Genomic DNA, 57,671 nt, shown 5'->3' on the forward strand with positions numbered 1-57,671 from the left:
ACCTGTGATGCTCGACGAGCGCGCATTGTCCGAGCGCCTCGGTGTCAGCCGCACGCCGATCCGCGAAGCGATCGCGATGCTGGAGCAGGATGGTTTCGTCAAGACCGTGCCGCGCCGCGGCATCATCGTGGTGCGCCGGACCAAGAACGAGATCGTCGACATGATTCGCGCCTGGGCCGCGCTGGAGAGCATGGCCGCGCGGCTGATCACCACCACGGCGCGCAAGAAGGACATCTCGGCGCTGCGCGACTTCTTCAAGGATTTCGGTCCGGACCGCCTGCCGCAGGATCACATCGAGGAATACTCCAAGGCGAACATCGCATTCCATCAGGCGCTGATCTCGCTGTCGGAGTCGCCGGTCCTGGTCGACATGACCAACGACATCCTCTTGCACGTCCGCGGCTATCGGCAGCTGACCATCAACCGCGCCGACCGTATTGCTGCGTCCCTGCCCGAGCATCTCGCGATCATCGAGGCGCTGGAAGAGCGCAACACCGAGCTCGCGGAGAAGCGCGCGCGCGATCACACGCTGGGCCTTGCGACCTATGTCGAGACCCACGGCCAAGAACTATTCAACTAGCTATTCAACTGACGGTTCAACAAGAGAAGACGCCACCTGCGCCTTCGACAGCAAGACTAGGGAGATGAGGCGCATGGCGCAGACTGCGATCAAGACCGAGGCCCCGGACACCCACGATGAGCTCACCGACGGCTTCCATCTGGTGATCGACGCGATGAAGCTGAACGGGATCGAGACGGTTTACAACGTCCCGGGGATTCCGATCACCGATCTTGGTCGCATGATGCAGGCCGAGGGCATCCGCGTGCTCTCGTTCCGTCACGAGCAGAACGCGGGCTACGCCGCGGCGATCGCCGGCTTCCTCACCAAGAAGCCCGGCATCTGCCTGACCGTATCCGCGCCCGGCTTCCTCAACGGCCTCACGGCGCTCGCGCATGCGACCACGAACTGCTTCCCGATGATCCTGATCTCGGGCTCGTCCGAGCGCGAGATCGTCGATCTGCAGCAGGGCGACTACGAGGAGATGGATCAGCTCGCCATCGCCAAGCCGCTCTGCAAGGCCGCGTTCCGCGTGCTGCACGCCCAGGACATCGGCATCGGCCTCGCGCGGGCGATTCGTGCCGCCGTGTCCGGCCGTCCCGGCGGCGTCTATCTCGACCTGCCGGCAAAACTGTTCGGCCAGGTGATGAACGCGCAGGCCGGCGCGGCGTCGCTGGTCAAGGTGATCGACCCGGCGCCGGCGCAGCTCCCTGCCCCGTCGGCGGTCAAGCGTGCGCTCGACGTATTGAAGAGCGCAAAACGTCCGCTGATCATCCTCGGCAAAGGCGCCGCCTATGCGCAGGCGGACGAGGCGATCAAGACCTTCGTCGAGAAGAGCGGCGTGCCGTTCCTGCCGATGAGCATGGCCAAGGGCCTCTTGCCTGACCTGCACCCGCAATGCGCGGGCGCGGCGCGCTCGACCGTGCTGAAGGATTCCGACGTCGTCATGCTGATCGGCGCCCGGCTCAACTGGCTGCTGTCGCATGGCAAGGGCAAGACCTGGGGCGATGCGCCCAAGAAGTTCATCCAGGTCGATATCGAGCCGAAGGAGATGGACTCCAACGTCGAGATCGCAGCGCCCGTGGTCGGCGACATCGGCTCGGTCGTCTCCGCCTTCGTGGATGCGATGGGGGCGAACTGGCCGGCGGCGCCGGTCGAATGGACCAGCGCGGTGCAGAAGAAGCGCGAGGACAACGTCGCCAAGATGGCGCCGCGGCTGATGAACAACAACTCGCCGATGGATTATCACGGCGCGCTCGGCGTGCTGCGCACCATCATCAAGGAGCGTCCCGACGCGATCCTGGTCAATGAAGGCGCCAACACGCTCGACCTCGCCCGCGGCGTCATCGACATGTACCAGCCGCGCAAGCGGCTCGACGTCGGCACCTGGGGCGTGATGGGCATCGGCATGGGCACGGCGATCGCGGCCGCCGTCGAGACCGGCAAGCCGGTGCTGGCGATCGAGGGCGACAGCGCGTTTGGCTTTTCCGGCATGGAGGTCGAGACCATCTGCCGCTACAACCTGCCGGTCTGCGTCGTGATCTTCAACAATGACGGCATCTATCGCGGCACCGACGTCAATGCGGGCGGTGACGATCCTGCGACCACCGTGTTCGTCAAGGGCGCGCGCTACGACAAGATGATGGAAGCCTTCGGCGGCGTCGGCGTCAACGCGACGAGCCCCGATGAGCTGAAGCGCGCCGTCAACGCGGCGATGGATTCGGGTAAGCCGACCCTGATCAACGCGGTGATCGATCCCGCCGCGGGCTCCGAAAGCGGCCGCATCGGCAACCTCAACCCGCAGAGCGCTCTGAAGAAGAAGTAAGGCAACCCGCCGGCATCAACGCCCGCTCGCGCGGGATGACCATTCAGTTACGGAGAGAGACACATGACCAAGGCGCTTGAGGGCGTTCGTATTCTCGATTTCACCCACGTTCAGTCGGGACCGACCTGCACGCAGTTGCTGGCCTGGTTCGGCGCCGACGTCGTCAAGGTCGAGCGTCCGGGTGTCGGCGACATCACCCGCGGCCAGCTGCAGGACGTCCCGAACGTGGACAGCCTGTATTTCACCATGCTCAACCACAACAAGCGCTCGATCACGCTCGACACCAAGAACCCGAAGGGCAAGGAGGTGCTGACCGAGCTGATCAAGAAGTGCGACGTGCTGGTCGAGAATTTCGGCCCCGGCGTGCTCGACCGCATGGGCTTCCCCTGGGAGAAGATCCAGAGCATCAACCCGAAGATGATCGTCGCCTCGATCAAGGGGTTCGGCCCCGGCCCGTACGAAGACTGCAAGGTCTATGAGAACGTCGCCCAGTGCACCGGCGGCGCCGCCTCCACCACCGGCTTCTACGACGGCCTGCCGCTGGTGACCGGCGCCCAGATCGGCGATAGCGGCACCGGCCTGCATCTGGCGCTCGGCATCGTCACCGCGCTCTACCAGCGCACCCAGACCGGCCGCGGCCAGCGCGTCACGGCCGCGATGCAGGACGGCGTGCTCAATCTCTGCCGCGTCAAGCTGCGCGATCAGCAGCGCCTCGCCCATGGACCCCTGAAGGAATACAGCCAGTTCGGCGAAGGCGTGCCGTTCGGCGACAGCGTGCCGCGCGCCGGCAACGATTCCGGCGGCGGCCAGCCCGGCCGCATCCTCAAGTGCAAGGGCTGGGAGACCGACCCCAACGCCTACATCTATTTCATCACCCAGGCCCCGGTCTGGGAGAAGATCTGCGACGTGATCGGCGAGCCGACCTGGAAGACCGACCCGAACTACGCCAAACCGGCAGCCCGCCTGCCGCACCTGAACGAGATCTTCGCCCGCATCGAGCAGTGGACCACGACCAAGACCAAGTTCGAGGCCATGGATATCCTCAACCAATTCGACATCCCCTGCGGCCCGATCCTGTCGATGAAGGAACTGGCCGAGGACCAGTCGCTGCGCGCGACCGGAACCGTGGTCGAGGTCGACCACCCCACCCGCGGCAAATACCTATCCGTCGGCAACCCGATCAAGCTGTCAGACAGCCCGGCCGACGTGAAGCGGTCGCCGCTGCTCGGCGAGCACACCGACGAGATCCTGCGCGAGGTGCTCGGCTTCAGCGATCATCAGGTGGCCGAAATCCACGACTCCGGCGCGCTGGACCCGCCGCGCAAGCAGGCGGCCGAGTAAGGCCTCCGGTACCACCACGAACAAAAGTTGCGCAAAGCCGTCCTTTGGGCGGCTTTTTCGTATCGAAAACTCTAAAATCGATTGGAAATCCAAATCGTCGCATATGTGCTGCATCGCAAAACAGATAATGGTGCTATGCAATAAGATCCGTTGTATCTGGCATCTGGTATACGTAGATTATGCTCAATCAGCGTCACACAGTGCAACTTGATTGAGAGACATGACCATGGCCAAGACCGTCGCCCTCCCCCTTGTTCAGCCCGTGAGCCTGATCGGCCGCATGATCGCAACCCTTGATCGCGTCCTGATGGCGAGCGCCCGCGCCGCCGTCCGCAACGGCGACCTCCCCTATTTCGGGCTTTGATGCTCCGGCCGCCGTTGCGGCCAAGGCAACCACGCAAACCTCCCGACTCATGGCTCCGGGCTTTCCCGGGGCCATTTTTTTCGTTCTCCCTCAAGCGCGGCGCGACAGGCTCAACCAAAGAGCGATTGACAGCTGTGCGGCAAATTGGCGCTGTGTCCGGGTCGGCGCTTGATGCCTCGGGATGAGGCATAAGAGGATACCCCAGGCGCGCCAACCGAGAAGCGCTATGGGAGGACGAATGACAGACGTGGTTCACGCGGGGGCTCCCGCATCGGCGCGAGCAAGCGAAGCCTATCGCTGGACGCAGCTCGCGGTCGGCGTCGCCGCCATGGTGATGATCGCCAACTATCAGTACGGCTGGACCTTCTTCGTCCCTGACATCGCCAAGACCTTCGGCTGGGATCGCGCCTCGATCCAATGGGCGTTCACGCTGTTCGTGCTGTTCGAGACCTGGCTGGTGCCGGTCGAGGGCTGGTTCGTCGACAAATACGGTCCCCGGGTCGTCGTTCTCGTGGGCGGCATCCTGTGCGCCGCCGGCTGGGCCATCAACGCCCAGGCCGCGACCTTGAACGGCTACTATCTCGGCATGATCGTCGCCGGCATCGGCGCCGGCGCCGTCTACGGCACCTGCGTCGGCAACGCGCTGAAATGGTTTCCCGACAAGCGCGGCCTCGCCGCAGGCATCACCGCGGCAGGCTTCGGCGCCGGATCCGCGCTCACCGTGGCCCCCATTCAGGCGATGATCCGCGACTCTGGTTTTCAGACCACATTCCTGTATTTCGGGCTGGGCCAGGGCCTCATCATCGTCATCCTCGCCTTCTTCCTGTTTGCACCGAAGGAAGGCCAGGTCCCCGCCGTCGCGCAGCACGCGAACCTGGTGCAGAGCCGGCGCAACTACAATCCGACCGAAGTCCTGCATCAGCCGATCTTCTGGCTGATGTATTTCATGTTCGTGATCGTCGGCGCCGGCGGCCTGATGGTGACGGCAAACCTCAAGCCGATCGCCGGCGATTGGCAGGTCGACAACATCCCCGTCACCCTGATCGGCATGACGATGACGGCGGTGACCTTTGCGGCAACCATCGACCGGGTGCTCAACGGCTTGACGCGGCCGTTCTTCGGCTGGATCTCCGACCAGATCGGACGCGAGAACACCATGTTCATCGCCTTCGGCCTGGAAGGCATCGGCATCTGGGCGCTCTATATGTTCGGCCACGATCCGGTCTGGTTCGTCATTCTCTCAGGCCTGGTGTTCTTCGCTTGGGGCGAGATCTACTCCCTCTTCCCCTCGACCTGCACCGACACGTTCGGCGCCAAATTCGCCACCACCAACGCGGGCCTGCTTTACACCGCCAAGGGCACGGCCGCCTTGCTGGTCCCGCTCGCCAATTATGTGCAGCAGTCGACCGGCCATTGGGACCGCGTTTTCGTCATTGCCGCCGGCGCCAACATCCTGGCGTCCCTGCTTGCAATCGCGGTGCTCAAGCCCTGGCGCAAGGTGGTCGTCGCCAAATCCACCATAGACGGCACATACAGACGGACCGGCTGAACCGCTCAATAATAAAGCAGCCCGACGTGATGAATCAAAGGCTCGGCAATTTGCCGAGCCTTTTCTTTGACTTACGCAAAAACTACCGTAGGCTGCTACGGCGCTCGTGTTGCACCGCAGCTGAAGTCGATGTTGCGCGCTGGAATATATTATACCAGTATACAACGACGCGCGAACGACAAACCCGCCTGCACCGGTTTCGACCACAACAGAGCGCGGTCATGGGAGGACTCATGGTTTCCAGTGAAAGGGCGGCACCGCCCGCCCAAGCACCACAGCAAGTACAACACAGTGGCTCTCGATGGCTCCAGCTCGCGATGGGCATCGTCTGCATGGCGATGATCGCGAACCTGCAATATGGCTGGACGCTGTTCGTCGACCCGATCGATGCGAAATATCATTGGGGTCGCGCGGCCATCCAACTTGCATTCACGATCTTCGTGGTCACGGAAACCTGGCTGGTCCCTGTCGAGGCGTGGTTCGTCGATAAATATGGCCCGCGCATCGTCATCATGTTCGGTGGCGTCATGATCGCGCTCGCCTGGATCATCAACGCCAATGCTGACTCGCTGACCCTGCTCTACGCCGGTGCTGTGGTCGGCGGCATCGGCGCGGGAGCCGTGTACGGCACCTGCGTCGGCAATGCGCTGAAATGGTTTCCCGATCGCCGCGGCCTCGCCGCCGGCGCCACCGCCGCCGGCTTCGGCGCCGGCGCCGCTCTCACCGTTGTGCCGATCGCCAGCATGATCGCCTCCAGCGGCTACCAGAGCGCCTTCCTCACCTTCGGCATCGGACAGGGCGTGATCGTGTTCGTGCTGGCGATCTTCCTGCGCCCGCCGTCGGTCGTGGTGGCTGCACGGAAGAAGCAGCTGAACCTGCCGCAGACCAAGATCGACTACACACCGCCTCAGGTGCTGCGCGCCCCGATCTTCTGGATCATGTATCTGGTGTTCGTGATGGTGGCCTCCGGCGGCCTCATGACGGCGGCGCAGATCGCGCCGATCGCCCATGACTTCAAGATCGCCAACACGCCGGTGAGCCTGGCCGGCTTCGAAATGGCGGCGCTGACCTTTGCGATCTCGCTTGACCGCATCTTCGACGGCTTCGGCCGCCCCCTGTTCGGCTTCATCTCCGACACGATCGGTCGCGAGAACACGATGTTCATCGCGTTCGGGACCGCAGCCCTGATGTTGCTGACGCTCTCGACCTACGGTCACGTCCCGATCGTGTTCGTGCTCGCCACCGCGGTCTATTTCGGCGTGTTCGGCGAGATCTACAGCCTGTTCCCGGCGACCTCGGGCGATACGTTCGGTGTCAAATACGCGACCACCAACAACGGCATGCTCTACACCGCGAAGGGGACTGCATCCCTGCTGGTGCCGCTGGCGAGCGTCATCTCCGCCAGTTATGGCTGGCAGGCGGTCTTCGTCGTCGCGGTTGCCCTCAATGCGACGGCAGCGCTGATGGCGCTGTTCGTGATCAAGCCGTTGCGGCGGAGCTTCATTCTCGGCAACGAGGCGACCGCAACCGAGCCGGCCGCGAAGGATGCGCGCACGGCCTGAGCCGCTCGCCGCTTGAACAAAAAAGGGCGCACCATTGGTGCGCCCTTTTTTATATGCGCCGCTTCCCTTCGTCGACGCCAGGCAGAGCGATCAGTTCACGCTCGACAGGAAGCGTGCCAGGATGGTCCGGCTCTGGGTGAGCATGTCGATGCGGTCATCGATCAGGCCGACCTGCTGGGCGAGTATCCTGCGCAGCTCGTTGCACGGCGTAAAATCCGGCCGGGTGTTCTGCACGCACGGAAGCAGCTGCCGGATCGTTTCAAGCGTCATCCCGGCCGAGCCGAGCACCTTGATCCGGCGCACGACCTCCTCTTCCGCTGGACCATAGTCGCGGTAGCCGGCATCGGTTCGCTGCGGAGAAAGCAACCCCTCCTCTTCGTAGTAGCGCAGCATGCGAACGCTGATCCCCGTCCTCCGGGAGAGTTCACCGATCTTCACCGAAACCTCTTGACCCTAACAGTGCTGTCAGACCTTACAGACTGTGCTCCTGCAAGTGAAGACCCCTGCAAAGGAGCGACCATGAAAGCCTATCATCTCCACGGCGATGCCGGCGTCGGCAGCCTTGTGCGTGCCGACGTCACCAAGCCCGAACCCGCCAAGGGCGAGGTTCGCATCCGGATCGAGGCGGCTAGTCTCAACTACCGCGACCTCCTGACCCTCGATTCGGCCGGCCAAGGCCACCTCAACGGCCGCGTGCCGCTCTCTGACGGCGCGGGGGTCGTCGATGCCGTCGGCTCGGACGTCACGCAATGGCATGTCGGCGACCGCGTTGCGGCCTCCTTCTTTCGCGACTGGATCTCGGGGTCATTCAAATCCGGCTATGTTGCGTCAGCGCACGGTGGCCGCACGCTGGACGGACTCCTGACAGAGTACATTGTGTTACCGGCCACCGCGCTGGTTACCGTGCCGGAGCATCTCAGCGTGATGGAAGCGGCGACCCTGCCCTGTGCCGCTGTGACGGCCTGGCACGGCCTCGTCACGCGCGGAGGCTTGAGAAAGGGCGACACGCTGCTCGTTCAGGGGACCGGCGGAGTCGCGCTGTTCGGCCTTCAGTTCGCCGTGGCGCTTGGCGCACGCGTCGTTGTCATCTCATCCTCGAACGCGAAACTCGACCGCGCCAAGGCGCTGGGAGCCTCCATCCTCATCAACTACCGCGACACGCCCGACTGGGATGTCGCCGTCATGAAAGCCACGGATGGCCAAGGCGCCAGTCATATCCTCGAACTCGGCGGTCCCGCGACCTATGACCGATCCATCCGATCGGTCGCTTCGGGTGGCAAGATCGTTCAGATTGGCGTCTTGACCGGGTTCGGCCCAAAGCCTGATCTCGCGCGCCTTCAATGGGAGAATGCCGACATCATCGGTGTCGCCGTCGGATCGGTCGAACATTTCGCCGCGATGAATCGCTTCCTGGCCGAACACGCGATCCACCCGATCGTCGACAGCATCTATGGCTTCGACGACGTCCCCGAAGCGTATACCCATCTCCGGGCCGGATCGCATTTCGGCAAGGTCGTGGTGAAGCTGTAGAGAGCGCCCCTGGCTTGAGGGCTCATGGCCGATATGCGGCGGCAATTCATGCCGTCGCAGCGAGCGCTCAAACGATCAATTCAATGCTCACCATCTGCTCTGGCATGCCAGAAACTCACCTCCTTTGCTATTATTCCAAATGTACCAGACAGTCCGACAGCATTATTGACGTTATCTCAAAGACTTCTCGGTCATGAATTCCCTGCCAAAGCAATTGACAACTGGCATTTTGTATACCAGAATTTGATCCGTCCAATATCAATAAACCAAGGAGGGTGCCGTGAACGTCGGAGACATCCTGCGCAACAAGACAGCGCGCGTGGTTACAGTGCGGATGAACGAGACCGTTGGCGTGGCCGCGCAATTGATGCGCGCCAGCAACATCAGCGCCCTCGTCGTCAAGGACGTGGTGCGGACCGAGGGCAATACGGCGGTCGGCATGTTCACCGAGCGCGACGTGGTCCGCGCCGTTGCCGAACATGGCGCGGCCGGCGTGACCATGAAGGTGTCGCAACTGATCTCGGTGCAGCGGCTGATCTCCTGCAGCACCACCGATACGCTCGATCACGTCCGCCATCTGATGAACGTGCATCACATCCGGCATCTCCCCGTGATCGACGACTTCGCGCTCGCCGGCGTCATCAGCATGCGCGACGTCTCGGCGGCGTTCGACGAGGCCGCAGCCGTCGCCGCGTGAGCGAGCGCTGACCTCCGTGCGCGGGCTGCACCGATCAACGATTGGTGCAGTCGCCATGCCGTGTTGGCCGGTGTGCATTGGAGGCTGCCGCAGTAGAGTCCCTGCTCCTCTCGCCTGACAGGGACAAGCTCAATGAAGGCCTATGTCTACGGCGCCAATGGCGCCGCGATTTCAGACGTTCCGAAGCCCACGCCGAAAGGCACGCAGGTCCTGGTCCGCGTGCGGGCCTGCGGCCTCAACCGCGCCGATCTCGGCATGACCAAGGGCCATGTCCATGGTTCGGCCGGTGGTGTCGGCACCGTGCTCGGGATGGAATGGGCCGGCGAAGTGGCCGAGCTCGGCCCTGAGGCCAGGGGCATCAAAATCGGCGACAAGGTGATGGGATCTGGTGCGGCCGCCTTCGCCGAATATACGCTCGCCGATCACGGCCGGTTGTTGCACGCACCGTCGAACATGAATTTCGACGAGGCCGCGACCCTGCCGATCGCGCTGACCACCATGCACAACGCCGTGGTCACCAATGGCGCGCTGCAGCCCGGCCAGAGCGTGCTGGTTCAAGGCGCAAGCTCCGGCGTCGGCCTGATGGCGATGCAGATTGCCAAGCTCAAGGGTGCTGCCCGCGTGATCGGCTCCTCCACTGATCCGGCGCGGCGCAGCCGGCTCAATGAATTCGGCGCCGACCTTGCAATCGACTCCAAAGATCCGGCCTGGGTCGACGAGGTGCTGAAGGCAACCGATGGCGCGGGCGTCGACCTGATCATCGACCAGGTCTCTGGCCAAGTGGCCAACCAGAATCTCGCGGCGACCAAGGTCAAGGGCCGCATCGTCAATGTCGGCCGCCTCGGCGGAACCCATGCCGACTTCAACTTCGATCTGCATGCGGCGCGACGCATCACCTATATCGGCGTCACCTTCCGCACGCGCTCGATCGAGGAGATCCGCGAGATCTTCGACGCGGTCAAAACCGATATCTGGAACGCGGTCGAATCGCGCACGCTGCGGCTGCCGATCGATCGCGTCTTCGCCTTCGACGACATCGGCCAGGCGTTCGCGCACATGGAAGCCAACAAGCATCTCGGCAAGATCGTCGTGACGCTGTGACAACGCGCTTCTGACATTTAGACGCAGTAAAAAACGGAATGCGCGGGGAATAGGTGGCTTCCCGCGCGATCCCGGCTTTCAACGCCGGAAACGGGCTGCTAAATCCGCGCCCATGACGGATGCCCTCGCCCATACCGACCACGGCAAGACCCGCGTCGCGGCAATCTCGATTGTCGCCAGCGCCAGCATGGCCACTGCCAAGCTCGTGGTCGGCGTCATCATCGGCAGCCTGGCCCTGATCTCGGAGGCCCTGCACAGCGCGGTGGACGTCGTGGCCACCGTGATCACCTGGATGGTGGTCCGCGTCTCCGATCGCCCGGCCGATGAGGAGCATCACTACGGGCATGGCAAGCTGGAAAGCCTGTCGGCGCTCGGCGTCATCGCCCTGCTCTACGTGCTGGCCGGCGGCGTGCTGGTCGAATCCTACAGCCGGCTGCGGGAGGCCGCGCCTGCTCCGATCATCTCGGCGATTCCGTTCCTGGTGCTGCTGGTCGACATCGCCGTGAACTTCTGGCGGGCACGCGCGCTGCACCAGGCCGCGCACAAGACGCATAGCCAGGCGCTGGCGGCGGACGCGCTGCACTTCGCATCTGACGTGCTCGGCTCGATCGCAGTCATCATCGGCCTTGGGCTGTCCGCGCTCGGCTTCTGGTGGGGCGACGCGGCCGCAGCGATCGCGGTCGCGTTGATGATCTCCGTCCTCGGCTTCCGGCTCGCCCGCTCCACCGTAGAAACACTGCTCGATCGCGCCCCTGAAGGCGCTGCCGACAAGGCGCGTGGCGCGATCCGCTCGGTGGCGGGCGTGGTCGAGATCGAGCGGCTGCGGGTCCGGCTGGTCGGGGCCACGCATTTCGTCGACGCAACGGTCAAGGTGCCGCGCACCTATCCGATCGATCGGATCGACGAGATCAAGCGCAAGGCCCAGGCCGCCGTCGACGCCAGGCTCGGGGGCGCCGACGTCACCTTCACCACCGTGCCGGTGGCGCTGAGCAATGAGAGCGTGCGCGAACGCATCATGGTGATCGCGCGCAACTCCGGCCTCGCCATCCACCACGTGACCGTGCACGACGTCAGCGGACAGCTGATCGTAGCCATTGATCTCGAGGTCGACGGCAATATGAGCCTGATGGCGGCTCATGACATCGCGCATCGGCTCGAAGTCAGCATTCGCGACGAATTCGGCGCTGATGTCGAGGTCGATACCCATATCGAGCCGCTGGAGCCCGAGCTGCCGTTCGGTGCCGATGCCGCCCCCGACCGCGTCAGCGAGATCGCCGCGGCGCTCCAGCGCTTCGCGGCGGAGACCGAGGTCTATGACGTCCATAACGTCCGCGTGCGCAACACCGAGGCCGGCGAGATCGTCAACTTCCATTGCCGCGCGGCGCCGTCGATGAGCGTGCTCAAGGTGCACGACAATGTCGATCACATCGAACGCAGCCTGCGTCGCGCCTTCCCCAGCGTGAAACGTGTCATCAGCCACGCAGAACCGCCACATGCTTGAAGCGAACGTCACACGACGTTCCCGCTTCGGACTCGTTCGGCCGGCTTTTCGCCACCGCGATTCCTCATTGGATAAGATTTATTCGCCTTAACCAAATCGTTGACTCTCGACAGGCCACAAAAACTGGATTCAAATCAGGTTGATTCGGAAGTGCTGGGGGCTCTTTCGAAACTTAGGTGTTCATCGAAGTTTTGCGGGGGTCTTCAGCATGGCGCGTGCGCATGCCGCGAACGCGTATGTCCAATCTTCTGACTCGATCAAAGGGTTGGCGCAGTCGATTGCGAAACCAGCCTATCAAAGGCTGTTGACCGCTGAGCCGGTCTTGCGTCGTGCCGTCCCAACCTTGATCATCGCCTTTCTGGTCACGATCTGCCTTGGCGCCTTCGTGCAGGTCCTCGACCAGAGCCGGCAGAAGCGGACAGCCAACAAGCGGGACCTCGCCGCCGTCGCCGATCTGTTGGCCGACCGGATCGGCCATCTGTCGACGCGGCCCGACCGCATCAGCAATATCGAGCGTCTGCAGACCTTGCTGCCGGATCTCATTCCGGCCTGGGGTATCGCCGCCGGCCGCCATGTCATCGTCACCGGCGCCGATCACCGTATTCTTGCGCGGGTTCCGATCGATTCCAGCCTCGGCGAGAACGACCGCATCCTCGACCTGATCTCGACGGCACAGCTGCTGGCCACACCGGGCCTGCAGGGCACCGTCACCGAGATCATCCTGCCGAACGGCCGTAGCGCGCTCGCGATCTCGCAGCTGATCAAGGCGCTGCCAGGCCGCGTCGTCGTGATCCAGGAGAAGCTCGAGCCGATCTGGGGATCGGATGCCGCGCTCTCGGTGACGCTGTCGGCCACCACCGGCTTCGTCGTCCTGATCCTCGGCTTCGCCTTCCATTGGCAATCCACCCGCGCCCGCGAAGGCGATCTCATCAACGACGCGGTGCGCGGCCGCATCGACACCGCGCTCAACCGCGGCCGCTGCGGGCTGTGGGATTGGGACCTGTCGCGCGGCCGCATCTTCTGGTCGAACTCGATGTTCGCGATGCTCGGCCTCAACAATCGCAGCGACCTCCTCACCTTCGGCGAGGTCAATGCGCTGGTGAATTCCGACGACATCGATCTGTTTGCGATCGCCGACCAGCTGGTCGCGGGCGAGATCGCCCAGATCGACCAGAGCTTCCGCATGCGGCATACCGACGGCCACTGGATCTGGCTGCGCGTGCGCTGCGAGCTCGGCCAGGGCGCAACGGAGTCCGGCCTGCACCTGATCGGTATCGCCGTCGACATCACCGAGCAGAAGAGCCTCGCCGAGAAGACCGTCGAAGCCGACCTGCGGCTGCGCGACGCGATCGAGACCATCCCCGAGGCCTTCGTGCTGTGGGACGCGAGCAACCGGCTCGTGCTCTGCAACTCCCATTTCCAACGGCTGCACAAGCTGCCGGAGTCGGCGGTCATTCCCGGCACCTCCTATGAGACGGTGATCGAGGTCGGCAAGATGCCGGAGGTCCGCACCCGGCTGCATGACAGCGGCCCGCACCTTCCCGGCGCCCGCACCTTCGAGGCGCAGCTCGACGACGGCAGCTGGCTGCATATCAGCGAGCGCCGCACCAAGGATGGCGGCTATGTCTCGGTCGGCACCGACATCACCCGCATCAAGGAGCACGAGCAGAAACTGGTCGACAACGATCTGCGGCTGCGCGCCACGGTGATCGACCTGCAGCGCTCGCAGGCGGTGCTGGAGCGGCAGGCAATCGAGCTGGCCGACCTCGCCGAGAAATATGCCCAGGAGAAGAACCGCGCCGAGGAAGCCAACCAGACCAAATCCAAATTCCTCGCCAATATGAGCCATGAGCTCCGCACGCCGCTCAACGCCATTATCGGCTTCTCCGAGATCATGGGCAGCGGCATGTTCGGCTCGCTCGGCTCGGAGAAGTATCAGGAATACTGCCACGACATCCTGACCTCGGGTCAGTATCTGCTCGAGGTGATCAACGACATCCTCGACATGTCCAAGATCGAGGCCGGCCGCATGAAGCTTGACATGGAGCCGCTCGACCTCTCCAAGACGCTCGCGGAATCGCTGCGCGTGGTCTCCGGGCGCGCCCAGGACAAGAGCCTGGTGCTCGATGCCGACATCGCGGGCAGCATTCCGATCATCGCCGATCGTCGGGCCACCAAGCAGATCGTCGTCAACCTGCTCTCCAACGCCGTGAAATTCACCCCGGACGGCGGCCGCGTCACCATGCGCAGCCGCATCTTCGGCGACAGAATCGTGCTCGTCATCGCCGACACCGGCATCGGCATCCCGCCGCAGTCGCTGGCACGGCTCGGGCGGCCCTTCGAGCAGGTCGAGAGCCAGATGACCAAGACCTATCACGGCTCAGGCCTGGGGCTTGCGATCGCGCGCTCGCTCACGCAACTGCACGGCGGCTCGATGCGGCTGCGCTCCAAGCTCGAATCCGGCACGGTGGTGCGCGTGACCCTGCCCCGCGACGCCTACAAGGCCGCTGCAGCGATTTTCGCTGCAGCGTGAGCTGGACGGACCGAGCTTGGTCTGATCTGCGATTCAATACGCCCACGCCCACCGTCATCGCCCGGCTCGACTGGGCGATCCAGTATTCCAGAGACAGCGGTTACTAGCAGAGACGTCTCGGCGTACTGGATCGCCCGCTTTCGCGGGTGATGACGGCTGAGATTGATGCAACGACGTTGCCATTTCGGAGAGACAACGCGCGTTGAAACGCGCACGATCTCCGCATTTTCGACGCAGGCCTCTCTGCACATATTTGCGGCTTGACGCGACTGCCGGATAAGCCACTTTTCACGCGCAGCTGGCGCGCACGATCCTTGGCGCCTCGCTTCACGATGAGGTCCAATGATGACCGAGCCGACGCCGCTCCGCGACCTGTTCGACCGATGGGAGCAGGTCTGGCATGATGGACGCTTCGACCTCGTCTCCGCATGCGTCTGCCCGCACTACATCAGGCATGACGAAGCCGGCGACCGAACCGTGACCCGAGAGGCCTATGCAGCCGAGCTCGCCAAGCTGAGACAGGCCAGGCCCGATATACGGATCATCGTCTATGATCATGCGTTCCATGGCAATCGGGCCTGGTATCGGTTCACGATGAGGTGGACCGATCAGGGCGAGGGAAAGATCTGCACCCGAGCGGGCCTGCAGAGCTACCGCATCGAGAACGGCAAGCTCGCCGAGACGTGGGTTACGCTGCAGCCGATCGGCTCGGTCTGGAGCGATCCGCAGGCGCAGGAGCGCTGGACCAGCCCTCCCCCGATGGCGTGACGCAGCGGCTTGTTGCGCGAGCATCGCAGATGACAATTGACGATCCGATGGATCAGCAATTATGGCTGCGCATCCAAACCATCGGATTGTCAGCGTGATCTATCTCTTCATCGTCGCCGCCTTTGCGTATCGCTTCGCGATGCTCGCGGTCTCCATCAGAAACGAAAAGCGCCTGCGCGCCGAAGGCGCCACCGAATATGGCGCTCAAGTGTCGCGCTGGCTCGCCATCGCCCACGTTGCATTCTATCTCGCTGCAACGGTCGAGGGCATTGTCCGCGCAGCCGCCTTTGACGCGATCAGCGCGGCAGGCTTCGCCGTCTACCTGTTCGGCGCGGTGATGCTGTTCGTGGTGTCGCGGCTGCTCGGGCGGTTCTGGACCGTGAAACTGTTCATCGCGCGCGATCATCGACTGGTCACCCATCCGCTGTTCCGGGCGGTGCGTCACCCCAATTATTTCCTCAATATCCTGCCCGAGCTGATCGGTTATGCGTTGACGCTCCACGCCTTCGCGACGCTGATTGTCGGCCTGATCGTCTATGCCGTACCGCTCACCTTGCGCATCCGCCAGGAGGAGACGGTGATGCGCGAGGCCTTCGCGGAGTATTGAAGCTGCCGCGCCACCACGCGCCGGCTGTCATCTCCGCGGCATGCGACGGAGCTATGCGATTGGCGGCGCGTTCGGCCGGTAGACTTGCAGATCGACAATGCGTCTAATCGGCGGCGCCTGATCGGCCGGGACGCCAGAGCGCAGAAAATCGACAGAGGAATCCCATGAGTTTTTCCAGCATCTTCGCGCGCGGTGTCGCGCTGGTGGGTGGTGCGGCGCTGCAGTGGCGGCGGTTGCAGGGCGACACGCCGAAGCCGGCCTGGGGCCAGCAACCGGAGATCCCCACCGCCAAGCCGCAGGGCGCGCTCCCGACCCTGAAGATGCCGACCGCGCAGGGCTGGAGCGCCGGGCATGTTCCGACGACGGCAGCGGGGCTCAAGGTCAATGCCTTCGCGACCGGGCTGAAGCACCCGCGCTGGATCAACGTGATGCCCAGCGGCGACGTCCTCGTCGCCGAGGCGACGCAGGTCGCCACGCCGCCCCGAAACGTCTTTCAGTACGCGATGCAGGCAACGATGCGCCGCGCCGCCGCGCTCGGCATCAGCGCCAACCGCATCACCCGTCTGCGCGACGACAATGGCGACGGCGTCGCGGAAGTCCAAACGACCTTCATGGAAGGATTGAACCAGCCGTTCGGCATGGCGCTGATCGGCGACACCTTCTATGTCGGCAACACCGACGGCATCGTCGCGTTTCCCTATGCGGCCGGGGCCGACAAGATCACCGCGCAAGGACGGCGGCTCACCACCTTCAAGCCCGCCGGGCACTGGACGCGCAGCCTGCTGCCGAGCGCGGACGGCAAGAAGCTCTATTGCGGCGTCGGCTCGCTCACCAATATCGCCGAGCTCGGTTTCGAGGTCGAGCAAGGCCGCGCCTGCATCTATGAGCTCGATATCGCCAGCGGCGAAAGCCGCATCTTCGCCTCGGGCCTGCGCAACGCGGTCGGCCTCGCTTTCGAGCCGACCACGAAAGTGCTCTGGACCGTGGTCAATGAGCGCGACGGCCTCGGCGACGAGACGCCGCCCGATTACCTGACCTCGGTGCGCGAGGGCGGCTTCTATGGCTGGCCCTATTGCTACTGGGGCAAGACGGTGGATGATCGCGTGCCGCAGGACCCGGCCATGGTGGCCAAGGCGATCCAGCCGGACTACGCGCTCGGCGGCCACACCGCTTCGCTCGGCCTGTGCTGGATGCCGGCCGGCCACCTGCCCGGCTTTCCCGACGGCATGGTGATCGGCCAGCACGGCTCCTGGAACCGCAGCAAGCTCAGTGGCTACAAGGTCGTGTTCATCCCGTTCGAGAACGGCCGCCCATCCGGTCCGCCACGCGACATCCTGTCGGGCTTCCTCGCGCCCGACGAGCGCGCCTCCTATGGCCGGCCGGTCGGCGTCACGCTCGGCCCCGACCGCTCGCTGCTCGTCGCCGACGATGTCGGCGATTGCATCTGGCGCGTGACGGGGGCGTGAGGCGAACGAGGCGTCTCCGCCGACATGCCGCGCCATCGCGGCCAGCGATGGCTCTCATCACAGCAAACCATTTTTCGCGCGTGCTCGGAACGGCTAGCACCATGCCATGTCGAGCATCCATCTCAACCGTCATCCTGAGCCAAGAGCACATCACCGCGCCCGCGCACCGCTGTGGCCCTTGGCGCTGGCAGGCTTCTGCGCGTCGCTGGTCGGCCTCGGGCTGGCGCGTTTCGCCTACACGCCGCTGATCCCGGCGTTGATCGCGGCGCATTGGTTTGCGCCATCGGATGCGGTGTATCTCGGCGCGGCCAACCTCGCCGGCTATCTCGGCGGTGCCGTGCTTGCGCGTCCGCTGGCCGCGCGCATCGGCGCGGTCTTCAGCCTGCGCGCCATAATGGTGCTGGCCTCGCTCTGCTGCATTGCCTGCGCGTCGCCGCTGTCATTCGCATGGTTTTTCGGTTGGCGGGTCCTGGCCGGGTTGTCCGGTGGCGTCATCATGGTGCTGGCGGCGTCAACCATCCTGCCGCACACTCCGCCTGACAAGAGGGGCATCGTCGGCGGGGTGATCTTTGCTGGCGTCGGCCTCGGCATTGCCGCGTCCGGCACGCTGGTGCCACTGCTCCTGCAGCAGGGACTGACGCAGACCTGGTACGCGCTCGGCGCGCTCTCGGCGCTGTTGACGCTCGTGAGCTGGCGGGCCTGGCCGTCCGATATAGGGGGCGCACAAGCGCCTGCCGGTCATCAATCCAGATCGCGCAAACAGTCGTCATTGGTGTTGCTGCTGAGCGCGGAATACGGCCTCAACGCGGTGGCGCTGGTGCCGCACATGGTATTCCTGGTCGATCTGGTCGCGCGCGGGCTCGGACAAGGCATCTCGGCCGGATCGGACTATTGGGTGCTGTACGGAATCGGCGCCATGATCGGCCCGCTGCTGACGGGACATGTCGCCGACCGCGCGGGCTTCGGCCCGACGCTGCGCGCCGCCTTCCTGATCGAGGCCGTAGCGATTGCATTGCCCGCGCTCACGGTGACGCCGGCCGCACTGATCGTCTCCAGCGTCATCGTCGGCGCCTTCACGCCTGGCATCGTGCCGCTGGTGCTCGGCCGCATCCACGAGGTCATCCCCCATAACAGCGCCAACCAGCGCGCTGCATGGGGACAGGCGACCACGAGCTTCGCGCTGTTTCAGGCCGTCGGGGCCTACGGGCTGTCCTATGCCTTCGCGCGAACGGGCGGGAACTACACGGCGCTGTTCGCCGTCGGCGCCGTCGCGGTGACCGCCGCGCTCGCGATCGATCTGATCGTGCCCCTGCTGCACCGGCACGCCTGAGGCGCGGCCGCGCGGCTCGTCACGCCTGCAAACTGGGCGCGACCTCGCGGGCGACCTGCACCAGGGCTGCGATCAGCGGCGTCATCGGGTCACGCTGGGGGATGACCAGCCCGATCGAGTAGTTGATCACGGGATCGACGATCGGGATCGAGCGGACCTTGTCGGCCAAGCCCAGCGTCTCGGCGAGCTTGGCCGGCATCACGCTGGCCCAGCGGCCGGTCTTCACATGCGTGTACAGCACGAGCAGCGAATTGGAGGTCAGGGTCGGCGTCACCTCGCTGCCGGCCGCACGGAGTGCGCGATCGATGATGCGGCGATTCTGCATGTCGGGCGTCAGCAGGCAGAGCGGCACCTGCCCGACCTCCTTCCACGTCACCTCGTTGCGATCGCCGAACATCGCGTCCGGCGCGGTCAACAGCCGATAGCTCTCGTTGTAGAGCGGGATGGTGCGCACCTTCCCGATCGGCTCGTTCTCGATATAGGTCAGCCCGGCATCGACCTCGAGATTTTCGAGCAAACCCAGCACGTCGGCCGAGGTGCAGGACATGATCCGGAACCGCACGTCCGGATGACGCGCCCGGAATGGCGTCGTCAGCGATGCAACCATGCCGAGCACAGTCGGCACCGCCGCAATCCGGATCTCGCCGGACAGCTTATCCTTGAGCCCGTTGATCTCCTGCCGCATCGCCCGGAAGTCGCCGACGATGCGCCGCGCCCAGTCCAGGGTCCGCTCGCCCTCGGGCGTAAATCCCTGGAAACGCGAACCGCGCTGCACCAGCATGACGCCGAGGATCTCCTCCAGTTGCTTGATGCTGGTCGACATGGTCGGCTGGGTGACGCCACACGCCTCCGCGGCGCGGCCGAAATGCCGCTCCTTGGCCAGCGCCAGCAGAAGTTCGAGCTTATCGATCAAAAATGAGGCCTTCCGGGAAGTTGTGGTGCGGAGCGCTCTTCCTACACTGGTTTCATTACCATGGCGAACGCGGTCGCAACATGGCAAAGCTGCGACGCAGAACCGCTAAGCGCCTGTTTTCCGTCCAATTTTAGCGACGCTTCGATTGCCTTTCGCTATCGCAGCACGGGACTGCTTTATTGATATTTGGATCAATTCCAATTCTCATCAAGCCAAGCCAGCAACATCGATTGGGACAAGAATGACGCCGGTCTACGAACCTTGGGAGGCGGCGCGCGGCGCCGACATCATCGCCGAACACAGCCAGATGGAGGGCGCGACGCTGCCGATCCTCCACGCGCTCCAGGAGGCGTTCGGCTATGTTCCGGAAGAGGCGCTGCCGATGATCGCCTCCGCGCTCAATTTGTCGCGCGCGGAAGTTTACGGCGTGTTTACCTTCTACCACGACTTCCGCAGCCGACCGGCCGGCCGCCATGTGCTGAAACTGTGCCGTGCCGAGGCCTGCCAGGCCGCCGGCGGCGACGCGCTCGCCGCACGCGCCGAGGCCAAGCTCGGCATCGCCCTGGGCAACACCACCGCGGACCAGCGCGTCACTCTGGAGCCGATCTACTGCCTCGGGCTGTGCGCTACCGCGCCATCGGCGATGCTCGACGGTCGCCTGGTCGGGCGGCTCGACGAAAACAGGCTCGATACGCTCGTCTCGGAGGCCCAGCGATGAGCCTGCGTCTGTACGTTCCCGGCGATGCCGGCGCGCTTGCGGTCGGGGCCGATGAGGTCGTGACGGCGCTGCATACGGCGGCGCTCCAACTCGGCCTCGCCATCGATATCGTCCGCACCGGCTCGCGCGGCCTGTATTGGCTGGAGCCGCTGGTCGAAGTCGCGACCCCGGAAGGCCGGATCGGATTCGGCCCGGTGACATCGGCCGATGCGGCCTCGCTGCTCGATGCCATCGTCTCCAGTGGTCAGCATCCGCTCCGGCTCGGCGCGGTCGAAGAGATCCCCTGGCTGAAGCGGCAGACCCGCCTCACCTTCGCCCGCTGCGGCATCATCGATCCGCTCTCGCTCGACGACTATCGCGCCCATGGCGGCTATCGCGGGCTGGCCCGCGCACTGACGCTCACACCTGACGAGATCATTGCCGAGGTCACGACCTCGGGCCTGCGCGGCCGCGGCGGCGCGGGTTTCCCCACCGGCATCAAGTGGAAGACGGTGGCGCAGACGGCAGCCGATCGCAAATACGTCATCTGCAATGCCGACGAAGGCGACAGCGGCACCTTCGCCGACCGCATGCTGATGGAAGGCGACCCCTTCGTCCTGATCGAGGGCATGACGATCGCCGGCATCGCGGTGGGCGCCACCAAGGGCTACATCTACAGCCGCTCCGAATATCCGCACGCGATCGCGGCGACCGCGAAAGCCATCGCGATCGCCAGGAAAGCCGGCCTGCTCGGTGACAAGATCGCCGGCTCGAACTTCTCCTTCGATCTCGAAGTGCGCATGGGCGCCGGCGCCTATGTCTGCGGCGAAGAGACCGCGCTGATGGAGAGCCTCGAAGGCAAGCGCGGGCTCGTCCGTGCCAAGCCGCCGCTGCCGGCGCACCATGGGTTGTTCGGCAAGCCGACCGTGGTCAACAACCTGCTCTCCTTCGCGGCAATCCCGTTCATCCTCGACGAGGGCGCCAAGGCCTATGCCGATTTCGGCATGGGGCGCTCGCGCGGCACGATGCCGATCCAGCTCGCCGGCAATATCAAATATGGCGGCCTGTTCGAAACGGCGTTCGGCATCACGCTCGGCGAACTGGTGGACGAGGTCGGCGGCGGCACCTTCACCGGACGGCCAGTGCGAGCGGTGCAGGTCGGCGGGCCGCTCGGGGCCTATTTCCCCCGCGCGCTGTTCGACACGCCGTTCGATTATGAGGCCTTCGCCACGCGTGACGGCCTGATCGGCCATGGCGGCATCGTCGTGTTCGACGACACCGTCGACATGGCGAAGCAGGCGCGCTTCGCCATGGAGTTCTGCGCCATCGAATCCTGCGGCAAATGCACGCCTTGCCGAATCGGCTCGACCCGTGGCGTGGAGACCATCGACAAGATCCGTCGCGGCGACCGCGTCGGCGAGAACATCGCATTGGTCGAAGACCTCTGCAGCACCATGAAACTCGGCTCGCTCTGCGCGCTCGGCGGCTTCACGCCCTACCCGGTGCTGTCAGCGCTCAAACATTTCCGCGAAGATTTCGGACCGCAGCAGCCGCGCCTGCAGGCTGCAGAGTAAGGACATCACCATGTCGCTCATCCAGGAAACCGACTACGGCACGCCCCGCTCCAAGTCCGAGGCTAAGGTGACGCTGACCATCGACGGTCAGAGCATCACGGTCCCCGAGGGCACCTCGATCATGCGCGCGGCCATGGAGGCCGGCACGCAGATCCCCAAACTGTGCGCGACCGATATGGTCGACGCCTTCGGCTCCTGCCGGCTGTGCCTGGTGGAGATCGAGGGCCGCAATGGCACCCCGGCCTCCTGCACCACGCCCGTGGCGGCGGGGCTGGTCGTGCACACCCAGAGCGAACGGCTGAAGAAGCTGCGCAAGGGGGTGATGGAGCTCTACATCTCCGACCATCCGCTCGACTGCCTGACCTGCGCGGCGAATGGCGATTGCGAGCTGCAGGACATGGCCGGCGCTGTCGGCCTGCGCGACGTCCGCTACGGCTATCAGGGCGAGAACCATGTGTTCGCGGAAGCCAAGGGCGACGTCAATCCGGCCTGGCTGCCGAAGGACGAGTCGAACCCCTATTTCACCTATGATCCCGCCAAGTGCATCGTCTGCTCGCGCTGCGTCCGCGCCTGCGAGGAAGTGCAAGGCACCTTCGCGCTGACCATCTCCGGCCGCGGCTTCGACAGCCGGGTGTCGCCGGGCATGAGCGAGAGCTTCCTGGGCTCCGAATGCGTCTCCTGCGGCGCCTGCGTGCAGGCCTGCCCGACCGCGACGCTGACCGAAAAGTCCGTGATCGAGATCGGCCAGCCCGAGCATTCGGTGGTCACCACCTGCGCCTATTGCGGCGTCGGCTGCGCCTTCAAGGCGGAGATGCGCGGCGAGGAAGTGGTGCGCATGGTGCCGTACAAGGACGGCAAGGCCAATCGCGGCCATTCCTGCGTCAAGGGCCGCTTCGCCTGGGGCTACACGACGCACAAGGAACGCATCCTCAAGCCTATGATCCGCGAGACCATCGCGGAGCCCTGGCGCGAGGTGTCGTGGGACGAGGCGTTCAATTTCGCCGCGCAAAAGCTGCGCGGCATCCAGCAGAAATACGGCCGCGACGCGATCGGCGGCATCACCTCCTCCCGCTGCACCAATGAAGAGACCTATCTGGTGCAGAAGCTGATCCGCGCCGGCTTCGGCAACAACAATGTCGACACCTGCGCCCGCGTCTGCCACTCGCCGACCGGCTATGGCCTTGCCACCACCTTCGGCACCTCGGCCGGCACCCAGGACTTCGATTCGGTCGAGGACACCGACGTCGTGATGGTGATCGGCGCCAATCCGTCGGACGCGCATCCGGTGTTCGCCTCGCGCATGAAGAAGCGTCTGCGCCAGGGCGCACACCTGATCGTGGTCGATCCGCGCCGCACTGATCTCGTCAGCTCGGCGCACATCAAGGCCGATCACCATCTGCCGCTGATGCCCGGCACCAATGTCGCGGTCCTGACCGCGATGGCGCATGTGATCGTCACCGAAGGGCTGGTCAACGAGGCCTTCGTGCGCGAGCGCTGCGACTGGAGCGAATTCCAGGATTGGGCCGCCTTCGTTGCCCAGGAGAAGAACAGCCCCGAGGCGGTCGCGCTCATCACCGGCGTCGATCCGAAGGAACTGCGCGGCGCGGCGCGGCTTTACGCCACCGGCGGCAATGCCGCGATCTACTACGGCTTGGGGGTCACCGAGCACAGCCAGGGTTCAACCACCGTGATCGCGATCGCCAATCTGGCGATGGCGACCGGCAATATCGGCCGCCGCGGCGTCGGCGTGAACCCGCTGCGCGGCCAGAACAACGTGCAGGGCTCCTGCGACATGGGCTCGTTCCCGCACGAACTGCCGGGCTACCGGCACATCGCGGGCGACGCCGTGCGCGACCAGTTCGAGGCGATGTGGAACGTCAAGCTCAACCCTGAGCCGGGCCTGCGCATCCCCAACATGTTCGACTCCGCGATCGAGGGCACCTTCAAGGGCCTCTACGTGCAGGGCGAGGACATCCTGCAGTCCGATCCCAACACCAGCCACGTCGTCCAGGCACTTTCGTCCATGGAGTGCGTTGTCGTCCAGGATCTGTTCCTGAACGAGACCGCGAACTATGCCCATGTGTTCCTGCCCGGCTCGACCTTCCTGGAGAAGGACGGCACTTTCACCAATGCCGAGCGCCGCATCCAGCGGGTGCGCAAGGTGATGAGCCCGCGCAACGGGCTCGCCGACTGGGAGGTCACCATCGGCTTGGCCAAGGCCATGGGCTTCGAGATGACGTACAGCCATCCGTCCGAGATCATGGACGAGATCGCGGCGCTGACCCCGACCTTCACCGGCGTCTCCTACGCCAAGCTGGAGGAAATGGGCTCGGTGCAGTGGCCCTGCAACGAGAAGGCGCCCGAGGGCACGCCGATCATGCATATCGATGGTTTCGTGCGCGGCAAGGGCAAGTTCGTCGTCACCGAATATGTCGCGACCGACGAACGGACCGGACCGCGCTTCCCGCTGCTGCTGACCACCGGGCGCATCCTGTCCCAGTACAATGTCGGCGCTCAGACGCGGCGCACCGACAACGTGGTCTGGCATGGCGAGGACCGGCTGGAAATCCATCCGCACGACGCCGAGCAGCGCGGCATCCGCGACGGCGACTGGGTGCGTCTGGCCAGCCGCGCCGGTGAGACGACGCTGCGCGCGCTGATCACCGAACGCGTGGCGCCGGGCGTGGTCTACACCACCTTCCACCATCCGATGACGCAGGCGAACGTGATCACCACCGACTATTCGGATTGGGCCACCAACTGCCCCGAATACAAGGTCACGGCGGTGCAGATCTCGCCGTCGAACGGTCCGTCGGACTGGCAGAAGGCCTATGACGAGCAGGCCCGGAACTCACGCCGGATCGCGCCCGTCGTGGAAGCCGCGGAGTGAGCTGATGTCGGATGCGGTGCGCATCGCAGATCGTCTGGTCTGGCGCGACGGAGCCTTCAGCGAAGGCACCCGTCGCGTGCCGGAGGAGACCGCGATCGCGCTGACCTATAATGGCGGCACCCATGCCGTCATGATGGGGACGCCGCAGGATCTCGCCGATTTCGGCATCGGCTTCAGCCTCAACGAAGGCATCGTTGCCTCGCGCGACGACATCACCTCGCTCGAGATCGTCACGCTCGATGACGGCGTCGAGATCAGGATGTGGCTTAAGCCCGAACTCGCCGCGCGCATGGCCGAACGCCGCCGCCATATCGCCGGCCCCACCGGCTGCGGCCTCTGCGGCATCGATTCGATTGCGGAGGCGGTCCGTCCACCTTCGCCGGTCCCGACTGGGCGGCGCTTTTCCCCACGCGAGATCATGGCGGCGCTCGGTTCGATCGAGCCGCTGCAGAAGCTCAATCATGAGACCCGCGCCGTGCATGCTGCGGCGTTCTGGACCGCAGGCCGTGGCATCGTCTCCCTTCGCGAGGATGTCGGCCGCCACAACGCGCTCGACAAGCTCGCGGGTAGCCTCGCACAGGCCCGCACGCCGGCGCACGATGGCATCGTCCTTTTGACCAGCCGCGTCTCGGTCGAGATGGTCCAGAAGGCAGCCGCGATGGGCGCGCCGGTCGTGGTCGCGGTCTCCGCGCCCACCGCGCTCGCGATACGAACGGCCGACGCCGCCGGCATCACGCTGGTGGCGGTGGCCCGCAACGACGGTTTTGAGATCTTCACCCACCCCGAACGGATCGCCGCCGCTATCGATGCAGACGCGCGATCCAGCCAAGCGGATACAATGCATGTCGCATGACACCCACGATCGCCTGATCTATATGGCCAACCAGATCGGCAAGTTCTTTCACGCCCAGGGCCGCGACAAGACGGCTGCCGGAGTCGCCGAGCACATCAAGAAGTTCTGGGACCCGCGCATGCGCAAGTCGATCTTCGCCCATCACGATGCCGGCGGTGCCGGCCTCGATCCCGATGTATTCGAGGCGATCGCCACGCTGAAGCAGGCCGCGAAGGAAAAGGCCTGAGACCCCGCCAACTGCGGGCGCCTTGCCGCACGGCCGGACACAACGCCTGCAGGCTCAGTGCGACCGCACCTGCAGCGGCGGATAGCCGAACAGCTTCTTGAACGACTGGCTGCAGGATGTGCGCGAGGCGTATCCGTTGCGGGCGGCGATCGTGCCAAACGGCAGATCGCTCTCGATCAGGGCACGGCGGACGCGATGCAGCCGCCAGCGCGCGACATAGTCGATCGGCGACATTCCGACCTGCGCGCGAAAGTGTGCGGCAAAGGCCGACCGCGACATCCCAGCCTCCGCCGCCAGCCGCTCGACCGTCCAGACCCCGTCGACGCTGGCGTGGAAGCTGCGCAGCGCCCGGCCGATCCGGCGATCGGCCAATCCGGCAAGCCAGCCCGTGCCCGCGGCTCCGGACGCCGCGAGATGCGCCCGCAGTGCATGGACCAACAGGACATCGGTCAGGCGGTCGATCACGATGCCCTGGCCAGGCGCGCCGCTGCCGACTTCGTGCGCCAGCAGGCCGAGTGTGGTTCGCAGCGCTGTCGCGGTCGGAGCCGATCCCTTGATATGAATGACCGGCGGCAAAGCGCCACGTAGCCACGTGGCCCCCTCCTGATCGAAACGCACGCTGCCGCCGATCACGACCTTGTCGGGCGGAGCGTCGCCGAACCGGACGATGCCATCAGCATCGCGGTAGGCGGCGAAATAGGCATCGCCGTCGATCTCACGCGCCTTGGCCGGATCGCCGCTACGGTACGGCCTGCCATCAGTCAGGAGATAGAAATCACCGGGTTCGAGCACGATCGGCTCGACAGCGCTCTCCGCGTGGAGCAACCCATGTCCCTCGACCACGGCGCCGAACTTGATGTGATCGACGCCCTTGAAGCGCATCGCGTAAGCGCCGCGGCTTTCGAAACGGACTTGTGCCGCGCGCTCGACGGTCAGCACATTCAGAATGTCGGACAGAGTATCCATGCGGAGATCTCGGAACGGAGCTGCTGCTCAGCCGAACCTGACCTGCAGCTTGCCGACGCGCATCGTCTTGTATAGACCGGCGATCGCTTCCGGAAGCCGCTCGAACCCATCCACAACCGTGTTGACCGGCTTCAGTGCCCCGCTCGAGAGCAGGCGCGAGAGTTCATCCTCGGCCGCAAGCCGTTCGCCATAAAAGGCATCCACGATCCAGCACTCGGACCTGATCTGACGCTCGACAAGCATGCGTTCGATATCGTCAGAAATCCCGAAGGTCTGGCGCAGCGATCGCCTCTGCGTCGGGCGCGTCACACGCGCTGCGTAGAACGACGAGGTCGTTCCGTAGGACAACAGCCGCCCACGATGGTTGATGGCCGCGACGACGATCCTGGTCAGGTCTCCCCCCCCGCGCCGTCGGAATAGACGTCGATGCCATCAGGCGCGACGGAGCGGATGCGCTCGGCCAGATCGGAGGCGCGATAATCGATGCAGTCCGTCAGCCCGAGCGTGTCTCGCGCCCAGGCGCATTTCGCTGCGGAGCCGGCCAGACCGATCACGCGGGCGCCGGCTGCGCTGGCAAGCTGCGCCGCGAGCGACCCGACCGATCCGGTCACGCCGGCAACGACGACGGTTTCCGACGGCAGGATGGGTCCGCACTGTTGCATCCCGAACCAGGCGGTCATGCCCGAGGTCCCGAACACATCCATCAGAACGTCCGGCGACCATGCCTGCACCAGGGACGGCCGAAACACATAGGTCCATTGCGAGTTGGTGCGATTGAGCGCCTTCGTTGCCTCGTTCGCTGCGCCATATCCGATCGCGGCATCCCGGCTGCTGACGAGGGCATAGTCCTGCCATGGCGCCTGACAGGCAATGATGTCGCCCTCATCGAAGGCCGGGTCGCGCGACTGCACGATCTCGGCACAGGCATAGTTGGCAGGGTCCGTGCCGCCGAGCGGAATCGCGCCCAGCGCCATCCGCATCCTGACATTGGAATGAACATTGATCAGCTTGATGCGCGCGAGCGCCTGGCCATCCGCGAGTTTGGGAATCGGCTTCTCACGCAGCTCGAACTGATCCGGTTCGAGCACATCGTCCTGCATCGGCCTTGCATAGCACTGACGAAAGGTTCGAGGCATGAGATCTCCTTGCATGCGCGTCTTAGGGACACATCACGATCTGCTCGAAACTGCCTGCGGTAGCGGCAGCCTCCATGGCCGGCAGGAGGTCGGCGAGCGGGAAAGGCTTCGGCTTGATTGCCGAGAGATCAAGGTGACCCGCGCGTGCGAGCGCCAGCACGTTCCTCAACGCCCCCGGCCGATGCATGAAGTTGCCGATCAGCTTGATGCTGCGGATCATGACCTGCAGATAGGGCACCGGGAGATCGACCATCAGGCTGCCCATCAGCACCAGCCGTCCCTCGCTTCTTAAGGCGTGCAGCGCCGCGAGCGTGGAGTTCGGGTCCTGCGCGCCGCCGATCATGTCAAACGCGAGATCAGCGCTGCCTTCTGCTGCCGTGCGCAGCGCCTCGGCATCGGCCTTGATATCGCCGCTCAAAGCGATCGGAACCACCGCCCTGCCGCCGCGCTCGGCAAGTGCTGCAAGCTTGTCCGCGTTGCGGCCCGCGGCGACCACGCGTCCCGCCCCCATCGCCAGCGCCAGCAGCACCGCGGCGCTGCCATAAGCGCCGGTCGCACCGTTGACGATCACGGTTTCGCCCGCAGCCAGTCGTCCCCGAACGAAACCGCCATAGGGCACGACAAAGCGGGTGGCCGCCGCCAGCCGCATGGGCGCGACGTCATCCCAGCCATCGGCCGGCACCACAGCGGAGGCCGGCAGCAAGGCATATTCGGCAAGCGTCCCGTTGGGCCAATCGGCCTGCATGGTCTCGCTGACGCCGCCAAAAGAGGTCACACCGATCAGAATCCGTGCGGGGTCCGGGACATTCTCGGTCGCCTGGAACAAGGAGGAGAGTAGCACGCGCTGTCCCGGCCTGAGGTGCCAGACGTCCTTGCCAACCTTTCCGACAATGCCGACGCAGTTGCCGCCCGGCGTGAAGCAGCCGTCCGGCGCATGATAGGACGGCAGGCCGCCTTCGATATACGCCTTCATGTAGGTCATCAGCGCGCTCGCCTCGACCTTCACCAGGACGCTGCCTGGCCGCACGTCCGGCACGGGACCCTCATCGTAGCTCAGGCGGCCGCCCAGCCGATCGAGCCGCCAGGCTTTCATGGTGGTGGGAACATCCGGCATGATCATCGGCAGGGACCGTCCATTGTCTGCGGAAAACCAGACTATTGGACGTCCGGACATTGATGGTCCGGACGTCGTATCCCAGCGTCCAGATCTGCCGGAGCGCGATCTCAGACGGATGTGACGCGATCCCAGGCCAAATATGCATGAGAGACCTGCCCCTCATGGGACGTGCTCGTTCTCGACTCCGGCTCGGTCTGCCCTACAAATTGCTTCACGAACGACCATCCGTTCGATGCCGCAACAATCCCCTCGACCTCATGACCGAAGCCAATCTTGCCGCCGCTGGCGCGGCGCCGCCTGCCAAGCGATCCTTCGCGGCGCTCCGCCATCGCGACTTCCAGGCCCAGTTCACGACCTACGTTCTGTCCATGATGGCGGACAATATCGAGCACGTGATCAGCTACTGGGTGGTGTTTCAGAAATTCCACTCCCCGGCGCTCGGCGGCTTCGCCATCGTGTCCCATTGGCTGCCTTTCCTGCTGTTCTCCGTTGCGTCAGGCGCGCTCGCGGACCGGTTCGATCCGCGCCGCGTCATCCAGGCCGGCATGGGCCTGTTCATCCTGGCCTCGCTCAGTTGGAGCTATTTCTTTGTCACGGGATCGCTGCAAATGTGGCAGGCGATGCTCATCCTGGTGATCCACGGCTGCGCTGGCGTGTTGTGGCAGACGCCCAATCAGATGCTGCTCTATGACATCGTCGGCCCGGCGGACCTGGAAAGCGCTGTCAGGCTCAACGCCATGGCGCGCTATCTCGGCGTCTTGGTCGGGCCGGCCGTGGGCGGCGCGATCCTGCTCTGGCTCGGACCGGCGCACGGCATCATGTTGAACACGGTGTTCTACCTGCCGCTGATCCTCTGGCTCATCAAAGCGCCCTATGGCCCGCGGTTCCGGACCGGCACGGTACCGCCGCGCCGGGCGGTGCGAGGGCTTGCCGACATCGTGCATACGGCGCGCGATATCAAACCGCACGTTGTCATCGTCTCGATGACGCTGCTGGCGGGCGCCGCATCCCTGTTCGTCGGCAACGCCTATAGTTCGCAGATGCCGAGCTTTGCCAACGACCTTGGTCATGGCGATCCCGGAGTTTCCTACAGCATGCTTCTTGCGGCGGATGCAGCCGGCGGCCTGCTGGCCGGGCTTGTTCTGGAAGGAGGCGGGCTGCTGCCGCCACGGCCCCGCACGGCAATCCTACTTGCCCTGTCGTGGTGTGCCGCGCTCATCGTCTTTTCACTGTCGCACAGCTATGGGCTGGCGCTGCTGTTCCTGTTTGCGGCCGGCTTTCTGGAATTGTCGTTCAATGCCATGGCGCAGACGCTGGTCCAGCTCAACGCGCCGACCGACATGCGCGGCCGCGTCATCGGCCTGTTCAACATGGCGAGCCTGGGGCTGCGGGCCTTCAGCGGCATTTCGGTCGGCCTGGTCGGCAGTGCGATCGGCATCCACTGGTCGCTTGCGATGTCCGCCTTGGCGGCCATGGCGGTGGCCGGCGCGCTGCTCGTGCTGCCGGCTCGGGCTGCCACATCCTCAAAAGCGCGATGAGATTAGGATGAATCATCATCGCGCTTTTGGTTATTGTTTGAGCATGATCTCCGCGCAAACGCGTTCCGCGTTTGTCGCGAGGGAAAACCGCTTCGCACTTTTCCGGATCATGCTGTAGTCCCGGCTAGCCCTCCAGCAGCGCCACGAACACCCTGCGGACCTCGGCCTGGGTCTCGCGCACCCGCGCCTCCAGCGCCGAGAAATCCGGCGCGTCGCCGGCGCGCGCCATCACGCGCAGCAGATCCTCGCCGGCCTGCTCCGGCTTGAACTTGCCGCTGACGCAGAGTCTGACGATCTGGGTGAGATCCTGATAGAGACGCGCTGCCTGGCGCAGGATATAGGCATCCGCGCGCGGCAACACCTCCAGCCGCTCAGCGTTCTCGAGCACCTGGAGCGAAGAGACGTCGAGGATCTCAGGCAGCCTGGCGGCATGCACGAGCTGCAGATATTGCGCGATGAAGTCGATATCGACCATGCCGCCGGCGGCCTGCTTGAGATTCCAGAGATCGCCCTCGCCCTTCTCCATCGCGATCGCGCGCCGCATGTCGGCGACGTCGCGCGCGATCGCCGCAGCATCGCGCGGCCGCCGCAGCGCGGTCTGAATGATCTCCTCGATCCGGGCCCGAAACGCCGGTGAGGCCGAGATCACCCGCGCGCGGGTCAGCGCCATGTGCTCCCAGGTCCAGGCCTCACGCTCCTGATAATGCGCAAACGACGAGATATGCGAGGCCAGCGGCCCGGCGCGGCCCGAGGGACGCAGCCGCATGTCGATGTCATAGAGCACGCCGTAATTGGTGCGCGAGGTGAAGGCCGAGATCAGCCGCTGGGTGAAGCGGGCGAAATAATGCGGTCCCTGCAGCGAACGCTCGCCATCCGACTCCGGCTCATCGGGATCGAAGTCGTAGAGCAGGATCAGGTCGAGATCGGAGGACGCGGTCATCTCGCGCGCGCCGAGCCGGCCCATCGCGATGATCCCGGTCTCCTGATCCTTGATGCGGCCGTGCTGGGCGGCGAACCGCTCGGTGACCAGGCCGTGCACGGTGTGCACGATGCCCTCGGCGACGTCCGCAAAAGCGAGGCCCGCCTGCTGCGCCGACACCGTGCCGGAGAGGATGCGCGTTCCGATCAGGAACAGGCTCTCCTGGCCGAACAGCCTGAGACGATCGAGAAATTCTTCGTAGGTTCCGGCGTCCGCGAGTGTCGCCGCAAGCCGCTCCGACAATTCGCGCCTGTCGGGCATGGCGCCGAAGAAGCGCGGATCGATCAGCCCGTCCATCAGCTGCGGCGCCCGCGCCAGCATGTCGCCGAGCCGCGGCGCCGCGCCGAGCACGAGCGCCACCAGCGCGACCAGATCGCGGTTCTGCCCGAGCAGCGTGATCAGCCGCCCACCCCGCTGTAGCGCCTGCAGGAAGCGGTCGAACGCGGCGACCGCGCGGTCGGGCTCGTCGGCACGCGCGAGGCAATCGATCAGCGCCGGCACGAAATCGGTGAAGGCTGCACGCGTCGTCTCGGTCCTGAACACGCGATACTCGCCTGCCAGCCATTGCTGCAGCGTCTTCGCCACCGTAACGGGATCACGGAAGCCGAGCGTGACGAGATGTTCGAGCAGCCGCGGCTCCTCGGGGCCGACGCCATATTCGACCGGCGGCAGGCTCGCCGTTCCCGTGGGATCGCCCTCGAACAGCTTCGCGTAGTGGCCCTGCACGATGTCGAGCTGGAACAGCAGGTCCTTGGCAAAGGCGTCGCGATTCTCGTAGCCGAAGAACTGGGCGAACCGCTCCACCGCCTCTGGATCCTCGGGCAGGCTGTGGGTCTGCTCGTCCGCGATCATCTGCAAGCGATGCTCGACCCGGCGCAGGAACTGATAGGCCGTAGCCAGCTCGTCGCGGGCCTGATCGGTGATCCAGTTGCTGGCCGCGAGCACGTCGAGCGCCTGCAGGGTCTGGCGGACGCGCAGGTCCGCGTGACGGCCGCCCGCGATCAGCTGCTGGGTCTGGGCGAAGAACTCGATCTCGCGGATGCCGCCGCGACCGACCTTGACGTTGTGGCCCTCGACCGAGATCTCGCTCTGGCCGCGATAGACCTGCATCTGCCGCTTCATGTCGTGAACATCGGCAAGCGCCTGGAAATCGAGATGCTTGCGCCAGACGAACGGCGAAAGCTCCGCGAGCAGCGCCTCGCCGGCCTCGACGTCACCGGCGCAGACGCGCGCCTTGATCATCGCGGCGCGCTCCCAGGTGCGCCCCTCCCGCTCGTAGTAGTGCAGCGCGGCCTCGGTCGACATCGCCACTTGCGTCGAAGCGGGATCGGGCCGCAGCCTCAGGTCGACCCTGAAGACGTAGCCGTCAGTGGTGCGGCTCTGAAGCAGTCGCGCCATCGCCTGCGTCACCCGCACGAAGAACGGTTGCGGCTCGAGGTCGCGCGCCAGATTCGTGACCTCGGGATCGAAGAACACGATCAGGTCGATGTCGCTGGAATAATTGAGCTCGCCTGCGCCCATCTTGCCCATGGCGAGCGCGAACAGGCCGCTGCCTGCTTCCGGGCGCTCGGCATCCTCAGGCAGAAGCCTGCCGCGCATGGCTTCCTGCCGGAGCAGATAGCGCAGCGCCATCTGCACCGAATTCACCGCAATGTCGGTCAGCCCCGCCGTGACCTGCATTACCGGCCAGACCCCGCCAATGTCGCACAGCGCGATCAGCAGCGCGGCCTCGGATTTCATCCGCCGCAACAGGCGCATCACGTCGGCCTCGCTGGCCGCGGCAAATACCTCGCGCGAGGTGGCCTCGATCAGACCGGTAAGATGCGATTGCGGCTCGCTGCGCAGCAGTCGCAACAACCGCGCGGCGTCGGCGCGGATGAGGTCGAAGAGATAAGGCGAATGCTCGGCGATGCCGAGCAGGATGGTTCGCGCAATACCCTCGCCGAGCAAGGACCGCAAGCCGGCCGCCTGGGCCGGCTCCAGCTCGGCGAGCCAGTCATTGAGGCGAGCTTCGGCTTTGACGGGCGTACGGACATGCAGGCCGGTCACGAAGCGCGCGGCCAGCATGTTTCCGTCCGCGTGTCCCGGCGCGGATGAGATCATGCGGCCTTCTGTGGCACATCCGCGGTTTGAGCTGCAAGCCTTGCGGGAAGACCTGCGGCGGCAGGTAGCAGCAGGGTTGCGACCAGGCCGGGATTGGCGTCGCTAAGCCGGAGCTCGCCACCGTGCAGGGTGGCCACCGCCGACGCCAGGCTGAGGCCGAGGCCGGAACCCGGCAGGGTGCGGCTGGCCTCCAGACGCACGAAACGCTCGACAGCGTGCTTACGCTCGGTTTCGGGAATCCCCGGACCACGATCGGTCACGCTCAGGAGCACCTGATCGCCCTGGCGCTGCGCCTCGATCCAGATCTCTTTGCTAACAGCCGCCGCCTCGGCACCGAGCGGCAGCGCGGCGGGCTTGCCGTATTTGATCGCATTCTCGACCAGGTTGGCGAGCGCCTGGCTGATCAGCTCACGATTGCCGTGAAGCGGCGCCGCCACCGCTTTGACACGCAGGACCATGCCATCGTCTTCGGCGAGCGGCTCGTAAAGCTCATGAATACCATTCGCAACCTCGGCGGCGTCGAAATCGACCATGTCGCCGCGCGCCTGGCCCGACTCGGCGCGCGCGATCATCAAGAGCGCATTGAAGGTGCGGATCAGGCCGTCGGATTCCTCGATCGTGCGCTCCAGCGCGGAGCGATATTCGCCCTCGGTGCGCGACTTCGCCAGCGCCTCCTCGGCACGGTTGCGCAAGCGCGTCAGCGGCGTCTTCAGATCATGCGCGATGTTGTCGGAAACCTCCTTGAGGCCGGTCATCAGCGCCTCGATCCGCTCCAGCATCGCATTGAGGTTTTCGGCGAGACGATCGAGCTCGTCGCCGCTGCGCCCCACCGGCAGGCGGCCCGACAGGTCGCCTGCCATGATCCGGCGCGTGGTGCCGGTCATCGCGTCGATCCGGCGCAGCACCCGGCGCGCGACGAAGATGCCGCCGCCGATGCCGAGCACGACGACCACCAGCACCGACCATTGCGCGGCCTTGGCCACGATGCCGAACATCCGCCTGCGCTCTTCCAGGTCGCGCCCGATCAGCAGGCGGAAGCCGTTACTGAGCTGGGTGACATAGACCAGCGCGCGATGGTTCTCCTCGCCGCGATCATCGAAGCGCCGGTAGAACGTCTCCGACCAGCCGGATGAGCCCATCACGCCGGGCGCAAGCGAGCCGACATTGCCGGCGATCGCCTGCCCCGTCGGCGTGGTGACGAGGTAGAGATTGGCGCCCGGGCGCAGCGCCCGGCTCTCGATGGTGAGCCCCAGCCCGTGCAGGCCGCGCCGCGAGTAGATGTCGATCATCTCGCTGATCTCGGCAGTGACGGTGGTCGAGATCTGCTCGGTGATGAGGCGGCGGGTGTTCCAGGCGAAATAGCCGAGCAGCGAGGCCGCAAACAGCGCAAACAGCGCCAGATAGACCAGCGTCAACCGGAACGCGGTGGTTCGGATCAGCTTACCGAAGGCCGTCACGGATCATGTACCCCGCGCCGCGGATGGTATGGAGCAGCGGGCGTTCGAAGCCCTTGTCGATCTTGGAGCGCAGCCGCGAGATGTGCACGTCGATCACATTGGTCTGCGGATCGAAGTGATAGTCCCAGACGTTTTCCAGCAGCATGGTGCGGGTCACCACCTGTCCGGCATGTTTCATCAGGTATTCGAGCAGCCGGAACTCGCGCGGCTGCAAGGTCAGCTCGTCCTTGCCGCGGGCGACCCGATGGGACAGACGGTCGAGCTCGAGATCGCCGACGCGGTAGACCGTTTCCTCGGCCGGGCCGCCATGGCGGCGGGAGAGCACCTCGACCCGGGCCAACAGCTCTGCAAACGCATAGGGTTTCGGGAGATAATCGTCGCCGCCGGCGCGCAGGCCCTTGATGCGGTCGTCGACCTGGCCGAGCGCGGACAGAATCAGCACCGGTGTCCGGTCACCCTTGTCGCGCAGCACGCCGATCAGCGACAGCCCGTCGCGCTTGGGCAGCATGCGATCGACGACCAGGACATCATAGTCGCCGGTCTCGGCCATCGCGAGCCCCTCCTCGCCATCGCTGGCGAGATCGGCGATGTGCCCGACCTCGCGAAACGCCTTCACGAGATAATCGGCGGACTCGCGGTCATCTTCGATGATCAACAGGCGCATTTCGGAAACGGGGCCGGTCACGGGTTCTGCTTCCATCTACATGGCGCGGCCGCCGTTTCGGTGCAAGGCGACCCGCGCCAGGGGGTTAATCGAGGCAGACGAAGTCAAGAAAGGTGGGCGGTGAAGCTTGGGGGGACTTCACCGCCCGAGTTCCTTCCGACGGAGGGGGGCGTTGTCCAACGGAAGGTTTAAGGGAGCGGGCATGAAGCCCGCCCCCCGAAGGAGCCCACCGGCGCGGGGGCAACATGCCGGCGATCTCCTCCGTCTCGAAAGAACAGCCTGACGCGCCACTTAGCCCTTGGCGATCGGCACCGCGACGAAGCGCGACTGGCCGCCGCTCTTCACGCGCATCAGCACGCTGTTCTTGTTGTCGTTCTTGGCCGCGGCGAGCGCATCGCGCACGTCGCCCGCCGAGCTCACATTCTTACCGGCGACTTCGAGGATGACGTCGCCTTCCTTGAAGCCGCGCTCGGCTGCCGCGCTCTTCGGATCGACCTCGGTCACGACCACGCCTTCCTTGCCGGCGCCGGCCACGCTGTTGGCCGGTGCCACGGTCAGGCCAAGCTTCGGCACGTCGGTACCGCGGGTCGGACCACTGTTGTCGTTGCCGGTATCGGCCTTGGCCTCGATGTTGTCGGGCAGCTTGCCGAGCGTGAGGTCGATCGCTTTCTCCTGGCCCTTGTGCAGGACGTTGAGCTTGACCGCGGTTCCCGGCGCGAGGCCGCCGATGGTGCGGGCGAGCTCGCGCGCATCCTTCACCGACTCACCGTTGACGGAGGTGATGACGTCGCCGGATTCGATGCCGGCCTTGGCGGCCGGGCCGCTGGCCTGGGGCTCAGCGACCAGCGCGCCTTCCGCCTTCTTCATGCCGAGGCTGTCGGCGATATCCTGCGTCACCGGCTGGATCTGGACACCGATCCAGCCACGGCTGACCGAGCCCTTGTCCTTCAGCTGCGCCACGACGCTCTTCACGGTCGAGGCGGGAATCGAGAACGCGATGCCGACGCTGCCGCCGGACGGCGAATAGATCGCGGTGTTGACGCCCACCACGTCGCCATCGACGTTGAAGGCCGGACCGCCGGAGTTGCCCTTGTTCACGGGCGCGTCGATCTGGATGAAGTCGTCATACGGACCGTTGCCGATGTCGCGGCCCATCGCCGAGACGATGCCGGCCGTCACCGTGCCGCCGAGACCGAAGGGGTTGCCGACTGCCAGCACCCAGTCGCCGATCCGCGGCTTGCCGTCGGCCAGCTTGGCGAACGGGAAGTTCGAGCCACCCTCGACCTTGATCAGGGCGACGTCGGTGCGCTGGTCGGTGCCGATCACCTTGGCGCTATAGGTCTTGCCGTCGTCGGTCGTCACCTCGACCTTGCTGGCGCCGTCGACCACGTGGTTGTTGGTGACGGCATAGCCGTCGGCCGAGATGAAGAAGCCGGAGCCCTGCCCGGTGATGGCACGGCGGCCATTGCCGCGCAGGCCTGGGATACCATCCTGACCGCCGAAGCGGCGGAAGAAGCGCTCCATCGGCGAGCCCGGCTGGAACGGCGAATCGTCATCGTTGCCGCTGTCGTCCTTGGCGACCTTCTCGTTGATGTTGACCTTGACCGAAATCACCGACGGCTTCACCCGCTCCACGATGTCGGCAAAACCGATCGGACGGGCGACCTTGCTCACCTCATTGGCCACCTGCGCATGCGCCGGGCTCGAGAACAGGTCCACCGGACCGTTCGACGGGCTCAGGCCATAGGCCGCGACGCCCAGCCCCGCAACCACCGAGGCCATCAGCGCGAATTTGCGCGCCGAGAACAGGGACAGCCGCGACTTGCGGTAGGATGGGAGGGAGGACAGATCGGTCGGACGTTCGGTCATACGGCTTTCTCCAGAAAGGGAAACTTGTGACGTGCTGAGGTGAAGCACCGTTCAGGGATGAAAATGGGGAGTCCCGCCTTACGGCGTGCTGGCGAACGCGTTAAACTTCTGTAATGGACCGACATAGGCCTGCGTCAGAATGGCGCAGGCCGTAGATTCCCCGTGAGACGGCCAAGGCACCCCCGTGGCAATGTCTCCTGGAGGTTGCGGCCTTGGCCGTCATCTCCGTCATTGCGAGCCAGCGAGGCAATCCAGAGAGCCCTTGCGCGCGCGACTCTGGATTGCTTCGGCGCTTCGCGCCTCGCAATGACGCCAGTGCCATTATCCGCTTCACAACTGCGTAGGGCGGGTTAGCCGAAGGCGTAACCCGCCAGCCCAGGCCGCACCGCGGCGGATTACGCTGCACTATCCGCCCGCGGCTCACCGATCCACAATCTCAAACAGCCATCTCACGACATACGTCCGCCCCCTCGCGGCGCGTTCCGCACCCGAGCTTTGGTTGTCGCGTCGCCCTCTCCAGGACAGAGGGCACAGGGAAGGCCGGGCGCTGGCCGCGCCCGTGGCCCCCGTGCGGGAGAAAATGCACGGGGTAGGAACCACAGGTCTGGCCGAACACACCCGGCCTTCCCTGCGCGACGGTGTTAACGCTTATACGCGCTCTCCTTGGGGACCGGCTCTCTTGCCCCCATCATCGGCGGATCATCACCACCGACTCGGCCTCAGCACCGGGAGGCCAGGACCACACGATTTCACGTCCACGGTCGTGCCGTTCGTCGGCGAAGCGAAAGCCCCGCTGCGGCAGCCCGCGTCCATCGCATTCCGAATCCGACGTCCGTGACGATCGCGATACGCCCCCTCAGCGGAACGGAACAGCCGGAGGATACTGGTGATTTGGGGATCGCACCAAGCGATTTATGTTTTTCCGAAGGGCTTGACGGGGTTTGGAAATGCGGTGGTGGTTTGCCCGGCGGGCCGCGGTTGCGAGCTAGCCTCGCTTGGCCCTGTCAAAACTGACATACGTCCGTTTAGATTTTGGACAAACGCCGTTTAGGAATCCCTCCGATTCCGTATTGCATATCTCGCGCGTGGGCTAGGCGAACCTCGGCCGAGCCTCTACTTTTGGTGATCCACGAATCTCCGGACCCTAGTTCTCCATTGCGCTCCCATGCGCGACCGAGATGGCGATTGATGGCGACGATAGTTGAAAAGCTGCAGCAGGCGGCTTTGGACAAAGACACTCCTGTCAACGACCTCCTTCGCAGAGTGAAGTTCGTCGCGACCAAACTTGGCTTGCCAAGCGTGGAGGAGTGGGTGGACCAGGAGCTGAACGGATATGCTAGCGATGCCCCACCAGACTACCGAAGCGTCCACGGGACGCCTATCGCTGTGAACCCCTACCGAGGGCCCATGCCTATCGGTGGCTACGTCGACGGTCTCTCTTGGAAGACCGTCCGCGAACCTGTCTCGGCCTTGGAGGCGCTGCTCACTTCAACGGCGTCGGGCGACACTTTGCAAATCGGCTACTCCGATAAAATTCGGGAGAAACTAGACCGCTCGAATGGCGTGCATGGGTGGAACTACTATCTACAGGTCTCGCCAAGCGAGCTGAGGCGCATTCTGGATCGCGTGCGCACGCTGGTGCTGGATTGGGCCTTAACCTTGGAGAAGACGGGGATCATGGGGACAGAGGATAGCTTTGACCGAGCTGAGAAAGAAAAGGCGCAGGCCACGGCCACAACGATAAACATTGGCCACATTGGTTCGCTCGTTGGTAATTTGGGCCACGGGAACGTGTCGGGCGACATCGCGATAAGCGGTCTCAACACCGAGCAGATAAATTCAATGCTTCCCCAATTGCGAGCGCACCGTGATGAACTGGTTGCGGCAGACGCCCATGGTCCCACTTTGGATGACCGGCTGAACGCATTGGAGAAGGCAATCGCGTATCCGCAGTCTGATCATGGCTTCGTAAAGGGCCTGCTCACGGACCTGCGCAACTGTCTGAGTGGGGCAGCAGGCTCGTTGGTTGCCACTGGAGCGCTCAATATTCTGAACGCGGGCCTTGGGACAGGTGTACCCGCTTCTTAACGAGGCTTTGATTGAGGCCTCCTGCGAGAGTTAGGTCATGGCTTCCAACGATGATCGAGAGCAGGTCCCGGGCCCATTCGAGCCGCAGATCCCCGGGCCGTTCGAGGCACAGGTTCCTGGCCCCTTCAAGGCAGAGAGTCCAGGGCTGTTTGAGGTGCCCTTCAGTGTGGGCCAATTTGGATCGGACTCGGAACTCGACACTGCCGAGAAACGAGAGGAATGGCTCCGAACGCGGCCTGCCGACGCAGCTATCGTGTTGACCTGTCGCGCGGCCCTCAGAGCCGTGCCTACATTCTCTCTCGCGTTCGGTCCGACTGGAAGTCGAATTACTAGGCGCAGAACGCTCCTACGTGTTTTTCGAGCTGTAGCCACCGCGTGGAGTGCCTCGGCGTTTCCCGGCGGACATGACGTGCTTAATGATGCGGCGCGCAGAGCACTTGGGGGGCTCGGCAGTCTCCAGTTGCCGCCACCGGAGCGCGCTGCAGCATATGCGCTGGCAGCTATAGTGGCGCCGAACAACGAGACCTCAGCGCGGGCGACGACAGCCCTTGAGTACGCGTTGGACTCCGCAGGAGCGAAAGGACGAGCGGCGTTCGACGCAATGCTTGGGGCCATTGGGACGGACGCAACCTTGCTCGATCAGAGATTCAGCCCGATAACTTTGGCCACTTCAAAGCTGTGGCCAGGAGAGATGCCGGATTGGATTCAAGAGCTTTGGGGGGAATTGAGACACCGTCTCCTGACTGAGAATGAAGGCTGGGAAGTCTGGACGCGATGGTACGACGCTCGGCTTTCTGGAGAGTTCTCTCAGGGCCAAGTTGAACTTCGCTGGGCAGCTCTCTCGGACGACGCATGGGAGCACGAACTCGGAACTGTGAACAAAGCACTACAGGCGCTTGCAGAACCGCGTGGAGAGACGTCCGTAGAGCTGGATATTTCTGCTTCTGAACCGACCGACACGCAGGCGAACCAACCAGGACGGTTGCAAGGTGTTCAGGCAGTTGGGCTGGCCGGAACCATAGTCGCACGGGTCGGCATGACCGCGACCGCCGAGGTCATTCCGAACCCGGCCGTAGAAGCGGTGGTCTCACGTATTAAGAGCGATCCGCAACATTTTGAAGCGATAGCACGTTTCGCTGCTCAGTCCATCGGGCGCGAGCTAAAGAACCTCGCCACCAAGATTCCAAACGAACCGGCTGCGCTCGCCGGCTACGAGGTCGTTCGGGCTGTTCTCCAAGGGCTACAAACCGGATTTGAAGACCTTGCGAATACAGTTCACGAATCAACGGAGGTCGCGGACCCTGCTGAACAGGCCGATCTGTTAAGAAAGGCAGTGCAAGCCGCCCACTCAATGACCGAAGGTTTCGTGGGTTGGCTGCACGACAACGGAAACAAGGCGGGGAGGGTGATAGCCGAACTCGGATTGGCCGGGATAATCTCGGGCACCCTTAGCTATTTCGTTGGCATTCCGCCACTGGTCTCGTTCTCGGTCACCGTCGCCGCGCTGCACGGGAAAAGTGTCTGGGAGGCCATCGCGTTGTTTGCACCGGAAGGGAAGGAGGGCAAGAAAGAGGATTGAGGCGAATACAGTAGCACAATACAAAGAAACATTGGCGGGACGCAAATTCTTTAGGTTTATCAAAGTAAAGCTGGTCGACGGCAGTAGCCACCCAACTGTACCAGCGGTCGGTGCAGCTTCATCGGCAATCTTTGCTCACCGTGACGACCAGTGGTTATTGGATTCCGGGCTCATTCGCTTACGGGAATGACAGGGCGAGATATGCAGCACGTAGATGGCGCTGCGCTCGTCCGCGCTATCCGCATGAGGCTGGATCACTTCTCTGCGCTCGCGATGACGGAGATAGTAGCAGGCTGTTATTTACAACCTCGGCCGTCATCGCCCGGCTCGACCGGGCGATCCAATACTCCAAGAGAGTCGCGATAGATCGAGAGGCTGCGGCGTACTGGATCCCCGCCTACGCGGGGATAACAGCGGAGCATGTAGCACGCGCGACCATCAGCTCGCCTTCACGCGGATGATGAACGCGTCGACCTCGCGCTTCAGGCGGCTGCTTTCGGCCGACAGCGACCGCGCGGCCGTCAGCACCTGCGAGGAGGCCGAGCCGGTGTCGGAGGCGCCGCGCTGGACGTTGCCGATGTTGTTCGACACGCGCGCCGTGCCGCTGGCGGCGTGCTGGACGTTGCGGGAGATTTCCTGCGTGGCGGCGCCCTGCTCTTCCACCGCCGCCGAGACCGCCGCCGCAATCTCCGACAAGCGCCCGATGGTGCTGCCGATCTCCCGGATCGAGCCGACCGACTCCTCGGTCGCGGCCTGGATGCCGGAGACCTGCTGGGCGATCTCGCCGGTGGCCTTCGCGGTCTGCTCGGCCAGCGCCTTGACCTCGGAGGCAACCACGGCGAAGCCGCGGCCGGCCTCGCCAGCGCGCGCTGCTTCGATGGTGGCGTTCAAGGCGAGCAGATTGGTCTGGCCGGCAATGCTGCTGATCAGCTCGAGCACGTCGCCGATGCGCGTGGCGGCCTTCGAGAGCGCGCCGACGCGCTCATTGGTCCGGCTCGCCTGCGCCACCGCCTCGCCGGCGATGCGCGCCGATTCCTGCACCTGGCGGGAGATTTCGCTGACCGAAGACGAGAGCTCCTCGGCGGCGGAGGCGACCGCCTGCACGTTGGCGGAGGCCTCCTGCGACGCCGCCGCCACTTCTGTCGACAGATCCTGGGCGCGCGAGGCCGTGGTGGTCAGCGAGCCGGCCGAGGCTTCGAGCTGGCTCGATGCCGAGGACACCGCGCCGACGATGTCGCCAACGGCCTGCTCGAACTGCTGCGCCAGGGCGACCATGTCGGCCTTGCGCTGCGCGGCCTGCCGCGCCTCGGCGTCCTTCTGCTCGGCGCGCAGGCGCTCGGTCTCGACCATGTTGTTCTTGAACACCTGGATCGCCTTGGCCATGGCGCCGATCTCGTCGCGATGGCCGCTTCCGGGGATCTCGACGGCGACGTCGCCGCTCGCGAGCGATCCCATCGCTGTTGTCATCGACGCCAGCGGGCCGACGATGCCGCGGGCGATCAGGAAGGCGACCAGGCAGCCGAACAGGATGGCGACGGCTCCGACCTTCATTTGCAGCGACGTCGTGCTGGCAATGGCGCTCTCAGCGGTCGCGCGCGAACTCCGATACTCGGCATTCAAGCCGCTCTCCACCGCCTTGAGCTTGTCGATGCTCTTGGCGATCAGCGGCTCGATATTGTTGGCGTAGATGTCCTCGGACTTGAGCGTCGCGGCGGCGGTCGCCTCGAACGCGTTCTTGTTGAGCTCCAGCGACGCCTTCACCGGCGCGATCGCCGACTGGACGTTCGCCGGCGGCGTCGCGCTCTCGAGCGCAGCCAGTCGCTGTTCGACATTGTCGACACCCGCCCGGAAGGCCGAGGCCGACTTGGTGTCGCGCAAGGCCAGGAAACGCCAGGTTGCGATCCGCACCAGTTGGAGCCGGGATTCGATGTCGGCGACCGCCGTCATGATCTCGGCGTCCTTGGAGCCGCGCGCGGCGATGCCGAGCTTGGCGGACTTGGCGGCGAGGTCCTCGCCTCCCGGCAGCAGGGTCGCCCGGCCGGTCTTGGTCTGCTTGACCGCGTCCTGCAGCGCGTCGCGCTGCGTCCGCATCTTGGCGATATCACCGAGGAGATCGTCGTAGAGCTTTCGCCGCTCCGCGGACAGAGATCCGCTCGCGGCCGCCTGCAGCAGCTCGGTCGCCGCGGTCTCGCGGTCCGCGGCCTCCTTGAGCGCGGGCTCGTTCGCATCATGGATATAGCGCAGGTTGGCGCGCTGGATCGCCTGCAAATGGTTCGAGATCTGCAGGATCCGCGCCGTGCTGTCGGAGAGCGTCGACAGGTTGGCGACCTGGTCGCGGACGGCCCACAGGTTCCAGACCGCCACGGCCGCCATGATCACGCCCACGGCCACCAGCGCTGCAAAGCCGGCGTAAAGACGCCCTCTGATCTTCAAACGGAAGCCCACCATTTCCACCCACTGTCCGCTATTTTTATGAGACGCGGAGGCAGCCAAGCGAGCCGAGGTCGCCAGGCGCCCTTCTTGCAGCATCGATCGCCAGCCCTGCGATGAATGCTGAGCAGCGTGCACAATGCGCGACATTTGCTAATAGCGGGTTAGAGATGAGCGTGGGGGACCATGTCGATATGGCGCGAACTCGCGCCACAGTCTCCCCTGTCATTCCCCGCGAAGGCGGGGAATCCAGTATGCCGCGGCTTCTCGGATCACAACGACCTCCTGCGTGTACTGGATCCCCGCCTGCGCGGGGATGACACCGAGGATAGTCGGATCAGCTCGCCTTGACGCTGATGATGAACGCGTCGACCTCGCGCTTCAGCGTCTCGGCCTGCTGCGACAGCTCGCCGGCGGCGTCGCGGGCGTCGTTGGCCATCTTGCCGGTTTCGGCCGAGGTCGAGGTGATCTGGGCGATGTGGTTGGAGACATCCAGCGTGCCGCGCGCGGCTTCCTGGACGCTCTTCGAAATATCCTGGGTGGCGTTGCGCTGCTGCGAGGTGTCGACCTCGATGCCGGACATGATGGCGCTGATCTCCGACAGCGTGGTCGAGATGCCGTCGATGGCGCCGCGCGTCTCCGCGGTGATGCCCTGGATGCTGGCAACGTGCGAGGAGATTTCGTCGGTGGCCTTGCTGGTCTGATCGGCCAGGTTCTTCACTTCTGATGCGACCACCGAGAAGCCCTTGCCGGCCTCGCCCGCGCGCGCCGCCTCGATGGTGGCGTTGAGCGCCAACAGGTTGGTCTGCGAGGCGATCGCCTGCACCAGCTGCACCACGGCGCCGATCTTCTCGGCCGCATCCGACAGCGCGTGAATCGTATTCTTGCTCTTCTCGGCCTGCGACGCCGCGCCCTCGGCGCGCTGGGTGGCATCGGAGACACGACGGCTGATGGTGCCGATCGACTGCGTCATCTCCTCGGTCGAGCCGGCGACCGTCTGCACGCTGCGATTGGCGTGGCTCGCCGCAGCCGCGACCGCGTTGGCCTTGGTCGAGGTGTCGTTGGCCGCCCGCGACAGCGTCTCGGCATTGCTCTTCAGCCGCACAGCCGAGGAGGCAACGCTGCCCACGACGTTGGCCACCATGCCGTTGAAGGTCTCGATGCGGCCATCGAGATAACGCGAGCGCTCGCCCTGGCGCTGCGCCTCCTGCCGTTCGCGCTCGGTCAGGCGCTGCCGCTCGATGCCGTTGGTCTTGAACACTTCGAGCGCGCTCGCGAGCAGGCCGATCTCATTGGACAGGCCGAGGCCTGGAATCTTCGTTTCGAATTTCTGATCGGCGACGTCGCGCATGGCGCGCACCATCGCCGCGAGCGGCCGCAGGATGCCGTTCTGCACGGCCGCATAGGTCATGAGGCAGACGGTGCAGGCGAAGACGGCAATCGCGGCGCAGGCGATCAGGAAATAGGAGAAGGCCGACTGCGCCTGCTGATAGATCAGCGTCGCGTGCTCCCGCGCCGGTCCGCTCAGGCTCGCGAAATCCGACGACAGGCTCGTGATGTGGTTGTTCAGATAGAGCACCGCGATGAAACCGGTGCCGCCGCCGATCGCCAGCAGGAACAGAAGAGACGCCACCACGCCTCCGACCAGGAAGCGGATCGTCAGATTGCTGTTGGAGAACATCGGCTTTGCTCAGAGCTACGTGAACGCATAGCCCGCAAAGTTCCAGAGAAAGGTAAAATAAGCGGTAAGTTCAGCCGCGTGGCGAGCACGGAGCTGCCCTCCGTTGCGCGCATTGCGCCGCGCAATACCGCTCACGACAGCGGCGGCTTGCCTTCGGCCGACATCAACGCGGCGAGCCGCGCCTCCTCCTCGGCGGAAAGACGGGGCGTCGCATCGACGGCGCGCTGTCCGCGCCGCCGCGCCTGCAGCCAGAGCGCGATGCCGCCGCCGAGCAAAACCAAGGGCGGCAGCAGCCAGAGCGCCAGCGTCTCGCGCTCGAAGCGCGGCTTCAGCAGCACGAACTGGCCGTAGCGGGCGACCAGGAAGTCGATCACCTGATGGTCGCTGTCGCCGGCCGCGATTCGCTCGCGCACCAGAAGCCTGAGGTCGCGCGCCAGCGGCGCCTCGGAATCGTCGATCGACTGGTTCTGGCAGACCATGCAGCGCAGTTCGCGCGACAGATTGCGCGCCCGCGCCTCCTTGGCCGGATCGGCCATGATCTCGTCCGGCTGCACCGCATGAACCGCCGGCGACGCCAACAGAGCGAGCATCAGGACCGCTGCCGGGAACATCCGCCGCATGGTTGCTACTCCGCCGGCTGCAGGCCGCGCAGGCTGCGCGCCGGTTGCGGAGCGCCGACGCGCAGGCGCCGGTCGGACAGCGACAGCAGACCGCCGAACGCCATCAGCACCGGGCCGAACCAGATCAGAAGCACCAGCGGCTTGTGATAGGCGCGGACCGCGATGCCGCCGTCGGCGGTCGTATCGCCGAGCGAAATGTAGAGCTGGCTGACGCCGCGCGTCATCAGCGCGGCTTCCGTCGTTGACATGCCGCGGGTGGTGAAGCTGCGCTTCGACGGCGTCATCACGCCGATCCGGCGGCCGTCGACGCTGACCGAGAACGAGCTGATCAGCTCGTTGAAATTCGGGCCCTGACGCTGGCTCATGCCGTTGAATGCGATCTCGTAGCCGGCAAGCCCCCTGACGTCGCCCGGACGCATGGTGCCGATGAGTTCGCTGTTCCAGGTGGTCTCGCAGACGATCCCGATCAGGGCCACGCCGAGGCCGGCATGGGCGAAGGCGGTGCCCCAGACCGCCCGCGGCAGGCCGCGCGCCCGGTGCAACGCCGTGTTCGCAGGCATCCTGAACAGGCCGATGCGCTCGGCAAGATCCGTCACCGCGCCGGCGATGACGAAGATGCCGAGCCCGATCGCGATCGGCGCCAGCGCGCTGCCGCCACGCGCCCAGGCCCAGGCCAAGGCGATCGCGACCAGCGCGACGATGCCAGCCGCCAGCAGCCGCTGGGCGGCGCCGAGCAGGTCGCCGCGCTTCCAGGCCAGCATCGGCCCGAAGGGGACTGCGACCAGAAGCGGCACGAACAGCGGACCGAAGGTGAGATTGAAGAACGGCGCCCCGACCGAGATCTTCTCACCGGTGAGCACCTCCAACATCAGCGGATAGAGCGTGCCCACGAACACGGTGGCGCAGGCGGTGGTGAGCAGCAGGTTGTTGAGCACCAATGCGCCTTCGCGCGAGATCGGCGCGAACAATCCGCCCTGCTTCAGCGACGCCGCGCGCCCCGCGAACAGGGTCAGGCTGCCGCCGATGAAGACGCAGAGGATGAGCAGGATGAAGACGCCCCGCGTCGGGTCGGTGGCGAAGGCATGCACCGAAGTCAACACGCCGGAGCGGACCAGGAAGGTGCCGAGCAAAGACAGCGAAAAGGTCAGGATCGACAGCAGGATGGTCCAGACCTTCAGCGCGTTGCGCTTCTCCATCACCAGCGCCGAATGCAACAGCGCGGTGCCGGCGAGCCATGGCATCAAGGAGGCGTTCTCGACCGGATCCCAGAACCACCAGCCGCCCCAGCCGAGCTCGTAATAGGCCCAGTAGGAGCCCATCGCGATGCCAAGCGTGAGGAAGATCCAGGCCATCAGGGTCCAGGGCCGCACCCAGCGCGCCCAGGCAGCGTCGATCCGGCCCTCGATCAGCGCGGCGATGGCGAAGGAGAACGAGATCGAGAAGCCGACATAGCCGAGATAGAGCATCGGCGGATGCACCGCGAGCCCGATGTCCTGCAGGATCGGATTGAGATCGCGGCCCTCGAGCGGCGGATTGGCGATCCGCGCGAACGGGTTCGAGGTGATCAGGATGAAGAGATAGAAGGCGCTGGCGATCCAGGCCTGCACGCTGAGCACGCGCGCGCGGAGCGACAGCGGCAGATTGTTGCCGAAGGCCGCGACCAAGCCGCCGAACAGCGCCAGGATCGACACCCACAACAGCATCGAGCCCTCATGATTGCCCCAGACGCCGGTGATCTTGTAGATCAGCGGCTTCATCGAGTGCGAGTTCTCGACCACGTTGACGACCGAGAAGTCCGAGGTCACGTGCAGCGTGACCAGCGCCAGGAACGAGCCGCCGACAAACAGGAGCTGCGCCAGCGCCGCCGAGCGCGCGACATTCATCAGCGCGGGGTCACGCAGGCGCGCGCCGATTAACGGCACGGTGGATTGGATCAGCGCCAGGCCCAGCGCCAGCACCAGCGCATAATGTCCGCCCTCTGCAATCACTGCGTCGCTCCTGCGGTGCGCTCGGCGCCGTCGCGCATCGAGACCGGGGCCGGCTTAGCGGCGTCCTTGGCGGCGGCCGGCTTGCCGTAATCGTCCTTCCAATGGCCCTGCTTCTTCAAGGCGTCGGCGACCTCCTTGGGCATGTAGGTCTCGTCATGCTTGGCGAGCACGGTGTCGGCCTTGAACACGCCGTTCGCATCCAGCGCGCCTTCGGCGACCACGCCCTGCCCTTCGCGGAATAGGTCCGGGAGAATGCCCTTGTAGGCGACCGGCAGCTTGGCCCCGCCATCGGCCACCTCGAAGGTGACCGCAAGATCCTGGCCGCGCACCAGCGAGCCCGGCTGCACCAGGCCGCCGAGCCGGAACCTGCGGCCAGGCCCGATGTGCTTTTCCGCGACCATGGTCGGGGTCGAGAAGAACACGATGGAGTCGCGCAGCGCATTCAGAACCAGCGCCGCCGCCACCGCGAGCACGGCGAGCGCACCGCCGATGATCGTCAACCGCCTTTGCTTGCGTGTCATCCCAATATCCTGACCGCGGGAGTTACCCCGTCATCCATCCAAGCCGAGCGCCTTGAGCCCCTCGTTGAGCTGCCGCAAATGCTCAGCATCATTGGCAACCGCCTGACGGGCCTCCGACAACGCGCTTTTGGCCTTGTCGACATCCCCCATCACCATATAGGCGCGCACCAGCCGCAACCATCCCTCGACGTCGTCGCCATTCTGCTTCAGCCGTGTGGCAAGACGATCCACCATGCCGCGGATCATTGCCTCACGATCGCCGTCATTCATGGCCTTGGCAGCAGCCATGGTCTCGGCGGGAAGCGCCGGGGCTTCGGCGCCCGCCGGGGCCTCGCCGCCGCCAACCCGCTTGAGCGAGGCCGTGACCAGCGGCCGCCACGGCGCGTCCGCCGGCGCCTTGGCAAGCATCGCCCGCCAGATCGCCGCAGCGTCGGTCTTGCGTCCATCCTGCTCGGCGGCAAGGCCGAGGAAATAATTCGACTTCGGCTCGTCGGCGTCGAGCGCATGCGCCCGCTCGAACTCGGTTTTGGCGTCGGCGGTGACCACGCCGCCGGCGCTCGCCGTGATCACTTCGCCGAGATCGGCCCGAAGCGCGGCCTTGTCGCCGCCATACGTGATCGCGTTGCGATAAGCGCGGATCGCATCGTCGGGGCGGCCCAACCGGGCCAGCACCGGCGCCAGCACATTCCAGCCCCGCGCGTCGGTGGGATTCTTCTGCAGATGCTGCTCGACCTGATTCACCAGCGCCTCGAGCGGCTGCGATCCGTTCGACGGTCCCGTCCGCGCGACCAGCGGAAAATCGGGCAGCAGCGGCGAGCCGAGCGGCAGATAAACGCCGAGCACGACCACCGGCAGGCCGATCAGCGCCAGCACGGCCGCGATGCGGCGCATGCCGAGACTGTTGCCGGCCGGCGCATCCTGCGCCTGGTCCGCGGCCGCAAGCAGCCGGCGGCCGATCTCGACGCGGGCCGCCTCCGCCTCAGCCTTGCCGATCAGGCCGCTGGAAAGATCGCGTTCGATTTCCGCCAGTTGGTCCTTGTAGACCGCGACCTCCTCCCCGCTGGCAGCCTTGCGCGCGCCGAGCCCCAGGGGCAGCAGGACGGCGAAGATCGCCGCGGCCGTCATCAGCGCAAACACGAACCAAGGGGTCATCAGGCGGGGTTTCCAGCGGCGCTCACCGGCAAGCAACCGTGCGCCGCTTTTAGCCAGCGCCGCTGCTTGCGGCAATTCACAATTGGCCGCTTGGTAGCGCAGCGGGAAAACCCAAAAAACTCAGGAACACTACGTAGTTAGGCGAGCTCGAACTCGGCGCTCTTGGCCACATAGTCGCCATGACCGTTCAACGCCATCAGGAAATAGGTTCCCGGCTTGACCGATGCCGGCAGCCGGATCCGCAAGGATCCGACCGGCATCGGAGAGGTGATCGTGGTGACCGGATCGGCCAATTGGGTCCCGCTTGCTCGATCGACCAGGACAACCTTGGCTTTCACCATCAGGTTGCGATAGGTGACGGAAACAACGCGGTTTTCGAGTTCGACGAAATTCAATACGGAAATCATGATCGTAATTAAAATCAGTTGTTTGCCAACAACTGCGTACGTACGCGCGAGAACACGCCGCGGTCAACCGGTAATTGTTCCAGTCGGTCGTGCTAAGATGTCGTGCTAAATCGCGTGTTAACTATTAGCCGGCGCGCGACGTCTTGCGTTCGCCACTCTTGGCATTGTCCGCGGCCCGGCTCATCAGCGCGGCGTAGTCGTGACCGAACAGCACGTCGCAGAACTTGATGGCGGCGGAGACCTGCGACTGCCGATAGGCGCGCGCCCGGGCGTCGCCCGATCGCAGCGATTGCACCAGCGCTTCGGTGGCCTTCTCGACATATTGCTGCAGGTCGGAATAGGTGCGCAGCGTCACCTCGTTGATCGCGAGCTCGCTCGCATAAGTCCGGCAGACCGCCACGAACTCGATCAGCGCCGCCACCTCATCGACTTCGCTGGTGTCGACCCCCGCGCCCGGCGGAATGTCCTTGTCGGCGCGCTGGCGCAGGATGCGTCGGACGCGGCCGGGGACGCTGTCGATCTCGGACTGCAGCGCATTGGAGATGTCGGCCCGGATCGCGGTGAGCTGCTTGCCCCAGGTCGATTCGCTGCGCAGATCGAGCTCGGTGCGCAGGCCGCGGACGCCGTCGTGCAGGGTCTTCAGCGTATCGCCGAGATTGGTGAAATGGCCGCGCCGGATGTCGGCGCGCAATCCCGCCGCCAGGCTGGCCAGATCGTGCAGCGCCATCGTGACCGCGACGCCGTAGGCAGTCGCAGCCACCCGGATCTCGTCATCGGATGCGGCGATCTTGATCGCCAGCCGGATGATCTGCCAGGGCGCGACCAGCCGCTGCGTCACCAGCGATAGCGCGAAGGGCAGCATCTGCGGCGTCTGCAGCGAGGGCACGTTGATGGCCTCGGTGACCGAGGCGATCTGGGAATCCCCGAGCGCGCGGATCATGCCCGGCAGCCGGCCATTGAGACCGTCAAGAGCTTCGCGGTTCTGCAGCACCAGCGCGATCGGCAGAAGATCCTCGATCACGGTCGGCGTGCCGATGCGGGCCAACGCGCGCTGGCGGTCGCCGGTCGCGTTCGGCCCCACCAGCTTGAGCAGCGCCTCGGCCGCGGCGAGCTGCAGCTTCCGGCAGGCGACCTCGGCCTCGCGCGAATTCTCGCCGTGGGCCGATATCGCATCCTCGTAGTCGCGGGTCTTCTCCGGCGCGCCTTCGCGGCCGAGCCATTGCCAGACCGGCATCAGCGAGGACCTGCGGATCTGCCCGGGCCGGATTGATCCGGTACTATCGGTCAGAAACGGCTCGATCGGGCGATACAGGCGTCGCGGCGCGTCGCCATGCTCGCGCCGCTCCGGCGCCGCGGGCTTGCTGTCCGTGCGTGCCGGGCTGTCGGTCCGAATCACCTTGCGCAGCTGCTCAAGCACGAGCGTCGCGACGGCCACATCCTGCCCGCGCTCGATCGCCCGTTCGAATTCCCGCATCAGCAGCGCCTGCGCATTCGCCGGCAGCTGGCCGAGATATTCCCTTAACCGTTCTTGAGCTGTCTGAACCATGTGCCGGCATGCACTTCAACGCGGGCGATGCACCAAGCGCGTCCCCGTTCGCTCAGCATAGGGGCCGCGGTATTAAGAACCCCTTTAGGGTCATTGCATTTGCTTAGATCGCCGGCAGCCTCAATTCGGCCCGCAAGCCGCCGATCGGCGCATCCGACAGCGTCAGACTACCGCCATAGAGCGCAGCCAGGTCGCTGACGATCGACAGCCCCAGCCCCGACCCCGGCTTGGACTCGTCCAATCGCTGGCCACGGCGCGAGACCTGGGCGCGCTCGGCCGCCGACAACCCGCGCCCGTCATCGTCGACGATGATCCGCAGCATCGGCGCGGCGCCGGCCTGCGCCGGCGGCACCGCCGCAGCCTCGATCGAAACCCGGGACGAGGCCCATTTGCAGGCATTGTCGACCAAGTTGCCGGCCATCTCCTCGAGATCCTGCCGTTCGCCGCGGAATCTGATGTTCGGATCGGTCGTGGCCTCGACCACGATGCTGCGCTCGCGATAGATCTTTTCCATCGTCCGCCGGAGCGCCTCGATCGCCGGCGCCACCTCGGTCACCGTGCCGACGATGGTCACGCGCGCGGCAAGCCGGGCCCGTTCGAGATGATGGGTGACCTGGTCGCGCATCACATCGGCCTGCTCCATCACCTTGGCCGCGAACGGCTCGGCGCGATGCGCGGCAGCTTCATTGACGATCACCGAGAGCGGCGTCTTGATCGCATGTGCGAGATTGCCGACATGCATGCGCGCGCGCTCCACGATCTCGCGGTTGGCCTCGAGCAGCGCATTGGTCTCGCGCGCCAGGGGCGCGATTTCGACCGGAAACTCACCCTCCAGCCGCTCCGCGCGCCCGGAGCGGATATCGGCGATCCCCTCCGAAATCCGCTTCAATGGCGCCAGACCATAGCGAACCTGAAACAGCGTGGTGAGCAGGAGCACGATGCCGAGCGCGGTGAAGGTGCCACCGAGATAATAGTCGAAGCTGCGGGTCTCATCGAAAATCTCGGATGCGTCGCCGGCGACGCTGACCAGGAACTTGCCATCGGCGCCGAGATCGACCGGGCGCTCGACCATCCGCAGCTGCTGGTTCTCGGGCCCCTCGACATAGCCGATCCGAATACCGGCCGCGGACAGCTCGATCCCCTCGTCGTCGAGCTTCGGCAGCTTCTTGTCCCACAGCGAGCGGGAGGCCCGCACGTCCGGCTTGTCGCCATCCGTGCGCGCGATCTGCCAATACCAGCCGGACAGCGGCAGCTCGAATAGCGGCTCGCCGAGCGACTGGAACTGGCGGTCAGGAGGATCGTCCGGCGTTGCCACCTCGGCAATCAGGGTACGGAGATACAGGTTGAGCCTGCGGTCGAAGGCCCGCTCGGTCGCATTACGGTAGACCGAGGACAGGACGATGCCGGTGATCGCGAGGATGACGACGAGCCACGCGGTCGCGGACAGAAACAGCCGGGTGGCAAGCGAACTTTGGCGCATGAGGGCAAATTAGCGAAAGCGGCGATGCTCGGCCACCCGCAACGACGCTCGCACGCGATCAGGTCCCGGTGGATGGCGGCGGCGTGAGCAGATAGCCGAGCCCCCGCACGGTCTGGATCACGTCTACATCGAGCTTCTTCCGGATGCGACCGACGAAGACCTCGATCGTGTTGGAGTCGCGGTCGAAATCCTGATCGTAGAGATGCTCGACCAGCTCGCTGCGCGAGACCACGCGGCCGACATGGTGCATCAGATATTGCAGCAGGCGGTACTCATGCGAGGTCATCTTGACCGGATTGCCTGACACGGTGACCTTGTTGGTCCGGGTGTCGAGGGTCACCGGGCCGCAGGTCAGCTCGCTCTGGGCATGGCCGGCGGAGCGCCGCAACAGCGCGCGGATGCGCGCCAGCACCTCCTCCAGATGGAAGGGCTTGGCGACATAGTCGTCGGCCCCGGCATCAAACCCCTGGACCTTGTCGCTCCAGCGGTCACGCGCGGTCAGGATCAGGACCGGCATTGCCCGCCCATTGCGCCGCCAGGCCTCCAGCACCGAGATGCCGTCCATCTTCGGCAGGCCGATATCGAGCACGACAGCATCATAGGGCTCGCTATCGCCGAGATAGTGCCCCTCCTCGCCGTCAAAAGCGCGATCGACCACATATCCGGCATCGGTCAACGCCGTCGTCAGCTGGCGGTTGAGATCCGGATCGTCCTCGACAACGAGCAGGCGCACGCTTGCCTCCACAGGTGAACTGCACGATTTTTGTGCCCTCAAGATGAGCCGGAATGCCGTGAACCGTCCATGAACGGAACCGTCGCGCCGACCTTACTTTTTGGTCATCAAAGCCGCGCCGCGGGTTCGGCGCACCCGATATCGTGCAGATATCTTCGGAGGATATAGACCGTGGAAGCGGCCTCCGGGAAGGCCTCGGGGCGCATCCGGGCAGCTGCGGAGCGCGCACATGGTCGGATATTGACGGCTGAGAAGGGGGGCGCAGGTTCCGACCTCAATGCGCGCATTCACCCCCCGGTCTTTTGAAGTGCGCACGCCGCGACCGCCCCGGAGCGGATGCTGCGCGTGCGGCGGCGCCGGTCGGCCGGCGCCGCCTTGCTCGCTCAGGTATGGAAGAACACGAACCAGATCAGACCGAGGATCAACAAGGCTAGTCCGGTCGAGATGGCCAGCATCGCAAGGACCGACGGGCCAGGCTCGCCCTGGCGCGCCTCGGTCGGGGTTTCGACGATCTGCGACTGTCGTCTGGTGGCCATGACGCTCAGCTCCATGGTATCTGCAAAGGCGATTTCGTCTCGGTGTGCTCGGTGCAACGTCCGATACCAGACGATGTTCCGGCACGCTCCGAGGTGCGACGAGTTAACGCCAATGCAAGATTCGACCAGGAGCCTTGCTTGAATCCGGGGGGTTGGGTGTTATCCTTTCGGACCGTCCTTTTGCTAACGATCCCCTGAACGGTCGAGTTCGGAGTAACCTGGTTCGGAGTAGGTCATGGCCCCGCGCGCCAATTGGAAGGGATTTCTGCGGCTGTCGCTCGTGACCTGTCCGGTCGCGCTTTATCCGGCGACATCGGAGTCCGAAAAGGTCTCGTTCAACCAGATCAACCGCAAGACCGGCCATCGTATCAAATATTCCAAGGTTGACGCGGAGAGCGGCGAGGAGGTCGCCAGCGAGGACATCGTCAAGGGCTACAAGGTGGACACCGACACCTATATCGAGGTGACCAAGGACGAGCTCGACGATATCGCGCTGGAATCGACCCACACCATCGAGATCGACGAATTCGTCCCGCGCAGCGAGATCGACAGCCGCTACCTGATCCGCCCCTATTATCTGGTCCCCGACGGCAAGGTCGGCCATGACGCCTTCGCGGTGATCCGCGAGACCATCCGCAGCATGAACAAGGTCGCGATCGGCCGCATCGTCCTGACCAATCGCGAGCACATCGTTGCGCTCGAACCACTCGACAAGGGCCTGATGGGGACGCTGCTGCGCTACCCCTACGAGGTGCGCAGCGAGCGCGAATATTTCGACGACATCCAGGATGTAAAGATCACCAAGGAGATGCTGGATCTCGCGCAGCATATCGTCGAGAAGAAATCGGCCGATTTCGAGCCGGACAAATTCGAGGATCACTATGAGGCGGCGCTGATCGACCTCATCAACAAGAAACGCAGCGGCGTGACGATCGCCGCCAAGGCGCCGCCGAAGACCAGCGGCAACGTGATCAACCTGATGGATGCGCTCAAGCGCAGCCTCGCCAGTTCGGGTGAAGCACCGGCTGCCGCTGCGGCGAAGGAGGCCCCTGCTCCGAAGTCCAAGGCCAAGAAGGCGAAGAAGCGCGCCGAAGGTCAGCGTGAGATGCTGCTGCCGATCAGCGGCAAGAAGGCCAAAGAGACTGAGAAGCAAGCCGAGAAGCAGGAGCCGAAGAAGGCCGAACGGCCGGTCCGCACCTCCGCCCGCACCCGAAAGGCGAGCTGAGCGGCGGCATTGTTCAGATCAGCCGCCAGCGCGCTATTTGAGCGAGCTGTTCACGGACGCGAACTTGCTGCTCAGCGTCGAGCCGACGCCGTTGACCGCTGCCAGGATGACAATGCTGAGCATGCCTGCAATGATCGCATATTCGATCGAGGTGGCGCCGGCCTGATCGTTGACGAACTTCGCAATCATCTGCCGCATTCCAAACTCCCGTCGACGGGTCAAAATCGTCTCGCGCGCAATCGTCGCACGTCCAAAATGGAGGGTCTTCAGTCCATCGACCCTCTGCGATCGGCTTGAACAATAAGTTAACCTGATCGAATAGATCAGCCGATATTTCGAAGATTCCGTGACATCCGGCGCCGATTGCGCCGGCATGATCTGGGTCAAGAGGTTCTGGAGCCGGCGACGTATGGAGGACGCTCCTGATCCCGTTGTCCTCCATGAGCACCGCCGATACCTCTCGTCCACAGCTCCGCATCCGAAGCGTCGCCCTAGACACCGGGCGGGAGAACGTCGTGGTGATTTCGCGGCGGTCCAAGGCGCTGCGCGCCGAGGTCTTCCGCGGCTTCAGCCGAGTCGAGCTGCGCTGCGATTCGCGCCTCCTGCTTGCCACGCTCCTGATCACGGACGACGACAATCTGGTCGGGCCGGACGAAATCGGCCTGTCCGAGCCGGCGCTACGCCGCTTTGCGGAGCCGGTCGGCACGCTCGCGGTGGTCTCGCCTGCGGCACCGCCCGACAGCCTGGAGGCCGTTCGTGCCAAGATCCGTGGCGAGACCTTGAGCGACCAGGCGATCGCCGCCGTGATCGACGACCTCTCTCATTACCGCTACTCCGATATGGAGATCGCGGCTTTCCTGATCGGCTCTGCGAGTTTCATGACTTCTGGCGAGCTGCTGGCCTTGACCCGCGCCATGGCCGGCGCCGGTACGCAGCTGAAATGGAACGAGCCCATCGTCGTCGACAAGCACTGCATCGGCGGCATTCCCGGCAACCGCACCTCGATGGTGGTCGTGCCGATCGTCGCCGCTCACGGGCTGCCGATCCCGAAGACGTCATCGCGCGCGATCACCTCGCCGGCCGGTACCGCCGATACGATGGAAGTGCTGGCCCGGGTCAATGTCGGCGCCGAGGAAATGAAATCGATCGTCACCGCCTGCAACGGCTGCCTGGTCTGGGGCGGGCACGTGAACCTGTCGCCGGCGGACGACATCCTGATCTCCGTCGAGCGTCCGCTCAGCCTCGACACCCGCGAGCAGATGGTCGCCTCGATCATGTCCAAGAAGCTTGCCGCCGGCTCCACGCATCTCCTGATCGACCTGCCGGTCGGCCCCACCGCGAAGCTGACCAGCGGCGCGGAAGCGATGCGGCTGCGCAAGCTGTTCGAATTCGTCGGCGACCGGTTCGGCATCACGGTCGAGGTGATCACGACCGACGGCCGCCAGCCTATCGGCAACGGGATCGGTCCGGTACTGGAAGCGCGAGACGTGATGGCGGTCCTCGCCAACGATCCGGCCGCACCGGCCGATCTCAGGGAGAAGTCGCTGCGGCTCGCCGCACATCTGCTCGAATACGATCCGCAATTGCGAGGCGGCGCCGGCTATGACCGGGCGCGCGACCTGCTCGACAGCGGCGCGGCCATGAGGCAGATGCAGAAGATCATCGACGCGCAGGGGCCGCCGGAATGCGAGAGCCGGCTCGGCGATCTTGTCTTCGAGGTCAAAGCCGAGCGCGACGGCGTCATAGCCGCGATCGATTGCCTGCGGCTCAACCGACTGGCCCGTACCGCCGGCGCGCCGATCAACAAAGGAGCCGGCATCCGCCTGTTCAAGAAGATTGGCGACCCGGTCCAACAGGGCGAGCCGCTGTATCGCGTGTTCGCCTGCGATCCGTCCTCGCACGATCTCGCCGCAGCGGCGGCGAGGACGGATGACGGCTACGCACTTGGTGCGACGCCTCTGCGCGAGGGC

47 protein-coding genes (2 of these 47 cut by a window edge) are annotated in these 57,671 nt (G+C 65.0%); 25 read left to right on the plus strand and 22 right to left on the minus strand.

The window, feature by feature from the left end; translation table 11 throughout:
- The 6 genes from ACQR1W_RS30410 to oxlT (ACQR1W_RS30435) form a co-directional block, all read left to right on the plus strand.
- A protein-coding gene (locus ACQR1W_RS30410; protein WP_008967851.1) for a GntR family transcriptional regulator crosses the window boundary here: on the plus strand, positions 1–580 show its 3' portion. It extends 152 nt beyond the left edge of the window; only the last 580 of its 732 coding nucleotides appear in the window; the start codon falls outside the window, past its left edge; it ends in the stop codon at positions 578–580.
- 73 nt (positions 581–653) lie between these two features.
- Positions 654–2,384 (plus strand): oxalyl-CoA decarboxylase, encoded by a 1,731-nt coding sequence (oxc, locus tag ACQR1W_RS30415; protein WP_434854215.1) that lies wholly within the window; start codon positions 654–656, stop codon positions 2,382–2,384.
- Positions 2,385–2,447: 63 nt separating this feature from the next.
- A complete protein-coding gene (frc, locus tag ACQR1W_RS30420) occupies positions 2,448–3,725 on the plus strand; it encodes a formyl-CoA transferase (protein WP_434854216.1) in 1,278 nt (425 codons plus the stop codon).
- 226 nt (positions 3,726–3,951) lie between these two features.
- Positions 3,952–4,089, plus strand: coding sequence for a hypothetical protein (locus ACQR1W_RS30425; protein ID WP_175361163.1), 138 nt, complete (start codon positions 3,952–3,954; stop codon positions 4,087–4,089).
- Between the two features lie 238 nt (positions 4,090–4,327).
- Positions 4,328–5,638, plus strand: a complete 1,311-nt coding sequence (gene oxlT / locus ACQR1W_RS30430; RefSeq protein ID WP_434854217.1) for an oxalate/formate MFS antiporter — start codon at positions 4,328–4,330, stop codon at positions 5,636–5,638.
- 233 nt (positions 5,639–5,871) lie between these two features.
- Positions 5,872–7,200 (plus strand): oxalate/formate MFS antiporter, encoded by a 1,329-nt coding sequence (gene oxlT, locus ACQR1W_RS30435; RefSeq protein WP_434854218.1) that lies wholly within the window; start codon positions 5,872–5,874, stop codon positions 7,198–7,200.
- A gap of 90 nt (positions 7,201–7,290) precedes the next feature.
- On the opposite strand, the gene ACQR1W_RS30440 is transcribed toward oxlT (ACQR1W_RS30435), so the two are convergent.
- The gene (locus ACQR1W_RS30440; RefSeq protein ID WP_434854219.1) at positions 7,291–7,638 is read right to left on the minus strand and encodes a MerR family transcriptional regulator; all 348 of its coding nucleotides are present in this window, start codon (positions 7,636–7,638) and stop codon (positions 7,291–7,293) included.
- 81 nt (positions 7,639–7,719) lie between these two features.
- On the opposite strand from ACQR1W_RS30440, the gene ACQR1W_RS30445 reads away from it, so the two are divergent.
- From ACQR1W_RS30445 to ACQR1W_RS30485, 9 genes are all read left to right on the plus strand, one after another.
- The gene (locus ACQR1W_RS30445) at positions 7,720–8,730 is read left to right on the plus strand and encodes a zinc-dependent alcohol dehydrogenase family protein (RefSeq protein WP_434854220.1); all 1,011 of its coding nucleotides are present in this window, start codon (positions 7,720–7,722) and stop codon (positions 8,728–8,730) included.
- 280 nt (positions 8,731–9,010) lie between these two features.
- A complete protein-coding gene (locus ACQR1W_RS30450; RefSeq protein ID WP_008972805.1) occupies positions 9,011–9,427 on the plus strand; it encodes a CBS domain-containing protein in 417 nt (138 codons plus the stop codon).
- A gap of 132 nt (positions 9,428–9,559) precedes the next feature.
- On the plus strand, positions 9,560–10,528 hold the full coding sequence (locus ACQR1W_RS30455) for a zinc-binding dehydrogenase (RefSeq protein WP_434854221.1): 969 nt from the start codon (positions 9,560–9,562) through the stop codon (positions 10,526–10,528).
- A gap of 112 nt (positions 10,529–10,640) precedes the next feature.
- Positions 10,641–12,029, plus strand: coding sequence for a cation diffusion facilitator family transporter (locus tag ACQR1W_RS30460; protein WP_434854222.1), 1,389 nt, complete (start codon positions 10,641–10,643; stop codon positions 12,027–12,029).
- Between the two features lie 208 nt (positions 12,030–12,237).
- Positions 12,238–14,562: a PAS domain-containing sensor histidine kinase gene (locus ACQR1W_RS30465; protein WP_008972802.1), complete on the plus strand. Its 2,325-nt coding sequence runs from the start codon at positions 12,238–12,240 to the stop codon at positions 14,560–14,562.
- 345 nt (positions 14,563–14,907) lie between these two features.
- Positions 14,908–15,330, plus strand: a complete 423-nt coding sequence (locus ACQR1W_RS30470; RefSeq protein WP_434854223.1) for an ester cyclase — start codon at positions 14,908–14,910, stop codon at positions 15,328–15,330.
- 61 nt (positions 15,331–15,391) lie between these two features.
- On the plus strand, positions 15,392–15,937 hold the full coding sequence (locus ACQR1W_RS30475) for an isoprenylcysteine carboxylmethyltransferase family protein (RefSeq protein WP_434854224.1): 546 nt from the start codon (positions 15,392–15,394) through the stop codon (positions 15,935–15,937).
- Positions 15,938–16,101: 164 nt separating this feature from the next.
- Positions 16,102–17,403: a PQQ-dependent sugar dehydrogenase gene (locus ACQR1W_RS30480; protein WP_434854225.1), complete on the plus strand. Its 1,302-nt coding sequence runs from the start codon at positions 16,102–16,104 to the stop codon at positions 17,401–17,403.
- A 106-nt stretch (positions 17,404–17,509) separates the two neighbouring features.
- Complete coding sequence (locus ACQR1W_RS30485; RefSeq protein WP_434854226.1) at positions 17,510–18,733, plus strand: YbfB/YjiJ family MFS transporter; 1,224 nt, start codon at positions 17,510–17,512, stop codon at positions 18,731–18,733.
- 19 nt (positions 18,734–18,752) lie between these two features.
- Here the strand turns inward: ACQR1W_RS30485 and ACQR1W_RS30490 are convergent, their stop codons facing one another.
- On the minus strand, positions 18,753–19,646 hold the full coding sequence (locus ACQR1W_RS30490; protein WP_434854227.1) for a LysR family transcriptional regulator: 894 nt from the start codon (positions 19,644–19,646) through the stop codon (positions 18,753–18,755).
- 241 nt (positions 19,647–19,887) lie between these two features.
- Between ACQR1W_RS30490 and ACQR1W_RS30495 the strand changes: the two genes are divergently transcribed.
- From ACQR1W_RS30495 to ACQR1W_RS30515, 5 genes are read left to right on the plus strand one after another with little or no spacing between them, the layout of a single operon-like run.
- Positions 19,888–20,364 (plus strand): formate dehydrogenase subunit gamma, encoded by a 477-nt coding sequence (locus ACQR1W_RS30495; RefSeq protein WP_434854228.1) that lies wholly within the window; start codon positions 19,888–19,890, stop codon positions 20,362–20,364.
- Positions 20,361–21,917, plus strand: coding sequence for a formate dehydrogenase beta subunit (locus ACQR1W_RS30500; protein WP_434854229.1), 1,557 nt, complete (start codon positions 20,361–20,363; stop codon positions 21,915–21,917). Before ACQR1W_RS30495 ends, ACQR1W_RS30500 begins: the two co-directional genes overlap by 4 nt.
- Before the next feature lie 10 nt (positions 21,918–21,927).
- On the plus strand, positions 21,928–24,807 hold the full coding sequence (fdhF, locus tag ACQR1W_RS30505; RefSeq protein ID WP_434854230.1) for a formate dehydrogenase subunit alpha: 2,880 nt from the start codon (positions 21,928–21,930) through the stop codon (positions 24,805–24,807).
- A 4-nt stretch (positions 24,808–24,811) separates the two neighbouring features.
- Positions 24,812–25,660 carry a formate dehydrogenase accessory sulfurtransferase FdhD gene (gene fdhD, locus ACQR1W_RS30510; RefSeq protein WP_434854231.1) on the plus strand — a complete coding sequence of 283 codons (849 nt, stop codon included), beginning with the start codon at positions 24,812–24,814 and terminating at the stop codon, positions 25,658–25,660.
- Positions 25,650–25,886 (plus strand): formate dehydrogenase subunit delta, encoded by a 237-nt coding sequence (locus tag ACQR1W_RS30515; protein WP_434854232.1) that lies wholly within the window; start codon positions 25,650–25,652, stop codon positions 25,884–25,886. Before fdhD ends, ACQR1W_RS30515 begins: the two co-directional genes overlap by 11 nt.
- A 54-nt stretch (positions 25,887–25,940) precedes the next feature.
- Here the strand turns inward: ACQR1W_RS30515 and ACQR1W_RS30520 are convergent, their stop codons facing one another.
- The 4 genes from ACQR1W_RS30520 to ACQR1W_RS30535 are packed head-to-tail and all read right to left on the minus strand — an operon-like array spanning position 25,941 to position 29,108.
- On the minus strand, positions 25,941–26,852 hold the full coding sequence (locus ACQR1W_RS30520) for an AraC family transcriptional regulator (RefSeq protein ID WP_434854233.1): 912 nt from the start codon (positions 26,850–26,852) through the stop codon (positions 25,941–25,943).
- Between the two features lie 27 nt (positions 26,853–26,879).
- Positions 26,880–27,200 carry a hypothetical protein gene (locus tag ACQR1W_RS30525; protein WP_434854234.1) on the minus strand — a complete coding sequence of 107 codons (321 nt, stop codon included), beginning with the start codon at positions 27,198–27,200 and terminating at the stop codon, positions 26,880–26,882.
- Positions 27,201–27,241: 41 nt separating this feature from the next.
- Positions 27,242–27,988 carry a zinc-binding dehydrogenase gene (locus ACQR1W_RS30530; RefSeq protein ID WP_434854235.1) on the minus strand — a complete coding sequence of 249 codons (747 nt, stop codon included), beginning with the start codon at positions 27,986–27,988 and terminating at the stop codon, positions 27,242–27,244.
- Positions 27,989–28,010: 22 nt separating this feature from the next.
- A complete protein-coding gene (locus ACQR1W_RS30535; RefSeq protein ID WP_434854236.1) occupies positions 28,011–29,108 on the minus strand; it encodes a quinone oxidoreductase family protein in 1,098 nt (365 codons plus the stop codon).
- A 254-nt stretch (positions 29,109–29,362) separates the two neighbouring features.
- On the opposite strand from ACQR1W_RS30535, the gene ACQR1W_RS30540 reads away from it, so the two are divergent.
- Positions 29,363–30,643, plus strand: a complete 1,281-nt coding sequence (locus ACQR1W_RS30540; RefSeq protein WP_434854237.1) for an MFS transporter — start codon at positions 29,363–29,365, stop codon at positions 30,641–30,643.
- Positions 30,644–30,767: 124 nt separating this feature from the next.
- On the opposite strand, the gene ACQR1W_RS30545 is transcribed toward ACQR1W_RS30540, so the two are convergent.
- From ACQR1W_RS30545 to ACQR1W_RS30560, 4 genes are all read right to left on the minus strand, one after another.
- Positions 30,768–33,725: a bifunctional [glutamine synthetase] adenylyltransferase/[glutamine synthetase]-adenylyl-L-tyrosine phosphorylase gene (locus ACQR1W_RS30545; protein ID WP_434854238.1), complete on the minus strand. Its 2,958-nt coding sequence runs from the start codon at positions 33,723–33,725 to the stop codon at positions 30,768–30,770.
- A complete protein-coding gene (locus tag ACQR1W_RS30550) occupies positions 33,722–35,182 on the minus strand; it encodes an ATP-binding protein (protein ID WP_434854239.1) in 1,461 nt (486 codons plus the stop codon). Before ACQR1W_RS30550 ends, ACQR1W_RS30545 begins: the two co-directional genes overlap by 4 nt.
- The gene (locus ACQR1W_RS30555) at positions 35,166–35,846 is read right to left on the minus strand and encodes a response regulator transcription factor (protein WP_035983198.1); all 681 of its coding nucleotides are present in this window, start codon (positions 35,844–35,846) and stop codon (positions 35,166–35,168) included. The genes ACQR1W_RS30550 and ACQR1W_RS30555 overlap by 17 nt, the downstream gene beginning before the upstream one ends.
- A gap of 291 nt (positions 35,847–36,137) precedes the next feature.
- On the minus strand, positions 36,138–37,715 hold the full coding sequence (locus ACQR1W_RS30560) for a Do family serine endopeptidase (protein WP_434854240.1): 1,578 nt from the start codon (positions 37,713–37,715) through the stop codon (positions 36,138–36,140).
- 1,188 nt (positions 37,716–38,903) lie between these two features.
- On the opposite strand from ACQR1W_RS30560, the gene ACQR1W_RS30565 reads away from it, so the two are divergent.
- Complete coding sequence (locus ACQR1W_RS30565) at positions 38,904–39,803, plus strand: hypothetical protein (protein ID WP_434854241.1); 900 nt, start codon at positions 38,904–38,906, stop codon at positions 39,801–39,803.
- 631 nt (positions 39,804–40,434) lie between these two features.
- On the plus strand, positions 40,435–41,382 hold the full coding sequence (locus ACQR1W_RS30570; RefSeq protein ID WP_434854242.1) for a hypothetical protein: 948 nt from the start codon (positions 40,435–40,437) through the stop codon (positions 41,380–41,382).
- A gap of 438 nt (positions 41,383–41,820) precedes the next feature.
- On the opposite strand, the gene ACQR1W_RS30575 is transcribed toward ACQR1W_RS30570, so the two are convergent.
- The 11 genes from ACQR1W_RS30575 to ACQR1W_RS30625 all read right to left on the minus strand — a co-directional run bounded on the left by ACQR1W_RS30575 (position 41,821) and on the right by ACQR1W_RS30625 (position 54,476).
- Complete coding sequence (locus ACQR1W_RS30575) at positions 41,821–43,830, minus strand: HAMP domain-containing methyl-accepting chemotaxis protein (RefSeq protein WP_434854243.1); 2,010 nt, start codon at positions 43,828–43,830, stop codon at positions 41,821–41,823.
- A 319-nt stretch (positions 43,831–44,149) separates the two neighbouring features.
- The gene (locus ACQR1W_RS30580; RefSeq protein ID WP_434854244.1) at positions 44,150–45,493 is read right to left on the minus strand and encodes a methyl-accepting chemotaxis protein; all 1,344 of its coding nucleotides are present in this window, start codon (positions 45,491–45,493) and stop codon (positions 44,150–44,152) included.
- Between the two features lie 131 nt (positions 45,494–45,624).
- On the minus strand, positions 45,625–46,113 hold the full coding sequence (locus ACQR1W_RS30585) for a cytochrome c-type biogenesis protein (protein ID WP_434854245.1): 489 nt from the start codon (positions 46,111–46,113) through the stop codon (positions 45,625–45,627).
- Between the two features lie 5 nt (positions 46,114–46,118).
- Positions 46,119–48,101, minus strand: coding sequence for a heme lyase CcmF/NrfE family subunit (locus ACQR1W_RS30590; protein WP_434854246.1), 1,983 nt, complete (start codon positions 48,099–48,101; stop codon positions 46,119–46,121).
- Entirely contained in the window at positions 48,098–48,622 is a 525-nt protein-coding gene (ccmE, locus tag ACQR1W_RS30595) for a cytochrome c maturation protein CcmE (protein WP_434854247.1), read from the minus strand. Before ccmE ends, ACQR1W_RS30590 begins: the two co-directional genes overlap by 4 nt.
- Before the next feature lie 30 nt (positions 48,623–48,652).
- Positions 48,653–49,774, minus strand: a complete 1,122-nt coding sequence (ccmI, locus tag ACQR1W_RS30600) for a c-type cytochrome biogenesis protein CcmI (RefSeq protein ID WP_434854248.1) — start codon at positions 49,772–49,774, stop codon at positions 48,653–48,655.
- A gap of 137 nt (positions 49,775–49,911) precedes the next feature.
- Positions 49,912–50,181 carry a hypothetical protein gene (locus ACQR1W_RS30605; protein ID WP_434854249.1) on the minus strand — a complete coding sequence of 90 codons (270 nt, stop codon included), beginning with the start codon at positions 50,179–50,181 and terminating at the stop codon, positions 49,912–49,914.
- Positions 50,182–50,305: 124 nt separating this feature from the next.
- Positions 50,306–51,727, minus strand: coding sequence for a hypothetical protein (locus ACQR1W_RS30610; RefSeq protein WP_434854250.1), 1,422 nt, complete (start codon positions 51,725–51,727; stop codon positions 50,306–50,308).
- Positions 51,728–51,830: 103 nt separating this feature from the next.
- Positions 51,831–53,207 (minus strand): ATP-binding protein, encoded by a 1,377-nt coding sequence (locus tag ACQR1W_RS30615; RefSeq protein ID WP_434854251.1) that lies wholly within the window; start codon positions 53,205–53,207, stop codon positions 51,831–51,833.
- 58 nt (positions 53,208–53,265) lie between these two features.
- Positions 53,266–53,940 carry a response regulator transcription factor gene (locus ACQR1W_RS30620; protein WP_008970087.1) on the minus strand — a complete coding sequence of 225 codons (675 nt, stop codon included), beginning with the start codon at positions 53,938–53,940 and terminating at the stop codon, positions 53,266–53,268.
- A gap of 383 nt (positions 53,941–54,323) precedes the next feature.
- A complete protein-coding gene (locus ACQR1W_RS30625) occupies positions 54,324–54,476 on the minus strand; it encodes a hypothetical protein (RefSeq protein ID WP_434854252.1) in 153 nt (50 codons plus the stop codon).
- A 235-nt stretch (positions 54,477–54,711) separates the two neighbouring features.
- On the opposite strand from ACQR1W_RS30625, the gene ACQR1W_RS30630 reads away from it, so the two are divergent.
- A complete protein-coding gene (locus tag ACQR1W_RS30630; RefSeq protein ID WP_434854253.1) occupies positions 54,712–55,701 on the plus strand; it encodes a Ku protein in 990 nt (329 codons plus the stop codon).
- 33 nt (positions 55,702–55,734) lie between these two features.
- Here ACQR1W_RS30630 and ACQR1W_RS30635 read toward each other — a convergent pair whose 3' ends face one another.
- Positions 55,735–55,899, minus strand: coding sequence for a Flp family type IVb pilin (locus ACQR1W_RS30635; protein WP_008974359.1), 165 nt, complete (start codon positions 55,897–55,899; stop codon positions 55,735–55,737).
- 242 nt (positions 55,900–56,141) lie between these two features.
- On the opposite strand from ACQR1W_RS30635, the gene ACQR1W_RS30640 reads away from it, so the two are divergent.
- Positions 56,142–57,671 carry the 5' portion of a thymidine phosphorylase family protein gene (locus tag ACQR1W_RS30640; RefSeq protein WP_434854254.1) on the plus strand. Its footprint extends 12 nt past the window's final position, so only the first 1,530 of its 1,542 coding nucleotides appear in the window; it begins with the start codon at positions 56,142–56,144; the stop codon falls past the right edge of the window.

The organism is Bradyrhizobium sp. HKCCYLS1011 (genome assembly GCF_051167795.1).
Lineage (GTDB): Bacteria > Pseudomonadota > Alphaproteobacteria > Rhizobiales > Xanthobacteraceae > Bradyrhizobium.

What these genes read in the sequence shown, in the direction of transcription:
- oxlT (WP_434854218.1), top strand. Translation starts at nt 5,872, where the DNA reads ATGGTTTCCAGTGAAAGGGCGGCACCGCCCGCCCAAGCACCACAGCAA.
- fdhF (WP_434854230.1), top strand. Translation starts at nt 21,928, where the DNA reads ATGTCGCTCATCCAGGAAACCGACTACGGCACGCCCCGCTCCAAGTCC.
- ACQR1W_RS30500 (WP_434854229.1), top strand. Translation starts at nt 20,361, where the DNA reads ATGAGCCTGCGTCTGTACGTTCCCGGCGATGCCGGCGCGCTTGCGGTC.
- ACQR1W_RS30545 (WP_434854238.1), bottom strand. Translation starts at nt 33,725, where the DNA reads ATGATCTCATCCGCGCCGGGACACGCGGACGGAAACATGCTGGCCGCG.
- ACQR1W_RS30615 (WP_434854251.1), bottom strand. Translation starts at nt 53,207, where the DNA reads ATGCGCCAAAGTTCGCTTGCCACCCGGCTGTTTCTGTCCGCGACCGCG.
- ACQR1W_RS30445 (WP_434854220.1), top strand. Translation starts at nt 7,720, where the DNA reads ATGAAAGCCTATCATCTCCACGGCGATGCCGGCGTCGGCAGCCTTGTG.
- ACQR1W_RS30535 (WP_434854236.1), bottom strand. Translation starts at nt 29,108, where the DNA reads ATGATCATGCCGGATGTTCCCACCACCATGAAAGCCTGGCGGCTCGAT.
- frc (WP_434854216.1), top strand. Translation starts at nt 2,448, where the DNA reads ATGACCAAGGCGCTTGAGGGCGTTCGTATTCTCGATTTCACCCACGTT.
- ACQR1W_RS30575 (WP_434854243.1), bottom strand. Translation starts at nt 43,830, where the DNA reads ATGGTGGGCTTCCGTTTGAAGATCAGAGGGCGTCTTTACGCCGGCTTT.
- ACQR1W_RS30475 (WP_434854224.1), top strand. Translation starts at nt 15,392, where the DNA reads ATGGCTGCGCATCCAAACCATCGGATTGTCAGCGTGATCTATCTCTTC.
- ACQR1W_RS30625 (WP_434854252.1), bottom strand. Translation starts at nt 54,476, where the DNA reads ATGGCCACCAGACGACAGTCGCAGATCGTCGAAACCCCGACCGAGGCG.
- ACQR1W_RS30635 (WP_008974359.1), bottom strand. Translation starts at nt 55,899, where the DNA reads ATGCGGCAGATGATTGCGAAGTTCGTCAACGATCAGGCCGGCGCCACC.
- ACQR1W_RS30580 (WP_434854244.1), bottom strand. Translation starts at nt 45,493, where the DNA reads ATGTTCTCCAACAGCAATCTGACGATCCGCTTCCTGGTCGGAGGCGTG.
- ACQR1W_RS30480 (WP_434854225.1), top strand. Translation starts at nt 16,102, where the DNA reads ATGAGTTTTTCCAGCATCTTCGCGCGCGGTGTCGCGCTGGTGGGTGGT.
- ccmI (WP_434854248.1), bottom strand. Translation starts at nt 49,774, where the DNA reads ATGACCCCTTGGTTCGTGTTTGCGCTGATGACGGCCGCGGCGATCTTC.
- ACQR1W_RS30465 (WP_008972802.1), top strand. Translation starts at nt 12,238, where the DNA reads ATGGCGCGTGCGCATGCCGCGAACGCGTATGTCCAATCTTCTGACTCG.
- ACQR1W_RS30530 (WP_434854235.1), bottom strand. Translation starts at nt 27,988, where the DNA reads ATGCCTCGAACCTTTCGTCAGTGCTATGCAAGGCCGATGCAGGACGAT.
- ACQR1W_RS30540 (WP_434854237.1), top strand. Translation starts at nt 29,363, where the DNA reads ATGACCGAAGCCAATCTTGCCGCCGCTGGCGCGGCGCCGCCTGCCAAG.
- ACQR1W_RS30630 (WP_434854253.1), top strand. Translation starts at nt 54,712, where the DNA reads ATGGCCCCGCGCGCCAATTGGAAGGGATTTCTGCGGCTGTCGCTCGTG.
- ACQR1W_RS30610 (WP_434854250.1), bottom strand. Translation starts at nt 51,727, where the DNA reads ATGGTTCAGACAGCTCAAGAACGGTTAAGGGAATATCTCGGCCAGCTG.
- ACQR1W_RS30455 (WP_434854221.1), top strand. Translation starts at nt 9,560, where the DNA reads ATGAAGGCCTATGTCTACGGCGCCAATGGCGCCGCGATTTCAGACGTT.
- fdhD (WP_434854231.1), top strand. Translation starts at nt 24,812, where the DNA reads ATGTCGGATGCGGTGCGCATCGCAGATCGTCTGGTCTGGCGCGACGGA.
- oxlT (WP_434854217.1), top strand. Translation starts at nt 4,328, where the DNA reads ATGACAGACGTGGTTCACGCGGGGGCTCCCGCATCGGCGCGAGCAAGC.
- ACQR1W_RS30565 (WP_434854241.1), top strand. Translation starts at nt 38,904, where the DNA reads ATGGCGACGATAGTTGAAAAGCTGCAGCAGGCGGCTTTGGACAAAGAC.
- ACQR1W_RS30460 (WP_434854222.1), top strand. Translation starts at nt 10,641, where the DNA reads ATGACGGATGCCCTCGCCCATACCGACCACGGCAAGACCCGCGTCGCG.
- ACQR1W_RS30470 (WP_434854223.1), top strand. Translation starts at nt 14,908, where the DNA reads ATGACCGAGCCGACGCCGCTCCGCGACCTGTTCGACCGATGGGAGCAG.
- ACQR1W_RS30485 (WP_434854226.1), top strand. Translation starts at nt 17,510, where the DNA reads ATGTCGAGCATCCATCTCAACCGTCATCCTGAGCCAAGAGCACATCAC.
- ACQR1W_RS30520 (WP_434854233.1), bottom strand. Translation starts at nt 26,852, where the DNA reads ATGGATACTCTGTCCGACATTCTGAATGTGCTGACCGTCGAGCGCGCG.
- ACQR1W_RS30425 (WP_175361163.1), top strand. Translation starts at nt 3,952, where the DNA reads ATGGCCAAGACCGTCGCCCTCCCCCTTGTTCAGCCCGTGAGCCTGATC.
- ACQR1W_RS30585 (WP_434854245.1), bottom strand. Translation starts at nt 46,113, where the DNA reads ATGCGGCGGATGTTCCCGGCAGCGGTCCTGATGCTCGCTCTGTTGGCG.
- ACQR1W_RS30555 (WP_035983198.1), bottom strand. Translation starts at nt 35,846, where the DNA reads ATGCGCCTGTTGATCATCGAAGATGACCGCGAGTCCGCCGATTATCTC.
- oxc (WP_434854215.1), top strand. Translation starts at nt 654, where the DNA reads ATGGCGCAGACTGCGATCAAGACCGAGGCCCCGGACACCCACGATGAG.
- ccmE (WP_434854247.1), bottom strand. Translation starts at nt 48,622, where the DNA reads ATGACACGCAAGCAAAGGCGGTTGACGATCATCGGCGGTGCGCTCGCC.
- ACQR1W_RS30515 (WP_434854232.1), top strand. Translation starts at nt 25,650, where the DNA reads ATGTCGCATGACACCCACGATCGCCTGATCTATATGGCCAACCAGATC.
- ACQR1W_RS30605 (WP_434854249.1), bottom strand. Translation starts at nt 50,181, where the DNA reads ATGATTTCCGTATTGAATTTCGTCGAACTCGAAAACCGCGTTGTTTCC.
- ACQR1W_RS30560 (WP_434854240.1), bottom strand. Translation starts at nt 37,715, where the DNA reads ATGACCGAACGTCCGACCGATCTGTCCTCCCTCCCATCCTACCGCAAG.
- ACQR1W_RS30495 (WP_434854228.1), top strand. Translation starts at nt 19,888, where the DNA reads ATGACGCCGGTCTACGAACCTTGGGAGGCGGCGCGCGGCGCCGACATC.